The following is a 55623-nucleotide window of genomic DNA, read 5'->3' on the forward strand; positions in this document are numbered from 1 at the left end:
CCTGATGTAGCGCGGCGTAGCCGTGGCATGCGCGCTATGCCACAGATGGCCGCGTTTGCGTGCAATGGCGGGGTTGGCAAGGTGGAAACTGCGGGGCATGAGAGGCGAAGCGGCATTTGCGCGAAAATGCTGGGTTTTTCGCTTTTCACCTGCTTTCGTTTTCCCATGTCCAGTATCCAGGTTCGTCCCGCCACCCTTCGCGATGCCAAAGCCATTGCCCAGGTTCATACCTCCGCCGCGTTGGAAGCTTACCGAGGGCTGCTGCCTGACGATCAGTTGAAGTCCATGTCGTCCGTCGAGAAGCGCCAAGCCTACTGGCGCGAGGCGATCGAGTATTGCGAGCCCCAGGTCCAAGTGGCCGTGGACGGCGACAAGATCGTCGGTTTCGTCGGCTTCGACCGCTCGCGTGATGAAAAGACGCGCAACACCACCGGTGAAATCTGGGCCATCTACGCGGCCCCCTCGCATTGGAACAAGGGGGTCGGAGTGGCCCTGTGGGACGCCGCGCGCGACGGCCTGCACGAAGAGGGTTGCACCACCGTGACGGCCTGGGTGCCGCTGCGCAATGAGCGTGCCCTGCGCTTTCATGAACTTGCCGGCTTCAAGCGCGAGATGACGACCGCCAAGACCGCCGTGGTCGGTGGCGTGAAGATCGAGGAAGTGCGCCTCAAGCGCCCGATCAACTGAGCCCCGCCATGATCCACTGGAGCGAACACGGCGAGGACCGCAGCGCGCCGTGGCGCTCCGAAAGCGGCGCCAGCGCGCCGCGCCGGGTGGTGTTGGCTGACGACACGCTGGCTGCCGATGCGGCCTATCGCCTGGTATGCGAAGGCACGGGCCTGCTGTGGCGCGGCGACTTTCAGAACGCGCGCCATCTGCTGGACGCGCTCAAGCGCCGTATCGAACGTCCGCGCAAGAGCGGCAAAGGCGGTCGGAACAACGCCGTGCCCGCGGCGGAGTTCCCGCACGCCTTTCATTTGCATCGCCAGGCGCAGGCACAGCGCGCCCGCCTGCTGGGGCTGCTGCTGATCGAGCTGCAGCCCGACTGGAGCATCGCCCTGCGCCGCGCCCCCGACTGGCGCGCGGCCTGCGCCGAGGCCTGGGGCCCGGCGCTGCAGGAGTCCACCGTTGTCTCGCTGCGCGAGTTGCTGGGCGCCGTGGGGGCGCACGAATGGCGCCGCAAGGGCGTGGATGTGCCCGCTCTGGGCGCACGCATTTACCCGCATTACGGCGTGTTTTCGCCCGTGCGGGGCGAGTATGTGGACCTGGTCGCCCAGGCCCCGCTGCCGCCGGGTGCGGATGCGCTCGCTTTCGAGATCGGCACCGGCACCGGCGTGCTGGCCGCCGTGCTAGCACGGCGTGGCGTGGCCCGCGTGGTGGCGACCGAGTTGGACCCGCGTGCCCTGGCCTGCGCGCGGGACAACCTGACACGGCTGGGCCTGGAGGACCGCGTGCAGCTGCTGCAGACCGATCTGTTCCCGCCCGCGACCACCTTCGGGCGGGCGCCACTCATCGTCTGCAACCCGCCCTGGCTGCCGGCCAAGGCCAGCGCGCCCATCGAGCGCGCGGTGTATGACGAAGACAGTCGCATGCTGCGTGGTTTTCTGACGGGGCTGCCTGCGCACCTGGCGCCGCACGGCGAGGGATGGCTCATCCTGTCGGACCTGGCGGAGCATTTGCGCCTGCGCACCCGCGATGCACTGCTGGGCTGGATTGGCGCCGCGGGGTTGCGGGTGCTGGGCCGCCACGACATCCGCCCGCGCCACGCCAAGGCCACCGCCGGTGGCGATGCACTGGCCGGCGCGCGCGCGGCCGAGGTCACGTCGCTGTGGCGCCTGGGTTTGGCGAGTCCGACACAACAGTCCTGAATCGCATGCGCTCGGGCGATATGATGCTCCTGTTTTTATAGCTTACAGCGCTTGAACAGTAAGCGCTAGAGGCTTGTTTGACCCATAAACTGCTGATGAGCACGCCCGCACCACTGCTGCTCGCCCCCATGGAAGGGCTGCTCGACTTCGTGCTGCGCGACGTGCTCACACGGGTGGGCGGGGTGGACCGCTGTGTGTCCGAGTTCATCCGCGTCACCGGCAGCCTGCTGCCGGACAAGGTGTTCCTGCGTTACATACCCGAGCTGAACCACGGCGGCCGCACGCTGGCAGGGGTGCCCGTGCGGGCGCAGCTGCTGGGATCGGACCCGGTCAGCATGGCCGAGAACGCGGCCCGGCTGGCAGAGCTGGGTCCGGAAGGCATTGACCTGAATTTCGGTTGCCCCGCCAAGACGGTGAACCGCCATGGGGGTGGCGCGGCCCTGTTGCGCGAGCCCGAGCGCATCGCGGCGGTGGTGGAGGCGGTGCGCCGCGCCGTGCCCGCGCATGTACCGGTGTCCGCCAAGATGCGCCTGGGCTACGACGATGCAGGCCTGGCGCGTGAATGCGCGCAGGCCATGGCACGCGGCGGCGCCTGCGAGCTGGTGGTGCATGCGCGCACGAAGGCCGACGGCTACCGCCCGCCCGCGTACTGGGAGCAGATCCCCGCGATTCGCGAGGCGGTGGGCATTCCGGTGGTGGCCAACGGCGAGATCTGGACCGTGCAGGACGCACTGCGGTGCCGCAGCGTGTCGGGCTGCGACGCTCTTATGCTGGGCCGCGGCATCGTGGCAGACCCGGGCCTGGCACTGTCTATCCGCGCTCACGACCGCGGTGCGCCTGCACTGGGCCTGCCCTGGGAAGACCTGCTGCCGCACATGGCGCGCTTCTGGCATCTGGTGTGCGAAGACCTGGAGCCGCGCCAGCGCGCCGGCCGGCTCAAGCAGTGGCTGAACCTGCTGCGCCGCCGTTACCCGCAGGCGCAGGCCGCGTTCGACGAGGTGCGCGTGATGACCGACCAGCAGGCCATTACCGCCTGGGTGGCGCGTGTCTGCGCTGGGGCATCTGTCACAGCAGGTGGTCGGGCGCCAGCGGCCCCAGCAGCTTGAGCAACAGCCGCAAGGCCAGGCTGCTGTCGGGGTCGGTGTGCGCATCCTCCAAGCCGCTGCCCTGCGGCGCGCGCCAGACCAGGTCACCGTCGGCGCTGCGTTGCAGGTGCCACGCCCCCTCGCGCATGGCGGTGTCGATCTGCTGCGCTGCTTCGGCGGCCAGGGCGCGGCTGCGAATCAGCAGGGCGATCTCGGTGTTGTGCAGCTGGGAGCGCAGATCCAGGTTCATGGAGCCGACCACCACCATGCGGCCGTCCACGACCATGACCTTCGAATGCAGCATGGAGCGCGAAGCCCCCGCCGCGCTGGCACCCGAACTGCCAAAGGCCGAGCGCAGGCCGGCCTGCTCGCTGCGCAGTTCGTACAGCTCCACACCCATGGCCAACAGGTCTTCGCGGTGGCGGGCATAGCCCACGTGGGCAATGGGCGCGTCATTGGACGCTAGCGAATTGGTGAGCAACCGCACACGCACGCCGCGCTGGCGCGCACGAGCAAAGGCGCGCTTCATGTCGTCGCCTGGAACGAAGTAGGGTGAGATGATGAGCAGCTCGCGCCGGGTACGGTCCATGAGGGTGAGCAGCCCGTCCACCACCGTGTCCCCGCTGGACACGGGCGCTGCGGGCGCCGGCGGTGCCTGGGGCGTGTCGCTGGCTTCCGGATGGGCGCCCGGCGTTGTGCCCACGCGTATCGCGGCGGACGGTGGCGGTTCGTCACCCTCCAGCGGAATCTTGGTCGGCTCGTCCACCAGCATGGCGGCGGGCGCCCATATGAAATCGACGGTGCGCAGGTCCATGGGCTGCGTGTCCCACTGGGGCGATGAGGCGAGGGAGCGGTCTGCAGGGGCGGTGGAGCCGGGCGAGCCGGCTTCCGCGCCTGCCTTCTCGCCACTGCTGCGCACCTGCGCACGCAAACGGTCCAGCTCTTCTCGGCTGACGAGCGACTGCACGGGATAGGCGCGCGGGTTGTTCCAGTAGCTGTCAAAACTGCGCGACATGTCGGCCACGATGGGGCCGACGGCCAGCACGTCCAGGTCAACAAAATTCTCGGCCTCTGCCTTGCCGAAGTACGCGTCGCCCAGATTGCGCCCTCCGGTTACGCCCATCATGTTGTCGGCCAGGAACAGCTTGTTGTGCATGCGCTGCTGCACACGCGAAAAATCGCTGACCGCGCCCCACATCCGGCCCAGGAATGATGCGCGGGGCCCCGCCACCGGGTTGAACATGCGCATTTCGATGTTCGGCTCGAACGCCATGCGCATGACCAGTGCGTTGCGCCCCGTGCTGTGGAAGTCGTCGAGCAGGATGCGCACGCGTACGCCGCGCCGCGCTGCGTTCACCACGCTGCGCAGCAGGTGCGCGGAACTGGCATCGGCATGGATGGCGTAGTACTGCAGGTCCAACGTCTTCTGGGCCGACTGCACCAGCGCGAGCCGGCTGCCATAGGCCTCCTGCGGGCCGCTCAAGAGGGAGAATCCTGACGCATGGCGAGCGCCTGCCTTCTGGCGCAGCTGTTGCACCATGGTGGCTAGCTCCGTAGGCTCGCCCGCCGTGTCCAACGCCGTGGACACGGGCCGGTCCACATCCTTGGGCAACCCACCGCAACCGCCGAAGGCCAGGACCAGCAAAGCCATGATTGGCCAGCGCGACCAGGTGCGATGGCGAAGGTGGCGGAGCAGGTCTATGAAGGACATCGAACGCAATAAAGTGAGGTGACGACAGGGGTATAGCGCGAAACTCGGCTGCGCGACTGTCGGACAACGGCATGCAAGCACGCGGGCGTGTGGCGCATCGCCTGGACCGCGCAGGGCGGGATTCAGAAGTCTGCGCGCCCCGCGATGCGGGCCACCACCCGTAGATCGGGCCCCACCTGCTGCACGGTTTGGAATTGCATCGGAATCCCGTCGGCCAGCGTCTGCAACGGCCCCCAGTTGGACAGGCCCTGGGCTCCCTGGCCCAGCATGAGCGGCGCCAGATAGAGCAGCAGCTCATCCACGAGGCCTTCTCGCAGGAAGGAGCCGTTGAGCTTGTGACCGGCCTCCAGGTGCAGTTCATTCACGCCTTCGCGGGCCAGGTCGCGCAACAGGGCGGGCAGATCCACCTTGCCCTGGTCATTGGGCAGTTCGATGATCGTGGCGCCACGTGCCAGCAGCGCTGCGGCGCCACCGGCATCTGGCCGGGCGGTGTAGATCAGTACACGCCGGTCGGCAACGTCGAACAGCCGGGCATTCGCAGGCGTCTGCAGCAGGCTGTCGACAATCACCAGATGCGGCTGGCGTGGGGTGGCGATCTCCCGCACATCCAGGCGCGGATCGTCCGCCAACACGGTGCCGATGCCTGTCAACACGGCGCAGGCGCGGGCACGCCAGGCATGCCCGTCGGCACGGGCCGCCGGGGACGTGATCCATTGACTGGTGCCATTGGCCAATGCGGTCACGCCATCCAGCGAGGCCGCGGCCTTCATGCGCACCCAGGGGATGCCGCGCACCATGCGGCTGAAGAAGCCGATATTCAGTTCGCGTGATTGCGTACCGCCGGGGCCCGCCTCCACCTGCACTCCCGCAGCCTTCAGCCGCGCGAACCCTTGACCCGCCACCAGCGGATTGGGGTCGGCGATGGATGCCACAACGTGTGCAATCCCGGCCTGAATGAGCGCATCGCAACAGGGGCCGGTGCGCCCCTGGTGTGCGCACGGCTCCAGCGTGACGTATGCGGTGGCGCCGCGCACGTCGCATCCCCGCGCGGTTGCGTCACGCAAAGCCATCACCTCGGCATGGGGCGCCCCTGCGCGCTGGGTAAAGCCCTGGCCCAGCATGTTGCCGTTAACGTCGGTGATGACGCATCCCACGCGGGGGTTGGGATTGGAAAGAAAAAGCGCCTGGGCAGCGAGCCCAAGCGCTTGGTTCATGGAGGGGGAAATCTCATTCATGGCGCCGCGATGGTAGCGCCCTGGGCTGAATTTATTTGCCCCAGCAGTCGGGGTTGTAGCCGCTCTCTCCAGACTTCTTACCGGCGGCTCCCCGCACGCCGGTATTGCTGAGGGTATAGGTGCCGCATTTGTCCCCTGTCTGTGCGCCTTTGGGTGTCGCCGTCAATACATAGGCTGCGGTGGTATTGCCTGCTTGAAAGGCAATGTTGTAGCGCTTGGTGTTATCGGCGGTCCACGTGAGGGTGCTTGGCAGGCTGGTGGGGTAGGTCCCGGTGGCAGTGGCTGCCCGTTCCAGCCATTGTTGTACCTGTAATAGCCCTGCGCGCGCATCAGCGCGATGACCACGTCGTACATATTCTGTATAGCTGGGGTAGGCAATAGCCGAAAGGATTCCTACCACAGCCACCACAATCATTAATTCAATGAGCGTAAAACCTTGAGCCAAACGCCTGTTGAAAGGGTGCCTAGAACCATTTGCCATATCGTATCTTTCCATCACTTCAGTTGTCGCCAGCCGGGTCGCAGCGTCAGCTCAGGTAACTTGGCGAGTTTATCTACTTTGCCATCATTACCCTGCCGGATCTGTTTGTCTCTGGTAGCGAACCGCAGTTCCTTGCTCGAGGCTGTCATGCGTGCATAGCCTCCATCATTTGCGGCGGTATAGGCTCCATCTCCATTCACATCCATGATGGGTGGTTTAGCCGGCGAGCCAGTTGCAATATTAATGAGCGTGCGAAAGGGTTGAGCGGCCTGAGGCTGCGGCGCACAAACTTCCTCGCCGCTGGCAGTAGCGCTGCCAGACGCGGGTTTTTCACTGATGATTTCCAGTATGTTACTGCCGTCGTAAAAATCGAAGCCGGAGGTCACCCGCTCGCCAGCTACGGGCAGATCCATGTACCAGCCTTTCTTGGCTGTGCAACTGCCGCTCACACCTTCGCAAGAGTAAATGACTTCTGTATTGGAGAGCTTCCAGAACGACCTACCTGCGCTGACACCTGTGCCTGCAGTGCCGCTGCCGGTGCCATTCGTGACGGATTCTGCTTGCAGGTCGCTGCGCCCCCCTACCGTGCTCGGTGTGGGATCGGACGTTTTCACTTTGACCTTACCCTTGTTTGTGCCCGTGCTTTCAACTTCATAGCGAGTGTTGTCCAGTATGGAATACACCGTTTGTGTGGAAGTGTCTGTGCGATCGGGTTCGGTCAGGTTTTGGCCGGTTCCAAATGCCACCATCAGGCCACCAATGGAGCGGTTCGGCCGCAGTACAGGGGGTGCCGTAATGGGTTGCCGGCTAGAACTTCCAGTTGAATTTGTGTAAGTAGCTCTGAAAAGAGGGTTGCCACTGAACGCGACGTGCCAGTCGTTAGCCGATCCGCTCGAAATGTCAAATTTCCACATGTTGCCACGCAGATCGCCGGCATAAACGAAATCTGGCGTTCCGTCCCCATTTACATCCAGGAATTGGGGCGTGGATAGCCCATTACCCACTGCCTCATCTGCGTGCACGGTAGGGGTGGAATCCTTATCGGCCGCGATGATTTTCTTAAGAGACTTGTCTCCATCCAGGTATTGAACGAGCAATACGGGACGCTCATTGATGCTGTTATAACCATTGCCAGTAATAAGTGCCCACCGACCATTATTGGTTCGGGTGATCTGCAATGCACGTTGCTGATTGCTTTCGGCAACCACAGGACTGCCAAAAATATGACCAATGTCAGGGTCGGCATTCGAGTCTGCAGGTTTGCTGGGTGGCAACGCATCCGTGGATGGGGCGGCTGTCTTGTCCATCACTACCAGGTCTGCAGCATTGGCTTCCGTGAAATTGGTTGCCGGCGCGGCAGTACCTGTATAGGCGGAGTCTGGACCCGATCGGGTCACGTCGAGCACAAAGTAGCCCCGACCGCCAGCACCTAAGGTACCGACAAGATAGGTGCGCCAATCTGCAGTGGTTGAGCCTAAGTCAACATCACCCGTAAAAGGAGAGCCGTCTACGTAATACCTATGAGCGTAATTCGGATCTGCTAATGCAGCCAGGTTCTGCACAACACCATGGGGTACATAAGCGATTTTTTCGGTTCCATCTTTGGCGGAAAAGCCATGCAACATTCCATCGTTGCCGCCCACATATACCATGGGCAAGCGACCCCGCTGGGTGTTTGCAAAGGCTTTATAACTGGAAGTCGCATATCCATTGGCGGGAGCGCCTACATACCAGATTGACGAATTGACAATGTCGCCCTGACGGCTTTTCCGATTACGAAACTCTCCGCCGCTTTGCCGAGCTTCTTTGGTACGGTCGCCACGGATAAAGTTAAGTCGGCTTTCACCCTTGCCGTCCCCGGCAATGGCCGTGGCAATCTGCGTGGTTGTTCCTGTACCTACGGTACCCTTGTTGAGCCACATACGCTGTGATGGCCCAGTTGTGGAGTCAGCCAGGTTGGACCATTTGAAGGAAACTCCCCCGGGGGTGGCGCTGTATTTGTCGTAGGTTAATATCAGACGATTATTGAGATTAGACGCGGAAATGGCATCAAGCTTGTCGGCGGTTGTAATATGCTTGTTGGTACCCGAGTGGGTGCCCCACTCCGCATTGGGAACAGAGGCGCCGGAGGTGGAAATGGAACTGGAGGTTACGTAGCCATACCAACGATTATCATTAGAGTTTGCTTCGTCTGCGGCTGTGTAGCTCGTTTGATACGACTGGGTACCCACGCGACTTACTGAGCCAGACGCAGAGGTAAACCCACTGATGGGTGCTGTCGTATCCACGATGATGTCATCGAAAATATCGGCAAAAACACTGGTGAGATCACCCCCGGAGACCGGATAGAATTTGCCACGGCTATTAATAGCCATATGCCACATTTCTTGCGGACGTAGGTTATCGTAGTTGCCATCTGCGGTAGATGAAGTAACGTCATCCCAGGTGGTCTTGCCTGTTGCTAAATCAGAGAATCCAGCCCCATACATCCCGTCAAAAGTACCTCCGACCCATTGGGGTGAGGTTGTGGTGACTTGAGGTAGATTGCTTGCGCTTTTCCCGTAGCCGATGGTGTACTGCGTTAAGTGCTGCCACTCTGCAGTGTCGTTCCGGGGGTTCCAATATTCCTGATATGTGTTCGTCAAATTCCCGCTGGTGAAAGTCTCACTTCCTGTTTTTCGAATTTTTGGTATGACTTCATTTCTGATGTCGGGTTGAAGATCTGTTGCCCAGAAGTAAAATGAAATATCTGCTAGGGTGGGGTATGCGTAATACGTATGCGTGTATCTTCTGCTGCTGCCAGAGCGAGTGGTGACTATTCTAGTTCCGTAATCATCACGATAAATTTTGGTCTGATCCCGCGTGGTGTCGGCAGGTGGGGTGACAGAATATGCTTTAATGCCATACGGAGAGCCTGCGTATGTAGCACTGGCGGGAGCTGGCGTTGGTAACGCAGTTATGGATTTTCCATCGTAATTGCGGACAGGTACGTCTGCTGGATTGCTCAGTGTAGGGGCAGTGCTGCTCGTCGAGTTGCTTATGGTTCCCAGCAACATGTCATTCTTGAAAGACGTTCCGTCAAGCATGGAGTTATCGAACGTGTAGTTCCAGCCACCATCAGTCAAGAAGATGTGGTAAGAGCGACGGCAGGATAGCGGGGCGGTGTCTGCCGTTCCGGGAACGGCATTCCATGGGTTATTAACCCCGGTCGTTTGTAAATACTTCCCTGCATTCCATACCAATACGGGAGAGGGGGTGCTTCCAGTTGCTGTTAGCGCGTCCACCCATGTTCCGAAATTGCTCCTGTGGGTGCCGGTGAATTTTGCAATAGCATTTTTTCCATCGCAATTGCCATCGCTGGATGGAATATTGTTGCATGCGAATGATTGCCAGGCTAGGCGAAATTGGCCATCATATTTGGAATTATTGACCAGGGTATTTTCAACCCGTCTTTTACCCATTTTATACGGCGGAGATCCTGCGAGCTGGTATAGCAACCTGTGTAGTAACTTCCGTTCGAATTTCCTATAACACTGCCATCCACGTCACAAAAATTCATGCTCCCCGATGTGTCCACCGACAGGATGACGTTCGGAATCGGTGCTTTATATGCTGTGCCTGCTGGGTATGAAACCAGGTTAAGGGGGGCTGCGGATAGTGTCGGAGCCCATATTGCTGCCATCAGGATGACGAGGGCTTTTCGTTGTGGGTATTGGTTAATTCGCATCGCGAGACTCCAGCGTAATTATGGGTAAATATGTGGATAATATTCGCTTGTTACTCTGCAACCTGAAGCGATAGGGTAGATTGCAATACGACTTCGCTGCCGGCTTTATTACCTCGGGCAAAAGCAGTAATTCGATAGACGAATAATTTCTTGCGGGAGGGGGCAAAACGTTCCACATTGGAGCCGGGAGGCATGCCTGCAATTAGGGAAATGTTTGGATCGACGTAGGGCATGATTTCTACCCAATACCAAGCTCCTTTGCCCGCGTTCCTATCGGCAAGGATAGGGTTGGCGGTGGCTTCAGCGCTGGCTCCTGTAAATTGGCCATATCGTGCCCCCACGCCGTCGGCAAGCATGGCGTTCAAAGTGGTGCTGTCGTTCCAAAAATCTTGCGCACCGGCACGTTTCTGGCAAATGCCCTTGTAGCACTTGATCGTTGGCTGCTTTATTTCGATCGTGGATAGCAGGTTTTCGAGGTCTTTGGTTTCAATGTCGAAATAAACTTCAGCGGCGGGCGTATCTGGAACTGGTGGCGTAGCGCTGGGGTCCCCTGGCTGCAAGGCAGGGCGGCAAAGATCGGAGTTGCCCCGTGTCGGAATGCATGCTCCCCCATCAGGGGTAACACCTCGAATATCGAATTCCGCATCTTGCAGCATGGCCTGTGCAGCCTCGAACGCACGGCGGTAATCGGCGTCATTGCCCACGACAATTTCGTTGAACAACGCACTGCGTGCGGCCCAAAGTGCCAACAACATGGACAGCAGAACCAACACGATGACGACATACAAGGCTATACCGCGCTGGCGCTGACGCTGGCCGCGCAGGCTTAAGCGCGATGGAAGGGTAGAAATGGTTTGCATGGCGACAGCTTTCCTAGACCTGCCCTTGGCTTCGAATTTGGTAGACAGTACGGAAAATCATCTTGAGTCGGTTGCCGTAGGCTGTGTCGGCGCCGCTGCAATTCTTGTATGTAGCGTCTGGAGTGGAGACGGGTTCGTTGCCGGTAAGTTCAAGGCATACCTCTATCGCATAGATGTTGGTCCAACTGCTCGGGAGCGGATTTGCAGGTAGATACTTCAGAGTGGTTGTTCCTGGAGCCTGCTCCACGTAGCGAACTTGCATGTCCGTGACATTGCCCATAATGGTTTGCTTGCCGCCACCGCCAGCGCCACTGCATACAAGTTCGTTTTTGGTGGTGTCGCGCTCAAATTGGCTTGTGAGAACAGGGGTGTCCCCCAAGCTGCCGCTGGCACCGAGCGCGGGGTTTTGTCCCAGACAATCGCGCAGCAGCGACGTGTCGGACGCCGCTACGGTAGCTTCGGTGTAGTTCTGGTAGCCCACCGTAAAGCTGAGGGGCGTGGCTGTTCCCGTCAACGTACTGGACGCGCGTACGAATGGAGGCCGCACTCCAGTGGGATCGGGCGCATCGAAGGCGACGGGACTCATGGCGGGATTGGCTCCCGACGCGGGGGAGAGGGCGATGCTGGGATTGAGATTCAACTCCATGCTGCCGGCCTGTCGGATCTGTTGGCCTATCACGCGGAAAGCATAAGCAGCTTGCTGCTGTAGGGACGTCGCCTCTGATACCGTTCCTGTGATACCGCGCGATACCATCAGTGCGCCCAATGCGACGGCCACAACCAGTAGGCCGATGGCTATACCCACCAGTAGTTCGAGCAATGTCACGCCTTGCTGGCTAATAGCAAGACGGATGCGTCTTCTATGCGCGTTAGATAGCACGGTCTTCGAGGGGGCGAAATCGTATTTCATATAGGCACGCTCAATTGGGGCAGTACAAGGTGCCGCCACCTACACCCCATGGTGTGCAGCGCTGGGTGGGCTGGATGTACTGCAGGTGGCAGATGAGCCCTTTGGTTTTGTCCGCGTTATTGGGATCATCTGGGTCAACGCACCGCACTGGGTTGTCATCAGCATCCGTGGCCAGTGTCGGGCTGGTGGTGGTGGCATCAGAGGCGCCTAAGATGCGGTTTCTTATTGCCGTTGTGTCGGCGTCTGAGAAACTCTGGCCGTTTTGGTTGTAGCGGTTTTCGTTCCACGCAATTAAAACGCCCAGTTGACGCGGACCGCCTTTGGGGATGAACGTAATGGCTTTGCCGTTGGGCAATGTTTCGCCCACGCTGGAATGCCATTGTTTGATGTCATAGGTGGCCAGCCGGTCGGGTGCACAGGCCCCGCTTGCGCAGTCGTCGCTGCTCGTGGGCTTTTCTGTGTACTTGCTCAGGTTGCCTAGGGCGTCGGGATTGTTCTGCAGGCGTTCGCCCAGATCCTCAATCAGCCGAATCGCTTGCGCACGCCGCACGCCTCCTTGGGTGTCGGCGAGCGTGCGCATTTGCACTCCCAGAATGCCCAGAATTCCCAGAGCCATGACCACGATCGCGACCAGCGATTCGATCAGGGTGATGCCGCGTTGATGGGCGAATGGGGAGATGGCAGCGTTGTGTGTCATGGTCAGTTGCAGTTGACTTCGCCAGACAGGATGCGGATCCGTCCGCCTGCGTTCAGGCATAAGGTGGTGACGGCGGGGGAACTCACCCCGGTTGCCGCAGGTGAGAGGACAAAGCGCAAGGTGTTATTGCCGTTTGCCATGCCGTAACGGTCGATCTCGATAGAGTTGCCACCGGGATGCCGTGTGACGTTGACATTACCTTCCAACTGCATCTCCCGTAACTTCGGCTCTTGCGGGGTGGAGCTTTTCCAAGTGCCATTGCTGTCCAGGTCTTCAAAGATGATCCAACCGCAACCCCAGTCCTGGGTCGTTCCGGCGTTTTGACAGCCACCAGAGGTGTTGGCCAGCTTTTGTATGGCGACGCGCCCGCCTCGTTTGAGGGCCTCGGAGCGTGCGTAATACAAGGTGGATTGCAATTCCTCCGCTGCTTGGCGTACGCGCCAGCGCTCAATGAGCGGTGTGAAGCTGGGACCAGCCAGCGCGGCCAGTACGCCCAGAATAGCCACGGTGACCAACAACTCGATGGCTGTGAAACCCCGAGCGGAGTGTCTTGGGTGATAGGGCTGAGCAGGCCGTGGGGAGCGAGGGGAGTGCAAGGGTCGCATGCTCAACATGCTATGAATGACACGCTTACTAGGCATCATTTGGATGGATGGGTGGAGCGACGACCCAGACGAACGGTAAGCAGGGACACTAATCGGTGAGCATCTGTATTCACGTTAGGCTCGCCCCATGCCGCTCTGGACTCTGGATCCTTTCCTCCTGGCTTGCGCCCTGCTGCTGGCGCTGGCCATTGACGGCCGCTGGGGCGAGCCCCCTGTTGCCTTTCACCCCGTCGTGTGGATGGGGCGGGCGCTGGGGTGGGCAGGGATGCGCATCGCGCCGCTGCAGGTCACAGGTCGGGATATGCGGTCTTTTTGCGCTGCAACGCTTGTCTGGTGTGCGCTAGCAGCTATCGTTTTAGTAGTATCCGGCGCTTTGCAGTGGGTCGCCATCACGTTGCTTCCCGTCTGGGGTGCAGCGCTCGTAGTGGGATTGCTGCTGAAACCTTTGCTGGCCTGGCGCATGCTGCGCGGGGAAGTGCTGGCGGTGGAAGATGCGCTCGCGCAGTCGCTGGATGCGGGGCGCGAGCGACTGTCCTGGCTGGTCAGCCGTGATGTGCAAGGGCTCGATGCGGCGGCCGTGCGCGAGAGCGCCATTGAATCCCTGGCCGAAAACCTCAGCGACTCCGTGATTGCGCCGCTGTTTTGGTTCGTGCTGCTGGGCCTGCCCGGTGCGGCGCTTTACCGCTTTGCCAATACGGCCGACGCGATGTGGGGATACCCCGGCATGCGCGGCGGGCGCTACTGGCAATGGGCGGGCAAGTGGGCGGCGCGTGCGGACGATGTGCTGTCCTGGCTGCCCGCGCGCATCACGGCGGTGCTGTTGTGGGGTGTGTCGCGTGGCAAAGGCGCCCGCTGGACTGATCTGCGCGCGCAGTCGCGTCTCACGCCGTCGCCCAACGGCGGGTGGCCCATGGGGGCGATGGCGCTGGCGTTGGGGGTGCGCCTGTCCAAACCTGGTGTGTACGTGTTGAACGCCCCCGGGCGTGCGCCCCAGGCCGCGGACACGCAGCGTGCGGTGCATTTGGCATCAAAAACACTGCTAGCGCTTGTGGTGCTTGCGGTAACAGCTCTGTTATTGATAGCTATAGTGCACACCCATGTCTGACCATGCGCCACAGCACGGCGGCCCGGATGCTCTGGGCGTGCCGCTGCATGACTTCTCCACCAACGCCAACGCCTGCGGTCCTTGTCCGCAGGCCATCGCGGCGCTCCGGCAGAGTGACTTCATCCACTACCCCGACCCGGCCTACACCGCGCTGCGCGCGCAGATTGCCACGTTCCACGGCGTGGCGGTGCAGCGCGTGGTGCTCGCCGCCAGCGCCAGCGAGTTCATTCATCGCATCACCGCGCACGCGGCACGCAGCGGCGCGCGCCAGGTCGTTGTGCCCGCGCATGGCTACGGCGACTACACCCGCGCGGCCCAGGTGTGGGGGCTGGACTGCCGCCACACACCTTCTTCTGAGCCGGCGCTGCACTGGGCGTGCGAACCGGCCAGCCCGTTGGGAACGACCGATGCTGCACTGGCGGCGTGGTGCGCCCCGGCCCCTGTCGGCGTGTTGCGCATACTGGACTGCGCCTATGCACCACTGCGCCTGGAGGGAGCCACCACCGTAGCGCCTGATGTCGCCTGGCAGATGTGGACGCCCAACAAGGCGCTGGGCCTGACCGGCGTGCGCGCGGCCTATGCCATTGCGCCGAGTGCCGCGGTCGCCGATGGCAGTGTCGCCGCTGTGCAGGCGCTGGCGGCCTCCTGGCCGGTCGGTGCCGACGGTGTCGCCCTGTTGGCGGCCTGGGTCCGGCCGGATACGCAGGCATGGCTCGCGCAATCGCTGGCGACCCTGCGCGAATGGAAGGCCGCGCAACTGGCGCTGTGCGCGGCCCTGGGCTGGGCCGTTGCGCCGGGCAGTCTCGCCAACTTCTTCACGGCATGTCCGCCGGTGCAGGATGTAGGGACCTTCCTGCAATGGCTGCGCGCGCGTGGCGTCAAGCTGCGCGACTGCACCTCGTTTGGCCTGCCCCGGCATGTGCGCCTGGGCGTGCTGCCACCGCAGTCGCAGCGGGCGCTGGAGGTATCGTGGCGCCTCTACAAGGAATCGCAATGAACAAGACCCGACCCGGGCCGGCGCGCTGCGTCATGGTGCTGGGCACCACCAGCGGCGCGGGCAAGAGCTGGCTGGCCACCGCGCTGTGCCGCTACTACAGCAACCAGGGCCTGAAGGTGGCGCCTTTCAAGGCGCAAAACATGAGCAACAACGCGCGCGTGGTGGCTGCACCGGGCGAGCAGTTCGGCGAGATTGGCAGTGCCCAGTATTTCCAGGCGCTGGCAGCGCGGGCCGTGCCCGACGTGCGCATGAACCCGCTGCTGCTCAAGCCAGAAGCCGACACGAAGAGCCAGGTGGTGCTGCTGGGACAGGTGAGCGATGAGCTTTCGCAGCTGCCATGGCGCGGCCGCAGCCAGCGTGTGTGGCCGCAGATCGCGGCGGCGCTCGACGCACTGCGGGCAGAGAACGACGTGGTGGTCATCGAAGGCGCGGGCTCGCCGGCCGAGATCAATCTGCACGCCAGCGACGTGGTCAACATGCGCGTGGCGCGCCATGCTGAGGCGCGCTGCCTGCTGGTGACGGATATCGACCGCGGCGGCGCCTTTGCCCACCTGTTTGGCACCTGGGCGTTGCTGCCCGAGGAAGAACGCGCGCTCATCGCTGGCTTCGTGCTCAACAAGTTCCGGGGCGACGAGGCACTGCTGGCGCCCGCGCCGCAAATGCTGCAGGACAAGACCGGCGTGCCCGTCGTCGCCACCATTCCGATGCAGTGGAACCATGGCCTGCCCGAGGAGGACGGCGTGTTCGACATGCGCTCCACCGCCGCGGGTGCCGTGCATACGCGCATCGCCGTGGTGGCGTATCCGCGCATCAGCAATCTGGACGAATTCCAGCCGCTCAAGAACGTGCCGGGTGTGCGCCTGTCCTGGGCGCGCAGCCCAGCGGATGTGGAGGGCGCTGACTGGATCGTCCTGCCCGGCAGCAAGGCCACGGCGGCTGACCTGGCCTGGCTGCGCGCACAGGGGTTGGATGCGGCGATTGCCGCGCATGCGGCACGCGGTGGCCGTGTGCTCGGAGTCTGCGGTGGACTGCAGATGCTCGGCGAGGCGTTGATCGACACCGTGGGGGTGGACGGCAATGGCCCCGGCCTGGGCCTGCTGCCGTTGGTGACGAGCTTCGAGGCCACCAAGACCGTGCGGCCCACGCGCCAGTGCTTCGGCGCCGTACAAGGCGCCTGGCGGCATCTCGCCGGCGTGGCTGTGCAAGGCTACGAAATCCACCACGGCCAGACTGCTCAGCACCCGGCCATGGCCGCCAGCGGCGATGTGGCGCGCGAAATCATGCCCGGGTTGGCGTGGCAGAACCCCGGGGGCAATGTGCTGGGCCTGTACCTGCACGGCCTGTTCGAGGACGCAGCCGTGCTGCGGGCACTGTTCGGTGCCGATGCTCCGACGCTGGATGCGGTGTTTGATAGGCTGGCCGCCGGCATCGCACGGCACTTCGAGCCCAGGGCGTTGGATGCCCTCGCTGCGCAGTAAAGGACGATAACTGCGGTTGTTATCATCCCCGTCCTCAGGTGCCCGCTGCCGCAAGGCAAAGGGAGAATCGGGAAGGCGGTTGGAGTCCGCCGCGTGCCCAACGCTGTAAGGAAGATGACCCCCGCTCAATGCCACTGGCCGCCAAGGCCGGGAAGGCGCGGCGGGTCAGATGAATCCAAGCCAGAAGACCGGCCTGAACGTTCATCGCGCTGCAAGGCCAGGCAGCGTGCGACCTATTCACGCACAGGGGACTGCCATGAATACCGCGCAGGCGCAAGCCACGCAAAGCGTTCACGCCTTTACGCAAGAGGCCCGCGACGCCATTTACCGCACCATCTTTTCACGCCGTGATGTGCGCGGGCAGTTTCTGCCCACCCCGGTACCGGACGAGGTGCTCAGCCGCATCCTGACCGCGGCGCACTATGCGCCTTCCGTAGGCTTCATGCAGCCATGGAACTTCCTGTTGGTGCGATCGCAGGACACCAAGCGCCGGGTGCATGATGCCTTCGCCAAGGCCCATGCCGAAGCGACCGGTATGTTCGAGGGCGACAAGCGCGCGGTGTACCAGCATCTCAAGCTCGAGGGCATTCTGGAGTCGCCCATCGGCCTCTGCATCACGTGCGACCGCGAGCGCACCGGTCCGGTGGTGGTAGGGCGTACCCACATGAAAACCATGGACCTGTACAGCAGCGTCTGTGCCGTGCAAAACCTGTGGCTCGCCGCGCGCGCCGAAGGGCTTGGGGTGGGATGGGTGAGCATCTTTCACCAGGCCGACCTGCAGCAGGCGCTGGGTATTCCCAAAGGCATCACCCCCATCGCCTACCTGTGTGTCGGCTACGTCAGCCACTTCCACGCCAAGCCCGAACTGGAAACCGCTGGCTGGCTTCCGCGCCTGCCCGTGGAAGACCTGGTGTACTTCGAGCAATGGGGGCAGCGCGACGACCAGCAGCCGCTCATCGCGCATCTGCGGTGCGACCAGGCTGCGGCGCAGTGCAGTCGCCAGACCGCACCGGCATAAGCCAGCCACAACGCATGGGGCCCGCCCCGCAATACGGCCACCTCTTGATGTGCGCCCCGTGAGTCGGGGCCGCGCTGGACCTTTTTTTGACAATCGAAACACGCCATGATCATCGACCTGCCTTTCGTTGCTGACCTCACCGATCTGCCGCTGACGCAGGCCCTGCAGCACAAGCTGGACAACAAGACCAAGCCACTGGGTGCGTTGGGGCGCCTGGAGCAACTCGCCCTCCGTCTGGGCCAGATCCAAGGTACCGAATCCCCCATGCTGCAGGCGCCGCAGATGCTGGTGTGCGCGGGCGACCATGGCCTGGCGGCCAAGGGCGTATCGGCCTATCCGAGCGACGTGACCTGGCAGATGGTCGAGAACTTTCTGGCAGGCGGCGCAGCCGTGAGCGTGCTGGCGCGCCAGCACGGCCTTCAGCTCACCGTGGCCGACTGCGGCGTGGCGCGCGAAGTACCCGCGCGCGACGTCGTTCCCGGTGCGCCCCGCCTGGTGCACTGCCGCGTGGCGGCGGGGACACAGGACGCGAGCGTCGGCCCTGCGATGACCGAGGCGCAGTGCGCCCAGGCGCTGCGCAACGGCATGGATATCGTGCGCGCCATGCCCGGCAACGCGCTGCTGCTGGGCGAGATGGGCATCGGCAACACGTCCGTGGCGTCGCTGTTGTTGGCGCGTCTGGCAGGCGTGCCGCTGGCCGAGTGCACGGGTGCCGGTACGGGACTGGATGCGGCAGGCATCGCGCGCAAGCAGGCCGTGCTGGAGCAGGCGCTGGCGGCCAACGCCGGTGCTACGCAGCCCTTGGAGGCCCTGGCCGCCCTGGGTGGTTTTGAAGTCGCCACGCTCACCGGCGCCGTGCTGCAGGCCGCCGCCGAGCGTCGTGTGATCGTGGTCGACGGCTTCATCACCTGCGCGGCTGTGCTGGTGGCCGTGCGCCTGGCGCCTGCCGTGCTGCAGCGCTGTGTGATTGCCCATCGCTCCGGCGAACGGGGCCATGGCCACATGCTGCAGGCTTTGCAGGCGCAGCCGCTGCTGGACCTGGGGCTGCGCTTGGGAGAAGGCTCAGGTGCCGCTCTGGCTTGGCCGTTGCTGGAGTCGGCATGCCGCGTGCTGCGCGAGATGGCGAGTTTTCAAGCGGCCGGGGTGGACGGAGCGATGCGCTAAGTGTCTTGCCGACACTTGCCATCTTCAGGATGGGCGCATGAGAAATTCGAAGGGGCTGTGCAACCAGAAGCCGTCCTATCACGCACTGGGTAAATAGTTAAATGCTATCGATCGAATTTGCCAATTGATGAAAAAGTAGTAAGAATCTTCTCTACCAAGTGACCTGTTGAAACCCTGGTAAGGGTGCGTGAAAATCACAGCGCGCGACGCCAGCGGCTACGCGGCAGTGGCCCCCGGGGGCTGCTGATCGATAGGTTGAAGGGGAAGAGAGGCACCTTATGACTTGCATCGATGAACAGCCCGCTCCCGTCCTGATCATTTCCGGCACGCGCCCCGAGATCATCAAGCTGGCACCGGTATATCACGCCCTGCGAGGCGCGCAAAGTGTTCGCCCCGTGTGGCTGCACACCGGCCAGCACAGCGACATGGCCGTGCAGATGCTGGACTGCTTCGATATCCGGCCCGACCATATGCTCGAGCGCCAGGGAAGCACGCTCCTGGATTTCAGCCTCGGGTGCCGCCGCCAACTGGAAGGCGTGATGGGGCAGCAGCCCTGGAGCGCCGTCATCGTGCAGGGCGACACCGAAAGCGCGTTCCAGGGAGCGCTGGCGGGTTTCTCCCATGGCCTGCCGGTGTTGCATGTCGAGGCTGGGCTGCGCACCTACAACCTGCGCCGCCCGTTCCCCGAGGAAGGACTGCGGCAGATGATCAGCCGCATCAGCCGCCTGCACTTCGCGCCCACTTTGCGTGCAGCGCAGGCGCTGGAGCGTGAGGGGATCGCCTCGCGCGACATCCTGGTGACCGGCAATACGGTGGTGGACGCGCAATTGTGGGTGTGCGAGCGCCATCACATCCGCCGTCGTGTGCAAGGTCGCGGCCATATCCTCGTCACCATGCACCGGCGCGAGAACTGGGGGCCTGACATCGACAACGTGTGTGCGGCCATTGCCGACATCGCCCGCGAGTTCCCGTGGATGACCGTGCTGTTCCCGGTGCACCTCAATCCCGTGGTACGCGACCCCGTGCACCGGCACCTGGGCGCGCTGCCCAATGTGCGCCTGACGGCGCCGCTGGACTACCTGGCCATGCAGCAGGCGATCGCCGATGCCTGGCTGCTGCTCACGGACTCGGGTGGTCTGCAGGAAGAGGCGCCGACCTTCAAGGTGCCGCTGCTGGTACTGCGTGAAGAAACCGAGCGGCCGGAGGTCATCGATGCGGGCTGCGCCGCGTTGGTCGGGGCCGACCGCCAGTTGATCGTGCGCTCCGTGCGCCATCTGATGGACGACGGAGAGGCCTACGGCCGCATGCAGGCCGCAGCCAACCCCTTTGGGGATGGCCAGGCGTCCCAGCGCATCGTGGCACGGCTGGAGCAGATGCTGGCGCCCCCCGCGCCCGCGCCCGCACATGCGGCTGCGCCCGCGGTTGCGGCCCTGAGTATCTAGAGGAGCCGCACCATGTCCTGGATAGATGTTTTTACCGCCTATCTCTACCTGCTCAAGATGGTGGCGATCGGGGTGGCTGTCGTCATCTTCATCAGCAGCCTGGATGACCTGTTCATTGATATCGCCTACTGGATCCGCCGCGTCTGGCGCGCCTTCACGGTGTACGCACGCCACGCGCCGCTGAACTACAAGACGCTCTACGACGCCGAGGAGAAGCCGCTGGCCATCATGGTGCCCGCCTGGCAGGAGCACGGCGTGATTGGCCAGATGGCGCAACTGGCCGCCACCACGCTGGACTACGAGAACTACCACATCTTCATCGGCACTTATCCCAACGACCCGCAAACGCATGCCGACGTGGAGCAGGTGCGTGCACGCTTCCCCAACGTGCACACGGTGGTCTGCGCGCGTCCCGGACCGACCAGCAAGGCCGACTGCCTGAACAATGTGGTGGACGCCATCCTGCAGTTCGAGAAGCGTTCTGGCGTGCGCTTTGCCGGCTTCATCCTGCACGATGCCGAGGACGTGCTCTCCAAGTTGGAACTGCGGCTGTTCAACTACCTGGTCAACCGCAAGGACCTCATCCAGCTGCCCGTGTACCCGCTGGAGCGGCCCTGGAACGATTTCACCGGCGGGCACTACCTTGACGAGTTTGCGGAGCTGCACGGCAAGGACATCGTGGTGCGCGAGGCCCTGGTCGGCCAGGTGCCAAGCGCGGGCGTAGGGACGTGCTTCAGCCGTCGCGCCATCATGGCCCTGCTGCAACAGGGCGATGGCATTGCCTTTGACACGCAGAGCCTGACCGAGGACTACGACATCGGCTTTCGCCTCAAGCAGCTGGGCATGCAGGAGGTGTTCGTGCGCTTTCCCGTCGAGGAGGACGATCACATTGGTCGCGCGCCCTCGCCGGAGCGCGTGCCCCTGCGCAGCGAACGCGAGGCCAGCGTCATCTCCGTGCGCGAATTCTTCCCTGACACCGTGGCCGCCGCCGTCCGGCAGAAGTCCCGCTGGATCACGGGCATCGTCATCCAGGGTTTTCGTACGCTGCGCTGGACGCACAGTGCCGTGCTGAACTACTTCCTCTGGCGCGACCGCAAGGGAATCATCACCAATTTCGCCAGCTTCACGGCCACGCTGCTGGCCATGCAGCTGATCGGCATCTGGCTCTACCAGCGACTGGTGCCGGATGCCTACCGGTTCCTCTCGGTCTTCGAAGGCGACTGGTGGTTCCATGCACTGCTCTTGGCCAACCTGGTGCTCATGTTCAACCGCATCGTGCAGCGCGTGTTCTTCGTCACCAGCTACTACGGCGTGGTGCAGGGATTGCTGTCGGTGCCTCGGCTGCTGTGGGGCAACTTCATCAACTTCCTTGCCGCCTGGCGGGCGCTGGCCCAGGCATGGCGCGCCAAGGACCTGCGGCGCATGGCCTGGGTCAAGACGGACCACGAGTTTCCCCTCCTGGGCGAAGGGCCGCGTCAGCATCGCGCACTGGGGCAGATCCTGGTCCACCAAGGCGCCCTGACCGAAGCGCAACTGCTTGATGCGCTGGAGCATCCCATGCGCGGGCTGCGTCTGGGCGCAGCGCTTGTGCACCGTGACGTCATCACGCCCCAGCAGCTGGCTGCGGCGGTTGCCGAGCAGGCCGGCGTGCCATGGGAAACCCTGGGAGGGCAGGCCGTGGACAGCGACCTGGCGGCACTGGTGCCAGCGGCCGTGGCGCTGCGCTATAGCGTCGTGCCGCTGCGCGAGCAGGGGCGGGTCCTGGTGGTGGCCAGCGAGGCGGCGATCGACCCGGTGTCGCTGGCCGCCATCGAGCGCAAGCTGAGACGTACCGTGCGCTACGTCATCGTGCCCAAGGGCGAGGTCACCGTGGAACTGCGGCGCCTGTATGCACACCACGGCACAGAACCCGCACGCGACCTGCTGGCGCAGGCCGTGCAGCAGCAGCGCGTTACCGCCGAAGAGGCGCGGGGCATCTGGGCCCGCTATCTCTCGCGCCAGTTGCTGCTGGGCGACGTGCTTCTGGCCGTGGGCAAGATTGACCAGGCGGTGCTGGGCGCCCTGCTGCTGCAAAAGGAGAAGTCCGATGCCAGCCTGGGCGCCTTCCTCGTGGAGCATGGCGTTCTGACGGAGGCGGCCGTGCAGGAGGCGCTGCAGCTGCAGCAGCAGCTGCAGGTCACCATGGAGCAACTGCTGTGCCGCGCCAATGCGCAGCCCACCGTCCGGGCCATTGCTTGAGAAGGCCGTCATCATGAATTTCGCCCCCCGCATTCTTGCCCTCGCCGTCATGCTGGCCTCCACGGGCGCCCCGGCGCAGACCCTGGACCTGGGCCCCGACATCAGTCCGCTGAAGCGGTTCCAGGTCTATCCCCACATCGACAAGGCCTTCGAGGCGATGGCCCGCGGCGACGGCACGCGCGCGATTGCCGAGCTGGAACATGCCCACCGGCTCGCCCCAGAGAACACCGCGATTGCGCTGCACCTGGCCCAGGCGTACCAGCGCTTTGGCCAGCCCGCGCGTGCCGCGGCGTTGCTGCGGGCCCAGCGGTCACGGCACCCGGGCGATGCGCGCATCGCCCAGGCACTGCGCGAATTGCAGCCCCCACCCGCAACCGTGCAGGAAAGCGCCACGGTCGTCGCGCAGCCCGAGGCAGCACCCGCCGCGCCAGTGCTCGCCGCTGCGCCTTCCGCAACTGCGCCCGAACCTGCGTCGGAACACGGCACGCCTGCGGCGGCTCCGGCCATTGCGGCGCCGCCCGATCAGCTTGCCAAGCCTGCGCCTGCGGTGCGTGCGCAGCGGCGCATGGCGCAGGTGCCACGGCCTCGGCGGGCCGACGGCGCCCCGGGCTATGCCGCTGCCAGCCGTGCCTACGAAGCGGTGGAGCGTGCAGAGTTGCCCGCCGCCCTGGCGTGGGCGCGCGAGGCCGCGCAGGCCGCCCCTGCCAATGCTGACTACCAGCGCCTGCTGACCTACCTGCTGATCGAGAACGGGTTGTACGAGGAGGCACAGACCAAGGCACGGGAGGCGGAACTGACTTTCGCCCCGCAAGGCGATACGCAATGGCAGGCCTTGGGCGACACCGCGCGGCAGCGCCACGCCTATGCGCAGTTCGAAGCCGCATCGCAAGCGCAGCGGCAGGGCCGCGCCAGCGATGCCCTTGCCCATGCGCAGGCGGCAGCGGAACAAGCCCCGGGTGTGCCGGCGTATCGCCTGCAGTGGGTAGGCCTGCTGTTGGCCGCGGGCCGCCATGCGCAGGCGCAGCAGGTGGCCGAGCAGGGCCTGGCCCAGGGCGATGGCGCGGCACTGCAGGTCCTGCGCGGCGCGGCGTTGCAGGCGCAGGGGCAGACGGACGATGCGGCGCGGGTTTTCGACGGTGTGATTGGCAGGCCGGATCTTGCGCCGCACGAGCAGCAGAACTACCGGGTGATCGCCGCCGATGCGGCGCTCGCGGCGCGCCAGCCCGAACGCGCTAAAGCCCTGCTGCAGCCGCTGGCGCAAGGCGGCGCCGTGGATGTGTCGGGGCGAGAGGCTGAGATACGGGCCGCCACGCGCCGGCCGATCTCGGCCGCATCCCTGCAGACGTTCTCCCTGCGCTTGCCGGTTGTCAATTGCTTTGGCAGCGCCCAGGCGCCCGGCTGCGAAGTGTGGCCCGGGCAGGACGCGCCGGACCCTGCGCGTGCCGTGGCGCAGGAGGCGTTCCGCGCCTATACCGAGCGCGACTATGGACTGGCCGCGGCCAAGGCCGAGGAAGCCGCGCGGCTGCAGCCTGCGCATTTGCCGTACCGCCTGTTGCGGCTGCAGGCCTTGGTGGCCGCGGGCCAGGTGGAGCAGGCTCTGCGCGAGGCCGACGACACCCTGCAGTCGCGCGCCGACGGGGCGGAGGTGCTGGCCCTGCGCAGCCGGGTGTACCACGACCTGGGACGGCGCGAGCAGGCCTCTGCCGATGCGCGCGCGGCCTTGCAGGCAGGAGGCCTGTCCCTGTCGAGTGAAATCAACCTGCTGCTGCAGGAAGGCCGACGCGACGAGGCCGTGCAGCAGTTCGCACACGCGATGGCGGGGCCGGATTTTGCGGGCAGCGCAGACCCCGATCTGGCCTACCTCGCTGCCCGGGTGGGCAACGACCGCACCGCGCTGGCCGTGTTCGACCGCGCGCACGCCAACGACGCGCTGCCGGCCGCCGCGTTGCCCGACGGCGCCTACACCGCGAGCCGCCTGGCCGAGAACGACCGCGCCATCTACTACCTGCAGCAGACCATCGATGCGGTGGAAGCCGGACGGCTGGAGCAGACGCCCCGCCAGCAGTTCGCCACCCGGCGCGAGCTGGCGGACCGCACCCGCACCTGGGGCATCAATGCGTTGCTGGGTTACCGGGGCATGTCTCCCGGCTCCATCTCGCCCGTGCCCGGGCTGTACCGGGATGCCGCCCAACTGGTGGGGGAGGCCTATTGGCGCCCGCAGGGCTATCGCGACGGCAGCTTCTGGGAAATCTATGGCGGCGTAGTGCAGACGGTCTACAGCCGCCACGGCGGCACGAGCGGCAGCGACACCACACAAGGCGCGCTGGGCGTGCGCGCCAAGCCTTTGCGCGACCACAACCTCGTGTTGTCCGCCGAGCGGCGCATCCGCATCGGCTCGTTGTCCTTCAGCGACTGGCTGCTGCGCGCCGGTTATTCCTACGGCGTGGGCACCGACCTGCGCGTGGACGTTCCGGACTGGTTCACGTTCAACGTCTATGCCGAGGCGGGGCGGTTCCTGCAGCGCAAGCAGGACTACGTGACCTTCGAGGCGCAGGCCGGGCGCAGCTTCCGCATGGGGGATGCGGACTCGCGCCTGGTGCTGTTCCCGCACGCAGTGGTGGGTGTGGACTACAACTCCGCACGCACGGCCGCGGGCTACAACGGCGCTGCGGGCGCGGGCGTGGGCATTGCGCTGCGCCGCTGGTTCCGCGAGGACCGCTACAACGCGCCGCGTTCGTACCTGGACCTGTCGCTGCAGTACCGCGCGCGCCTTGCGGGCGACGAGCGGGGCAAGGGCGTGTTCCTGCGCGCTGCGCTGGTCTTCTGACGTCAGCGACCGATAGTTTTTATTTTGCTTCAATAAATATAGCTAGGAGCGCTTGATTCAAAACGGTTTCAAGGTGTTTTATGCATGAAACCTTTGATGGAAGAGCGCGAGCTGCTATTCGTTTTGTTCAACCTTGGCTGCCGCGGGAGGAGACCATGAACCGACTGTTGCGATACACCCTTGTGGTACTGGGCGCCCTCGCGCTGCACGCGTGTGGTGGCGGGAGTGATCCGTTCTACAGCGCGCCGAGCGTGCCGCTCTCGCCGTTTGGCACCAACGACCCCGTCCGGCGCGACCCCATTGCCGCGATGCCGGCGCCCGTGCGCGCGCAGCCGGCCGGGCCGCGCGTGCTGGTGCTCTACGACCAGCCGCCTGGCAGCCCCTTCGCCAAGATGGGGGTGGGCTACGCGATCATGCTGCAGAACCTGCTGGGACATTTCGATGCGGCGGTGGACATGCGCCCCGTGGAGCAATACGCGGCGCAAAGCCTGGCGGGCTACCAGGCTACGTTCTACATCGGCTGGGCCGAAAGCGACAGCATTCCCGCAGCGTTCTTGCAGGACGTGGCCGCGGCCAGCCAGCGCGTGATCTGGCTGGGTCGCAACCTGCAGCAACTGGCGGATGAGCAGGGCGCGGCATTCGTGAGCCAGCGCGGCTTTCAGCCCGTGGGGCCGCGCACGAAGGACAACGCACCGGCCGGCGTGGAGCCGAGCTTTTTCAGCGATGTCTACTACCGCAAGCACCCGGGCCTGTTGTTCCAGAAGGCAGTCAAGACGATCAACGGGGAGCCTGCCGCCGCGTGGGACATGTTCATGACCCAGGTGACCGACGGCGCCAAGGCGCTCGTGCATGCGGACATCATCAACCCGGCATCGAACGAGCAGGGACCCTATGTGCTGCAGTCGGGCAATTTCTGGTTCGTGGCCGATACGCCCTTCGATTACGCGGGTCCGCGCGACCGGTACGTGATCTTCTCGGACTTGCTGCACGACATGCTGGGCATCGACCATGCCGAGAACCACCAGGCGATGATGCGTTTCGAGGATGCGGATGCGAAGGTGAACCCGGTCGCCTTCAAGCGGGTGGTGGACCTGGCGTTTGAGCGCAAGGTGCCTTTCTCGGTGGGGGTGGTACCGCACTACAAGGACCCGCTGGGCGCCCAAAGCGCGGGCGTGCCCACCGACATTCCCATGGCGAACGCCCTCAACCTGCGGCTGGCGCTGGACTACGCGCTGGCACGTGGCGGCGAGATCCTGCAGCACGGCACCACGCACCAGACCGAGGGCATGATCAACAACGCATCGGGTGCCACGGGCATCGACTACGAGTTCTGGGACACCGTCAACGACCGCCCGCTGCCCGGTGATTCCGTGGACTGGGCGAAGAACCGCATCAACAACGGCCTACGCCAGATGCTGGACCTGGGCTATATGCCCGTGGCGTGGGAGACGCCGCACTACGTGGGCTCGCCGTCCACCCTGCAGGCCGTCGCGCAGATCTACGAGATGGGCTACCAGCGGCACACGTACTACACGTCCGACCAGCCCGACCTCAAGGCCGGGGACTACATGGTGGACCAGTTCTTCCCCTTCGTCATCGAGCGCGACCGCTACGGCCTGCGCGTGCTGCCGGAGAACCTGGGCAACCTGCAGTATTTCGAGTTCGGGGCGGATGAGGAGCTGACATCCAAGGAGGTGCTGGAAAACGCGCGCTACCAGAAGGTCGTGCGTGACGGCTTTGCCTCGTTCTTCTTCCACCCCTTCCTGGCGGTTGAGTCCCAGGCGCAGAAGTATGACGGGCGCGGTTATACGCACCTGAAGGAAATCGTGGATGGCCTGACGGCCATGGGCTACACGTGGACCTCACCCAGCCGCCAACGCAAGCCCTGACCCTGACACGGCGCGCGGCCATGGCGGCCATGCTGCCGTGCGCGGTGTCTTGGCCGCCGTCGTCCGGCGCGCCATTGCGCCACCTCGGCGGCATGGTGTGGCAGCCCAGCCTGCGCACGCTGCGCCCCCAGGGCAACTGGGCGCAACTGGGCGTTCGCCGCCTGTTGGTGCAATGGACGGCGGTGGATTCACTGGCTTTTGTGCCGGGCACCGGCCTGCCTCCGATCGCGGCTGAGCTACCCGACTGGGAGCGCATCGCCGCCGAGCCCTGGGCCCAGGAGGTGATCGTGGGCCTGGCGGCCATGCATGGCGAGGCGCAGGCACGTGCCTCGGTGGCGCTGCTGGTGGAGCAGGCGCACGCCCTGGTGCCCATCGTGCAGCGGCTCCCGCTGAAGCTGGGTGGCTGGTATTTCCCCCTGGAGGTGGATCCCACCTGGCTGCCGGGGCCAGAGTGGTCCCAGGGCCTGGCGCAGTTGCCACACCCGCTGTGGATCAGCGCCTATGACAGCGCCAACCTCGGCCCGCACGCGCTGGCGGACTGGATCGAGCGCTGGCTGCCGGCCGATGTAGGGGTGTTCTTCCAGGACGGCGTGGGTGTGCATGCGCGCAGTCCGGAGGTTGCGCTGAAGTACTTGCAGGTGCTGACCTACCGCCTGGGTCAGGCGCGCGTGCAGATGATTGCCGAGGCTTTTCGCCCCGCGCCAGAAGGCGGGTTCCGCAGCGCCACGGCGGCGGAGTTCCTGCCGCAGATCGATGCCTACAAGGGGTGGGAGGTGCTGGCCTTCGACGGCCCGCACTACCTGGGAGAGCCGCTGGTGGCTGAGCTGGTGGCGCAGGGCGTGCGCTGATGCCGGCGGCTGCCGCGGCAGCACCCCGCAAGGTTGATCAACACGCGTTGAACGGCGCCGGCGTCTTCGGCTCGTAGTCGCACCAGGGTGCGACCACGCATTCCCAGCAGCGCGGTTTGCGTGCCTGGCACACGTAGCGGCCCAGCAGAATCAACCAGTGGTGGGCGTCCACCAGATACCGCGGTGGCACGCGCTGCAGCAGCTGCATCTCCACGGCCAACGGGTTCTTGCCGGGCGCCAGGCCGGTGCGGTTGCCCACGCGGAAGATGTGCGTGTCCACCGCCATGGTGGGCTGGCCGAACGCCACGTTCAGCACCACGTTGGCGGTCTTGCGGCCCACGCCGGGCAGGGCTTCCAGCGCCTCGCGCGTGCGCGGCACCTGGCCGCCGTGCTGCTCCACCAGGATGCGGCAGGTCTGCATCAGGTTCTTCGCCTTGGTGCGGTACAGGCCGATGGTCTTGATGTAACCCTCCAGGCCTTCCAGGCCCAGCTCCAGAACGGCCTGCGGTGTATTGGCGACCGGAAACAGCCGGCGCGTGGCCTTGTTCACACCCACGTCGGTGGCCTGCGCCGACAGCAGCACGGCGGCCAGCAGCTCGAACACGTTGGTGTATTCCAGCTCGGTGTTGGGCTGCGGGTTGGCGGCCTGCAGCGCAGCGAAGAAGGGCTCGATGTCCTGGGGCTTCATGGGCGGCGATTGTCGCCGGCTGTGGGGCGCGCCGCAGGAAAGCTGCGCGGCAATTGGCGACAATGGGGGCTACCGTCTTTCACCCATCCACCCGATTGCCGTCCATGCCGCTTGCCTTTGCCGACCGCCTGAATAACGTTGAAACCTCCGCCATCCGCGAACTGTTCAAGCTGCTGGGCAAGCCCGGCATCATCAGTTTTGCGGGCGGCTTCCCGGACAGCGCCATGTTCGACGTGGCCGGCATCCGCGCCGCCAGCGAGCGCGTGCTGGCCGAGGAGCCCGGCGCCGCGCTGCAGTACGGCGCCACCGAGGGCTACCAGCCGCTGCGCGAGCAACTGGCCACCTTCATGCAAGGCAAGGGCGTGGCGGGGCTGGCGCCCGAGCAGCTCATCGTCACCACGGGCAGCCAGCAGGCGCTGGACCTGCTCGGCAAGACCATGATCGACCCCGGTGACAAGGTGATCGTCGAGGGCCCCACCTTTCTTGCGACCATCCAGTGCTTTCGCCTCTATGGCGCCGAGGTGATCAGCGCGCCCGTGGACGGCGAGGGCGTGCAGCCCGATGCGCTGGAGCGGCTGATCGTCGAGCACCGCCCCAAGCTCGTCTACCTGATTCCTACCTTTGGCAACCCCAGCGGCGCCACCTTGAGCCTGGAGCGCCGCAAGCGCGTGCTGGAGCTGGCCGCGCGGCATCAGGTACTGGTGGTGGAGGACGACCCCTATGGCGACCTGTACTTCGGCGAGGCGCCGCCGGCCAGCCTGCTGGCGCTCTCGGCCCAGGTGCCGGGCAGTCGCGAGTGGCTAGCGCACTGCGGCAGCCTGAGCAAGGTGCTGTCCCCCGGCCTGCGCGTGGGCTGGCTGATCGCGCCGCCCGAGCTGTTGGCGCGCGCCGTGATGTGCAAGCAGTTCAGCGATGCGCATACCAGCACCTTTGCCCAGGCCACGGCCGCGCAGTACCTCAAGAGCGGCGCCATGCCCGCGACGCTGGCCCATGTGCGCACCGTGTATGCCGAGCGCGCGCAGGCCATGGGCGATGCGCTGCGTGCGGAACTGGGCGACGCGGTGGAGTTCGTGCAGCCGCGCGGCGGCCTGTTCCTGTGGGTGCGCCTGACAGGGGCGCGCGGGCAGGAGCGTGATGCCGGCGCATTGGCCAAGCGCGCGATCGACAAGGGCGTGGCCTTCGTGCCCGGCACGCCGTTTTTCAGCCAGAACCCCGATGCGGCCACGCTGCGCCTGTCGTTCGCCACGGCCGATGTGGCCAAGATCCGCGAAGGCGTGGCGCGCCTCGGGCAGGCGCTCAAGGGTTGATGGCGATGGTGGACGCACGCACGCAGGAGCGGGTGGAGGCGCTGGAGGTCAAGGCCGCCTTTACCGAAGACCTGCTGGACCAGCTCAACCTGACCATCTACCGCCAGCAGCAACAGATCGACGAGTTGGCGCGCACCGTGGCGCAGTTGCGCCAGCAGGTGCCCGAGGGGGGCGGCGCCACCGTGCGCAGCCTGCGCGACGAACTGCCGCCGCATTACTGAGGTTTACGTCAAATTGGCCGCTAGCGCCCGTCCATCAAGCGCTAGCAGCTCTTATTTCAATAGCGAAGGCTGCCCCATGCAATACCGTTTTCTTGGCAAGAGCCAGCTCCAGGTGTCCACGCTGTGCCTGGGCACGATGATGTTCGGCGACCAGACGGATAAGGCCGAGGCCGCTTCCATCGTGGCCCACGCGCGTGCGCATGGCGTGAACTACATGGACACGGCCGACGTGTACACCAAGGGCGCGTCGGAGCGCATGCTGGGCACGCTGCTGCAGGGCCAGCGCCACGACTGGGTGCTGGCCACCAAGCTGGGCAACAAGATGTCCGAGCGGCCCAACGAGGGCCGCTACTCGCGCGCCTGGATGCTGCGCGAGGTGGAAGCCAGCCTGACGCGGCTGCAGACGGACCATGTGGACATCCTCTACCTGCACCGCGACTACGAGGGCATGGACCTGGAGGAGCCGCTGTTCGCCATCGATGCGCTGCTGCGCGCGGGCAAGATCCGCTACTGGGGCGTGTCCAATTTCCGCGGCTGGCGTATTGCCGAGCTGGTGCACGGTGCGCGCCGCATCGGCATGCCCGGCCCCGTGGTGTGCCAGCCGTACTACAACCTGCTCAACCGCATGCCCGAGGTGGAGATCCTGCCGGCCTGCCAGCATTACGGGCTGGGCGTGACGCCCTACAGCCCTGTGGCGCGCGGTGTGTTGACCGGCAAGTACCTGCCAGGCCAGGCACCCCAGCAAGGCACACGTGCCGGGCGCGGCGACCGCCGCATGGGCGAGACCGAGTTCCGCGAGGAGTCGCTCCAGATCGCCCAGCAGCTCAAGCTGCATGCCGAGGCCCGGGGCATCACGCTTGCGCAGTTCGCCACGGCCTGGGTGCTTGCGCACCGCGGCGTCAGCTCCGTCATCGCCGGGCCGCGCACGCTGGCGCAGTGGCAGGACTACCTGCCGGCGCTCGACTATGGAGTCACGCCCGAGGACGAGGCGCTCATCGACAGCCTGGTGGCCCCAGGCCATCCGTCGACGCCGGGCTTCACCGACCCGGCCTATCCGCTGCAGGCGCGCCGCGCCTGACGCCCGAGGACCGGAGCCATGTATCCCTACGTCTTTGCATTGCACCTGCTGGCCGCCACCGTCTGGACCGGCGGCCATCTGGTGCTGGCATTCACCGTGTTGCCGCGCGCGCTGCGCCAGCGGTCGCCCCAGGCGCTGCTGGACTTCGAGCAGGGCTACGAACACGTGGGCATGCCCGCGCTGCTCATTCAGGTTGCCACCGGGCTGTGGATGGCCTTGCAACTCGTGCCCGACTGGGGGCAGTGGTTCAGCCCTGATGCGCCACTGGAACGCGCCGTGTCGCTCAAGCTCGCGCTGCTGGCCGCCACGCTGTTGGTGGCCGCCCATGCGCGGTTGCGCGTCATTCCCACGCTGAGCGCACGCACGCTGCCGCTGATGGCGTGGCACGTGGCGGCCGTCACGCTGCTGTCGGTGGGCTTCGTGCTCACGGGCATCGCGTTCCGCTACGGCGGACTGGGAATGTGATGGAAGGGGCGGGCCCTGCGGTGCCGGGCTGCGATGCGCGGCGCCTGCAGTTGCTGCTGACGCGCGAGATGCCGTTTGGCAAACACCGTGGCACGGTGATCGCCGATCTGCCCGCCAACTACCTGCATTGGTTCGCCCGCGAGGGGTTTCCGCGCGGCGAGATCGGCCAGCTTCTCGCGCTGATGTACGAGCTGGACCATAACGGCTTGCGCGATCTGCTGGCCCCGCTGCGCGCTGCGCCAGGGCGGTGAGCGGCGGTCGCGGGCCGCTTTCACGCTGTTCACGCGAGGGCGCGGAGCGCCGCCATGCGGGCCCCGTCCGCGCCTAGCGGCTCACGCCCGTTGGCGCGCGCCGCTGAAGGGCATCAGCCGCCGCTGCACGAACATGCCGAGCCGCTGCCGCAGCCTTGCGAGGCGCCGGCCTCGAACTGCGGGAACAGCACGTTGTTCTCCAGGTGGATGTGGTTCACCAGGTCGTCGCTGAGCTGCGCGAGGCCCGCATACAGCGCGCGCCAGGTGTTGCAGGCGCCCATGGGCGGGGTGATGTCGTTGGTCAGGCGCGCGATCTGCTCCAGTGCCTCGCCGTGGTCCACGTGCTCGCTGCGCATCATGCCGATGGGCTGGGTCACGAAGGCGTTGCCGCCGCTGCGCAGCATGGGGAACAGGATGGCTTCCTCCTTGTGCATGTGGGTCAGCAGCTCCTGCTGCATCTCTTCCAGCGCGTCGGCCAGGCCGTGCGGGGTGTTGGGGTTGTCGCGGTGCACGGCTTCCACGCGGCGCGCCATGCGCACCAGTTCGGGCAACTGGGCGCGGTGCACCTCGTGGTAGCGCGCGACGATGTGGTCGATCAGTTCCGTGGGTGTGCCCGCGTCGGGCAGTTCGTTGGGGCGTTGCAGGGCGGAAAGCTCATCCACCACGGCCTGCAGGTCCAGGCCTTTGTCCGCGGCCGCCTGCTCCAGCGGCACTTGGCCGCCGCAGCAGAAGTCCAGCTTCAGGCGGCGGAACACGGCGGTCGCGCCAGGCAGTTCAACGGCAATCTGGCCGATGGCCTGACGGGGGTCGAGGGAGGGAGAGGTGGCGGTATTCATGGGACTTCCTTAAAGGTTCACTTGTGATGAATATTTTATTCATTAAAATCCACATAGAGTGAATCTTTGTGTGAACCCTTGGTGCAACCATGCGACTGACCCAGTGGACCGACTACACGCTGCGCGTGCTTATGTACTGCGCCGCCTGCCAGGAGCGCGAGCAGCCCGTGACCATCAGCGAGGTGGCCGAGGCACACGGCATCTCGCGCAGCCATCTCACGAAGATCGTGCAGCAACTCGCGGCCCAGGGGCTGCTGGACACCACGCGCGGGCGTGGCGGCGGCATGCGCCTGATGAAGCCGGCCAGTGAGATCAACCTGGGCCAGATCGTGCGCATGACGGAGACCGACTTCGACATGGTCGAGTGCTTCAATGCCGAGCTGAACCAATGCCGCATGAGCAGCCACTGCCGTCTGCAAGCCGTGCTGTCCGACGCCACGCGGGCCTACCTTGCAGTGCTGGACAGCTTCACGGTGGCCGATCTGGTCACCCCGTCCATCGCTGCGCAGCGGCAGGGCGGGGCGGCGCTGGTGCAGTCCATGCGCTGGGTGCCAGGGCTGCCCATCACCCGCCCCGAAACATTGGCGTAAAAACGGGCTCCAGCGCTTTACCTGCAAGCGCGAAGCGCTCTACTTTTTGATGATTCAGACCGCCAGCGGAGGCTCCAGCCACTGGCCCGCCGCTGCCATCACGCACTGGGTGAGGCGCTCCAGCGCCACCTGCGCCGTGCGCGGGTGGGCCCAGTACAGCGGCACGTCCATGGCGGTGTTCGGCAGCAACTGCACCAGACGGCCCTCGGCCAGTTGCTGGCCGATCAGCGTCAGCGGGTGCATGCCCCACCCCATGCCCACCTCGCAGGCGCGCACGTAGCCAAAGTTGGACGGCAGGAAGTGCCTGGGCGCATGCGTGCGCGACGTGAGGCCGTGCGCCTGCATCCATTGGTCTTGCAGACGGTCCTTGCGGTCGAAGGTCATGATCGGCGCGCGCGCCAGCGTGGCGGCCGTCACACCGTCGGCAAAGTGCCGCGCAATGAACCCGGGGCTGGCGGCGGCCACATAGCGCATGGTGCCCAGCGGCCAGGTGTTGCAGCCGGCGATGGCCGTGCCCGTGGCGGTGACGGCGGCGATCACCTCGCCCTGGCGCAGCCGCTCGCCCGTGTGCTCCTGGTCGTCGATGCGCAGGTCCAGCAGTTCGTTGCCGCCCGCGGTGAAGGCGGCCATGGCGTCCATGAACCAGGTGGACAGCGAATCCGCGTTGACGGCCAGCTTGAGCGTTGGTGCCGGCGCGGGCATGTCGGGCAGCAGGTCGGGGTTGGTACGGCGCAACTGGTTTTCCAGCAGCGCCACCTGTTCCAGGTGCAGGCACAGCCGGCGTCCGGCGTCGGTGCCGGTGCAGGGGCTGCCGCGCTGCACCAGCACCTGTCCCACGCGCTCCTCCAACTGCTTGATGCGCTGCGACACGGCCGATGGCGTTACGTGCAGGCGGCGCGCCGCCCGCTCGAAGCTGCCTTCGCGCACCACGGCGGCCAAGGCTTCCAGTCCAGCGTAGTCCAGCATTCAGTTTTACTTAATATCGGTTAGAAGTTTGAAGTGTACTTAAATGAATGCGCGGCCTACCATCGGGCGCATGTTCACTCAACACGCCGCTTCCTCCTGGCTCACGGGCTTCACCGTGTGCCTGTCGCTCATCGTCTCCATCGGGGCGCAGAACCTGTACGTGCTGCGCCAGGCCGTGCAGGGTCAACACGTGCGCGCCTGCGTGGCGTGGTGCGTGGCCAGCGACGCGCTGCTGGTGGCGCTGGGCGTGGCCGGTATGGCGCAGGTGCTGGGCCGTTCGCCCACGCTGGCGCATGCGCTGCAACTGGGCGGTGCGCTATTCCTGCTGGCCTACGGCTTGTTTGCCTGGCATCGTGCTTTCTTCGCACCGGACGCGGGGCTGAACGCCTCGGGGGGCGAACGCGTGGCGCGCGGGGTGCTGGGCGTGCTCAGCGGCCTGGCCGTCATCACGCTGCTCAACCCGCATGTGTCCCTGGACACGGTGGTGCTGATCGGCTCCATCGGTGCGCGCCAGGATGGTTGGCTCAAGTGGGTGTTCGTGCTGGGGGCGGCGTCGGCCAGCCTGACCTGGTTCGTGGTGCTGGCTTTCGCCGGGCGGCGCCTGCAGGGCGTGTTTGCCAACCCTCGCGCCTGGCGCGTGCTGGACACGCTGACGGGCGCGATGATGTTCGTGCTGGCCTGGTGGGTGTGGCAGGGAGCCTGACGTCGTGCCCCCACCCATGAAAAAAGCGCTGCCGCGGCAGCGCTTTTCTTCGTACAGCGTTGCCGCTGCGCGGTGCGCGGTCAGAACGCTGGGACCACGGCGCCCTTGTACTTGTCCTGGATGAACTTCTTCACCTCGGGCGTGTGCAGCGCCTTGATCAGCTTGGCGATGTTGGGGTCGTTGGCGCGGTCGGCACGGGCCGCCACGATGTTGGTGTAGGGCGAGTCGGCGCCTTCGATGAACAGCGCATCCTTGGTGGGGTTGAGCTTGGCTTCGATCGCGTAGTTGGTGTTGATCAGGGCCAGGTCCACATCGGCCAGCGCACGCGGCAGCAGCGGGGCTTCGAGCTCCTTGAACTTGAGCTTCTTGGGGTTCTTCACCACGTCCAGCGGCGTGGGCGTGAGGCTCTTGGGGTCCTTGAGCTCGATCAGGCCCTGCTTGGCCAGCAGAATCAGCGCGCGGCCGCCGTTGGACGGATCGTTGGGGATGGCCACGGTGGCACCGTCCTTCAAGTCCTTCACGTTCTTGATCTTGTTGGAGTAGGCGCCAAAGGGCTCCACGTGGATTTTGCCGTTGGGCACGGCCACCAGGCTGCTCTTGCGGTCCTTGTTGTAGCTGTCCAGGTAGGGCTGGTGCTGGAAGAAGTTGGCGTCCAGCTGCTTGTCCTCGACGGCGGCGTTGGGCTGCACGTAATCGCTGAATTCCTTGACCTGCAGGTCCAGCCCCTGGGCCTTGAGCTGGGGCTTCACGAAGTTCAGGATCTCCGCGTGCGGCACGGCCGTGGCGGCTACCTTGAGCACGTCGGCGGCTTGTGCACCCAGCGCGGCAGCGGCCAGGGCAATGGCAGACAGGGTTTTCTTCAGCATGGAGAACGGTTTCCTTTTAGCGGTGACTTGAGAGCACCGCCCTGTGCAAGAGGGCGATGACCAGGGTGTGAAGTGTAAGCGCGACGACTCAACCGCAAGTCGTTTTTATTTTCATATTCATATATGAAGTAGGTTCTTTATCTTTTGTTATTTTGATAAAAAACCGCACTAGCGCCCATTTGACAAGCGCTAGAAGCTATGAATATGGGAGCGCGAATGGGGCTGCGGTATGGGTGCTCAGCGCAGCACTTCCAGCAGCCGGTCCAGTCCACCCTGGTTGATGGCCACGCGGGCCTGTGCGCGCACGGCGGGCTTGGCGTGGTAGGCCACGGACAGCCCGGCCGCGCCCATCATGGGCAGGTCGTTGGCCCCGTCGCCCACGGCGATGGCCTGGCGCGCGTCGATGCCCATGAGCGAGGCGACCTCCAGCAGCGTGCGCCGCTTTTCCGCGCCGTCGCAGATGTCGCCCCAGGGTTGGTCCACCATGCGGCCGGTGAGCAGGCCGTTCTCGATCTCCAGCACGTTGGAGCGTGCGAAGTCGATCCCCAGGTGCGCCTTCACGCGGTCGGAGAAGAAAGTGAACCCACCCGAAACGAGCAGCGTGGCCAGCCCCGCGGCCTTGGCGGCGGCGATGAGTTCGGCCGCGCCGGGGTTGAAGCGCAGGCGCTCGGTGAACACGCGCTCCAGGTGGTCCGTGCCCACGCCCTTGAGCAGCGCCACGCGCTGGCGCAGGCTTTCCTTGTAGTCGGCGATCAGGCCCTGCATGGCGGCCTCGGTGATGGCGGCCACCTCGGCCTTGCGGCCGGCGGCGTCGGCGATCTCGTCCACGCATTCGATGCTGATGAGCGTGGAATCCATGTCGAAGGCGATGAGCTTGTAGTCGGCCAGCCGCAGCGGCGGCGTGATGCCCTGCACGACGAGACCGGGGGCAAATTCAAAAGGAGTCTGGGACATGGAAGCGGAGTAGAGCGGATGCGAAAAAGAGGGATTGTCGTTCAGGGCTTGGGCAGGTACAGCTGGTCGGACCAGGTGGCCAGCCACCCGGGCTTGAAGGCCACGAACACCGCGCACAGCATGCCCGTGACCATGCCATCGCCCCAGGCCATGAGCCAGCGCGCCACCAGCGACAACTGCTCGCCCACGCCCGGCAGCACATGGCCCGCCCATTGCGACAGCGAGCCTGCCACGAACACGCACAGCGCCGTGCCCAGGAAGCCCCGGCCCAGCACATAGACGAAGATGCGCACGCCGGTGAGCGCGCGTGCGCCCGCCAGGCGCCGCAGCAGCACGCCCACGAGCAGCGCGAGCGTGGCGGGGACGATGCCTTGCCACACGGCCAGGCCCAGCGCGTCGCCCCAGCCCAGGCTGGGCGAGACCAGCGCGGCGATCGTGCCGACGGCCAGCAGGGCCGGAACCGCCAGCGGCCAGCCCAGCATGAGCAGCACCAGGCAGGCGCCTGACCACTGCAGCTGCAGCGGCATGCGGTGCAGCGTAGGCAGAGCCCAGGCCCAGGGCAGCAGCACGAGCGTGGCGAGCAGCGGCGTCCACAGCGTGGCAGGTGCGCCATGGGCCTCGTGCGCCAACGGTTTGCGGCTGCCCAGCAGCCGCCAGGGCCGCGCGGCCAGCGCGAAGGCCAGTGCCAGCAGGGCGAGGGAGGCTTCCAGTGCCATGGATCTGCCTAGGCGGGGACGGCGGCCTGCGCCTCGGCCAGCGGCTGGCCCAGGCTGCGCAGCACGTCGCGCACCATCTGGGCGCGCGCGGCGGGGTCGGGCAGCTCGCGCTCGATGCGCAGCTTCTCATTGCCCGCCAGCTTGATGTGCTTGTTTTTCTGGATCAGGTGGATGATGGCCATCGGGTCCACCGGGGGCTGCGGCTTGAAGGTGATGGTGATCACGCCGGGGGCGGCATCCACCTTCACGACGCCGTAGGGCGCGGACAGCACGCGCAGACGGTGCACGTCGATCAGCGTCTGCGCCTGCGGCGGCAGCTTGCCGAAGCGGTCCACGATCTCTTCGAGCAGGCCATCGATCTGGTCGCCGGTCTTGGCCGTGGCCAGCTTCTTGTAGAACGACAGGCGCAGATGCACATCGCCGCAATAGTCGTCGGGCAGCAGGGCCGGGGCGTGCAGGTTGATGTCGGTGGCGGCCTGCATGGGGGCGAGCAGATCGGGTTCCTTGCCGGCCTTGAGTTGCTTCACCGCCTCGGCCAGCATCTCGTTGTAGAGCTGGAAACCGATCTCCATCATGTTGCCGCTCTGGCTCTCGCCCAGCACCTCGCCCGCGCCGCGGATCTCCAGGTCGTGCATGGCGAGGTAAAAGCCCGAACCCAGCTCCTCCATCTGCTGGATGGCGTCCAGGCGCTGCTGCGCCTGCTTGGTCAGGCCGTCGATGTCGGGCACCATCAGGTAGGCGTAGGCCTGGTGGTGGCTGCGGCCCACGCGCCCGCGCAACTGGTGCAGCTGCGCCAGGCCGAACTTGTCGGCGCGGCTGATGATGATGGTGTTGGCCGTGGGCACGTCGATGCCGGTCTCGATGATGGTCGAGCACAGCAGGATGTTGTAGCGCTGGGCCACGAAGTCGCGCATCACGCGCTCCAGCTCGCGCTCGGGCATCTGGCCGTGGGCCACGGCGATGCGCGCCTCGGGCAATATCTCTTCGAGCTTCTGGCGCCGGTTCTCGATGGTCTCGACCTCGTTGTGCAGGAAGTAGCACTGGCCGCCGCGCTTGAGCTCGCGCAGCACGGCCTCGCGGATCACGCCCGTGCCTTCGTTGCGCACGAAGGTCTTGATGGCCAGGCGCCGCTGCGGCGCGGTGGCGATCACGGACAGGTCGCGCAGCCCCTCCAGCGCCATGCCCATGGTGCGCGGGATCGGCGTGGCGGTGAGCGTGAGCACATCCACCTCGGCGCGGAACTGCTTCATCGCCTCCTTGTGGCGCACGCCGAAGCGGTGTTCTTCGTCGATGATGAGCAGGCCCAGGTTCTTGAACTGGGTCGATTCGCTGAGCAGCTTGTGCGTGCCCACGACGATGTCCACCGTGCCGTCGGCAATGCCCTTCACGGCGGCGGTGATCTCCTTGCCCGAGCGAAAGCGCGAGACCTCGGCCACCTTCACGGGCCACTTGCTGAAGCGGTCGCTCAGCGTGCGGTAGTGCTGCTCGGCCAGCAGCGTGGTGGGCGCCAGGAACGCCACCTGCTTGCCCCCGGCCACGGCCACGAAGCAGGCGCGCAGTGCGACCTCGGTCTTGCCAAAGCCGACGTCGCCGCAGACCAGCCGGTCCATGGGGCGCGGGCTGATCATGTCCTGCACCACGGCGTGGATCGCGGCCTTCTGGTCCGCGGTCTCCTCGAAGCCGAAGTCGTTGGCGAACTGCTCGTAGTCGTTGGGCGAGTAGCGGAAGGCATGCCCCTCCCGCGCGGCGCGGCGGGCGTAGATGTTGAGCAGTTCGGCCGCGGCGTCGCGCACCTGCTCGGCGGCCTTGCGCTTGGCCTTTTCCCACTGGCCGCTGCCCAGCTTGTGCAGCGGGGCCTCGTCGGCAGACACGCCCGTGTAGCGGCCGATGAGTTGTAGCTGACTCACAGGCACGTAGAGCACGGCCTTGTCGGCGTATTCCAGGTGCAGGAACTCCTGCAGCGCGGGGCTGCCGTCGGGGTTCTTGTTGCCCACATCCATGTGGATGAGGCCGCGGTAGCGCCCGATGCCGTGCTGGTTGTGCACCACCGGGTCGCCCACCTTCAGCTCGGACAAGTCCTTGATCAGCGCTTCGACGTCGCTGGCCTGCTCCTGCTTCTTGCGCCGGCGCGTGGTGGAGCCGGCGGCGAACAGTTCGGTCTCGGTGACCAGGTCCAGCCCTTCTTCCATCCACGCGAAGCCCGAGGCCAGCGCCGCCGTGGCGATGCCGACGCGCTCTTCGGGCGTCCCCTGAAATTCGGCCAGCGAATCGAAAGCCGGCGGGTTCAACCCCGAGGCCCGCAGGAAGTCCAGCAGGCTCTCGCGCCGGCCGTCGCTTTCGGCCAGCAGCAGCACGCGCTGCGCCGTGGCACGGATGTGCGCCTGCAGCCGCGCCAGCGGGTCCTCGGCGCCGCGCACCACGGACAGGTCGGGCAGCTTCTGGAACTGCGCGTTGTCCGCCACGTCTTCCACACCGGGGCGCAGCGACAGCTGGGCATGCTGCTTGGCCTGGGCGTAGAACTGCTCGGCGCCCAGGAACAGCGCCTCCGGCGGCAGGGTGGGGTGGTCCGGGTCGCCCTGGATCAGGCGGTAGCGGTCGCGCGTGTCCTGCCAGAAGCGCTGGAAGGCCGTCTCCAGGTCGCCGTGCAGCACCACGGTGGCTTCGTTGCCCAGGTAATCGAACACGGTGGCGGTCTCGTCGAAGAACAGCGGCAGGTAGTACTCGATGCCGGCCGTGGCCACGCCGTTGCCCATGTCCTTGTAGATGCGGCTGCGCGTGGGATCGCCCTCCAGCAGCTCGCGCCAGCGCTGGCGGAACTTGGCGCGCGCCGCGTCGTCCATGGGGAACTCGCGCCCGGGCAGCAGGCGCACCTCGGGCACCGGGTAGAGGCTGCGCTGGCTGTCGGGGTCGAACGTGCGGATGGAGTCGATCTCGTCGTCGAACAGGTCCACCCGGTACGGCACGGCCGAGCCCATCGGGAACAGGTCGATCAACCCGCCGCGCACCGCGTATTCGCCATGGCCCACCACCTGGGACACATGCTGGTAGCCCGCGAGCGTGAGCTGGGCGCGCAGCTTGGCCTCGTCGAGCTTCTGCTTGACCTTGAAATGGAAGGTGTAGCCCGCGAGGAACGAGGGCGGCGCCAGCCGGTACAGCGCCGTGGTGGCCGGCACCAGCACCACGTCGGCGCCCGTGTCCCTGTCGCGCTGCTGGATGCGCCAGAGCGTGGCCAGCCGCTCGCTGATCAGGTCCTGGTGCGGCGAGAAGCTGTCGTAGGGCAGCGTTTCCCAGTCGGGAAACAGCGCGCAGCGCAACTCGGGCGCGAAGAAGGCCATCTCGTCGATGAGGCGCTGGGCGTCGGTTGCATCGGCGGTGACGATGGCGGTGGTGCGGCCCGCGGCCTTTTCACGCTCGCCCAGGCGGGCCAGCAGCAAGGCGTCGGCGCTGCCCACGGGGCGGGGCAGGGTGAATCGTTTTCCGGGGGAGAGTTTGGGCAGCTGCATGCAGGTGGCGTCGCCCCATGGTGTGGGATAGGGCGCAGGACACGGAGCAGTGTGCGCCAGGAGGCTCAAGACGACGACAGGGGATTTTAGAATGCCCGCCCATGACCGACCTGCTGCCGCCCACCACCCCTGCTCGCCCTGTGGCCGGGCGCTTCTGGGGGCTGGTGCCCTGCGCCGGCACCGGCACGCGCGCCGTGCGCAGGGGCGGGCAGGACGGCCCCCCCGTGCTGCCCAAGCAGTACCACACGGTGGCCGGCCACCCGATGGTGTTGCACACGCTGGCGGCCTTTGCGGGCGTGGCGCGCCTGGCGGGCACGCTGGTGGCCGTGGCCGCGGGCGACACCTTCTTCGACGATCACCCCCACCCGGCCTTCTTTGCCGTGCCCTGCGGCGGGCCCACGCGCGCCGACACGGTGCTGGGCGGCCTGAAGGCCCTGCAATCGCGCGGCGCGCAGGACGAGGACTGGGCGCTGGTGCACGATGCGGCGCGCTGCCTGGTGACGGCGCAGCAGATCGATGCGCTCATCGACGCCTGCCAGCACGACAGCGTGGGCGGGCTGCTGGCGCACAAGCTGGCGGACACGCTCAAGGTGGCGAGCGACGGCCCCGGCGGCGTGCGCGTGGCCGCCACCGTGGACCGCAGCGACAAATGGCTGGCGCAGACGCCGCAGATGTTCCGCATCGGTGCGCTGCGCCATGCGCTGGAGCGGGTGGGCGCCACCGCCACCGACGAGGCCAGTGCCATGGAGGCCATGGGCCTGCGCCCGCGCCTGGTGCCTGGCGGCGCGCAGAACTTCAAGGTGACCTACCCCGAGGACTTCGCGCTGGCCGAGGCCGTGCTGGCCCAGCGCATGCACGGCGCCACGCTGGAGCGCTTTGGCGGCGAACGCGGCGCCGCGGCGAGTGATCCGGTCAAGACTTTCTTTTCTTCCAAGGCATGAGGGCGGCGAACGCAATGGGCATGAATTTCAGAATCGGCGAAGGGTGGGACGTGCATGCGCTGGTGCCCGGGCGGCGCCTGGTCATCGGCGGGGTGGAGATCCCGCACACCATGGGCTTGCTGGGCCATTCCGATGCCGACGTGCTGCTGCATGCCATCACCGATGCGCTGCTGGGCGCGGCGGCGCTGGGCGACATCGGCAGCCACTTCCCCGACACCGACGCGCGCTTCAAGGGCGCGGATTCGGTGGCGCTGCTGGAGGAGGCGGCGCGCCGCGTGGGCGACACGGGCTACGCCATCGGCAACATTGACAGCACAGTCGTTGCGCAGGCACCGCGCCTGGCGGCGCACATCCCCGCCATGCGCGAGCGCATCGCCGGCGCGCTGGGCCTGGTGCTGGACCAAGTGAACGTGAAGGCCAAGACCGCCGAGCGCCTGGGCCCCGTGGGGCAGGGCCTGTCCATCGAGGCGCGCGCCGCCGTGTTGCTATTCAAAAAATAGCTGCTTGCAATGGAAGAGTGCCTGTTTCCGGTAGAAAACGCTGTAAATCGGCCACGCAGCAAGCGCTGGCTGCTATCGATTTTGCTGGGATGACGGCACACCGCTGCGCGGTGGCAGGTGGCGCTTGATCTGCGGGCGCTGCAGGCGCTGCTGGGGGTCCTGGCCCTGCCGTAGATTCATCGCGCGCTGCAACTGGATGTGGGCGACCAGCCCGCCCGAGCCCGAGTTGGCCAGCGCGAAGATGCCCCCCATGCGCTGCACGGTCTTGTCCACGATCGACAGGCCCAGGCCCGCGCCAGCGGCGGCCGTGCGCGCGGAGTCGCCGCGAAAGAACGGCTTGGTGAGGTTGGCCAGTTGCTCGGGTGGCGCGCCGGGCCCGTGGTCGCGCAGTTTCACCAGCACCCACTTCTCGCGCGCCTTGGCGGCGATGTCCACGGTGGTGATGCCGGTTTCACGGTTCTTGCCGTAGCGGCGGGCGTTCTCCAGCAGGTTGGAGATCACGCGCGCCAGCTCCACCTCGTCGGCCATCACGATCAGGTCCTCGGGCACATTCATCGAGATCTGCAGCTCGCGGTGGTCCTGCACCGCGTACACGCAGGACGACACCACGCCATGCAGGTTGACAGGGCTCAGGGCCACCGTGGTGTCGGGCCGCGCATAGTCCAGGAACTTGTCGATGGTGGCGTCCAGTTGCACGATGTCGGCCACCATGTGCTCGCGCGCCACGTCGTCGGTGACGCTCATCTCGGTTTCCAGGCGCAGCCGAGCCAGCGGCGTGCGCAGGTCGTGCGAGATGCCGGCCAGCATCACTGCGCGGTCCTGCTCCAGCTTGGCGAGCTTTTGCGCCATGCGGTTGAAGCCGATGTTGACCTCGCGGATCTCGCTGGTCACGGCCTCTTCGTCCAGGCGGCTGTTGGCAAAGTCACCGTCGCGCACGCGGTTGGCCGCGTCGCTGAGCTGCTTGAGTGGGCGGTTGATCAGCCGCGCGATGACGGCGGCACCCGCCAGCGACAGCGCGCCCGCGGTGATCAACCAGATCATCCAGGTCTTGCCGCCAGCGGCACTCAGGCGCGAACGGTCCATCAGCATCCAGTTGGGGTCGCCATTGATGGTGAAGCCCACCCACAGCCCCGTCTCGCCATTCACGCTGGCGGCCACGATGGTGCCGGGCCCCAGGCGCTGGGTGAGTTCTTCGGTCAGGCGCGAGCCGAGCGGGGAGGGCGAGAGCAGCTCGAACTTGTCACCCGGCTCGCGCGGCAGGATGCGCACGCCCTCCTGGTCGGCCATGGTCTTGAGCAGCGACACGCGCGCGATGGCATCGGAGTGGATGAGCGCCGCGCGGCTCAGGTTGACCAGCGATGCAATCTGCTGCGCCGTCTGCAGGGCGCGGGGCTCGAACTCCAGCGCGCGCAGCGTCTGCAGCCACGCCATGATGCTGCCGATCAGCAGCACGGCCAGCAGGAAGAAGGTGCGCCAGAAGAGGTTCAGCCCCACGCGTGCACGCTGGGCCCGCCGGCTGGCGGACGTTTCCAGCGGCGCGGGGCTGGTGGCATCGGAAGGCGCGTCGTGGGTGGCGCTCATGTCAAGGTGGCGTGCAAGCGGTCATGCAGGGCACGGCGTGCCGGTGGAGTGGGGCCGCCGTTCCTTTCGCAGGGATGCCCTGGTCAGTTCGTGCCGTCTGGCACGAACACGTAGCCCACACCCCACACGGTCTGGATGTAGCGCGGCGCGGCGGCGTCCACCTCGACCAGCTTGCGCAGGCGCGAGATCTGCACGTCCAGGCTGCGGTCGAACGGCTCGAACTCGCGCCCGCGTGCCAGCAGCGCGAGCTTTTCGCGCGACAGCGGCTGGCGCGGGTGGCGCACCAGGGCTTTCAGCATGGCGAATTCGCCCGTGGTCAGCGGCAGTTCCTCGCCGTTCTTTTGCAGCGCGCGCGTGCCCAGGTCGAAGGTGAAGGGGCCGAAGGTCACCACTTCGTTGTCGCCCGACGGTGCGCCCGGGGCCTCCTGCGGCGGGCGGCGGCGCAGCACGGCGTGGATGCGGGCCAGCAGTTCGCGCGGGTTGAAGGGCTTGCCCAGGTAGTCGTCGGCGCCCACTTCCAGGCCCACGATGCGGTCCACGTCCTCGCCCTTGGCGGTCAGCATGATGATGGGCGTGCGGTCATTGGCCGCGCGCAGGCGCCGGCAGATCGACAGGCCGTCTTCCCCCGGCATCATCAGGTCCAGCACGATCAGGTCCACGGTCTCGCGCAGCAGGATGCGGTTGAGGGCCTTGCCGTCTTCCGCGACCATAACTTCAAAGCCTTCCTGGGTGAGGTAGCGGCGCAGCAGGTCGCGGATGCGCGCATCGTCATCCACCACGAGAACTTTGTCGGTACGGTTGGTTGTTGAAGCCATGCTTTCTTTCCCAGTCCAATTTGTAACAGAGCCGATTCTGACCAGCTTGCGAACGGAAAGTCCGGTTTTACCCCGGGGTCTGACCAACTGTTACAGGTTTTGCGACACCTCGCAACGACATTACCGGGCATTCATGCCAGCGCTGCGCTGACGCGGTTAGCGTCGGTCCTGGGGCATGCTGCACATGCCTGTACAACGTCAACCCAAGAAAAGGAACACCATGCAAAGAACTATAAAAACAATAGCTGCTTGCGCAGTGATGGCGGGCGCTGTGGCCGCTTACGCTCAGAATCCTTCGGCGCCGCCGCAGAACGTGCTGCAGCTCTCCGCATCGGGCACGGTGCAGGTGCAGCAGGACTTGCTGGTGCTGACGCTGGCCGCCACCAAGGAAGCCGCTGACGCCGCAGGCGTGCAAACGCAACTCAAACAGGCGCTGGACGCCGCGCTGGCCGAAGCCCGCCGCGCCGCCCAGCCGCAGCAGATGGACGTGCGCACGGGGGCCTTCGGCATGTACCCGCGCTACGGCAAGGACGGCAAGATCACCGGCTGGCAGGGCCGCGCCGAGCTGGTGCTGGAAGGGCGCGACTTCCCGCGCATCACGGCCACGGCGGGCAAGATCCAGAGCATGTCCATCAGCCAGATCGCATTCGACCTGTCGCGCGAGGCGCGGGCCAAGGTGGAGACCGAGGCCCAGGCACAGGCCATCGAGGCCTTCAAGGCACGCGCCTCCGAACTGGCGCGGGGCTTCGGTTTTGGCGGCTACACGCTGCGCGAGGTGGCGGTGAACAGCAACGAGATGTCGCCCGGCCCGCGCCCGCGCATGATGGCCATGGAGGCCAAGGCGGCATCCTATGCGTCCGACGCTCCCGTGCCTGTGGAGGCCGGCAAGGCCCAGGTGGTGGTGACGGTGGCTGGCTCGGTACAGCTCAAGTGACCCCAGTGGCCGCTATCAGCCATTTTGGCCTGCAGCGCCCGCCAGTCGGGCGTTGCAAGCTACTTTATTAATAGCGGGCTTACTGCGCCACCCAGCCGCCGTCCATATTCCATGCCACGCCGCGCACGTTGTTGGCGGCGGCCGAGCAGAAGAACACGGCCAGTTCACCCAGCTCTTCGGGTGTGGTGAACTGCATGGAGGGCTCCTTCTCGCCCAGCAGCACTTTCTTGGCCTCTTCGTTGGAGATGCCCAGCGCGGCGGCCTTGGCGTCCACCTGCTTTTGCACCAGCGGTGTGAGCACCCAGCCGGGGCAGATCGCGTTGCAGGTCACGCCCGTCGGGGCGGTCTCCAGCGCCGTCACCTTGGTCAGGCCCACGATTCCGTGCTTGGCCGCCACGTAGGCCGACTTCTGCGCCGAGCCCACCAGGCCGTGCACCGACGCCACATTGATGATGCGGCCCCAGTCATTGGCCAGCATGCCGGGCAGCGCCAGGCGCGTGGTGTGGAAGGCGCTGGTCAAGTTGATGGCGATGATGGCGTCCCACTTCTCCACGGGGAAGTCCTGCACGCTGGCCACGTGCTGGATGCCGGCGTTGTTGACCAGGATGTCCACGCGGCCGAACTGGGATGCGGCGTACTTGAGCATGTCCTCGATCTCCGCGGGGCGGCTCATGTCCGCGCCGTGGTAGGCCACGCGGGCGCCTGCGGCCTCGCCGGCGGCCAGCACCTCGGCGCGCGGACCGTCCACGTCGCCAAAGCCGTTGAGCACGATGTTCGCCCCCTGGCGCGCGAGCGCCTTGGCGATGCCCAGGCCGATGCCGCTGGTGGAGCCGGTGACGAGGGCGGTTTTGCCGTTCAGCATGAGAGTCTCTCCGAATGAATTAGGATGCAGCGCAGGCATTATCGAGCGCTGCATGACGGTACCGTTTCCATGATTCAACCTACGCTGAAATACGTACCGTGCCCCGGCCCCGCGGCCGCCGGCCACCCGGAACAAGGCCGTCGCATGGCCTACTGGGAGTGGAACGAGACGGGCGACGCGGCCCATCCCCATGTGATCGTCTGCGTCCACGGGCTGGCACGCCAGGGGCGGGACTTCGACACCCTGGCACGCGCGCTGGCCCGCCATGCGCGCGTGGTCTGCCCCGATGTCGTGGGGCGCGGACGCAGCGATTGGCTGGCCGATCCGATGCAATACCAATTGCCGCTGTACGCGGCCGACATGCTGGCCTTGCTGGCGCAACTGCACGCGCAAGGCCCCATCGCCACCCTGGATTGGGTGGGCACGAGCATGGGCGGGCTCATCGGCATGGGCCTGTGCGGCCAGACGGGGGTGTTGCCGGTACCCGTGCGGCGCCTGGTGCTCAACGATGTGGGGCCGCGGGTGGAGTGGCAAGCGCTCGCGCGCATCGGCCAGTACCTGGGCCAGCCCGCGCATTTCGCGACGCTGCAGCAGGCGGCCGACGCGCTGTGGGCGGTGTCGCGCAGCTTCGGGCCGCACACACCTGCGCAGTGGCTGGAGCTGTCTCGCGCCATGGTGCGCGAGACGCCCCAAGGGGGCTTGGCCCTGCACTACGACCCGGCGATCGCCGTGCCCTTTCGCGCTCTTACGCCGGAGGCCGCGCTGGCGGGTGAGCAGCAGCTATGGCAGCTGTACGACCAGATCCCGGCCCAGGTGCTGCTGCTGCGCGGTGCGGAGTCGGACCTGCTGTCCAGCGCTACGGCGCGCGAGATGACCGCGCGCGGCCCGCGTGCGCGGCTGGTGGAGTTCGCCGGCGTGGGCCACGCGCCGACGCTGGTGCAGCCGGACCAGGTGGCCGTGGTCGCGCAGTTCCTGCTGGAGCGGCAGGAGGAGTTGACAGCATGAAGAGCAGTTCCATCGGCCATCTGCCCATGGGGCAGGGCGCGGCCGCCGGGCCCCGACCCGAGGCGGTGCCGCAGCTCATCGCAGCCACCGCGCAGGCGGGGCCGGAGCATGCCGACGCCCTGGTGCGCGCCCGCGCCTTTGCCGAGCCGCTCTTGATCGGCGAAACGTTGGAAACCGGAGAGAACACCCTCGTCCATGCCGATGCGGTGTCCGCCATCCTCAAGCACCTGGGCGGCTCGGAAACCATGCAGGCGGCGGCCTATCTGGTGTATGCCTGCTCGCACCTGAACAAGCCCGAGGAAGTGATCACCAAGGCCTTCGGCAGCAATTTCGCCGCGCTGGCGCTGGAGACCACCAAGCTCATGCGCGTGCAACTGCAGGCGCGCGAGGCGCAGGTGACGGGCCAGCAGGTGGACGATGCGGCCACGCAGACCGAGAACGTGCGCAAGATGCTGCTGGCCTTCTCGCGCGATCTGCGCGTGGTGATGCTGCGCCTGGCGTCCCGCCTGCAGACGCTGCGCTTTTATGCCGCAGCCAAGCGCCCGGTATCGCCGGCCATCGCGCGCGAGGCGCTACAGGTGTTCGCGCCGCTGGCCAACCGCCTGGGCATCTGGCAGATGAAGTGGGAGCTGGAAGATCTGGCCTTCCGCTTCCTGGAGCCCGAGACCTATAAGGAAGTGGCCCGCCTGCTCGACGAGAAGCGCGTGGAGCGCGAGCTGTACATGGAGCAGGTGCGCAGCCGGCTGGAGTCCGAGTTGCGCGCGCGCAGCATCAGCGCCAGCGTGCAGGGCCGGCCCAAGCACATCTACAGCATCGTCAAGAAGATGCGCGGCAAGTCGCTGAACTTCGACCAGGTGTTCGACATCCGTGCGCTGCGTGTGGTGGTGCCGAGCGTCAAGGACTGCTATGCCGCTTTGAGCTGGGTGCACAGCCAGTTCAAGCCCATCGAGGCGGAGTTCGACGACTACATCGCCCGCCCCAAGCCCAACGGCTACCAGTCGCTGCACACCGTGGTGCGCGACGAGGCGGGCAAGGCCATCGAGATCCAGATCCGCACCCAGGCCATGCACGACCATGCCGAGCATGGCGTGGCCGCGCACTGGGCCTACAAGGAAGCGGGCACCAAGGGCTACGCCGGCGTGTCGGCCAGCAGCGAGTACGACGCCAAGATCGCCGTACTGCGCCAGCTGCTGGCGTGGGAGCGCGACCTGGTGGGCTCCGCCAGCCGCAGCGGGTTGTTCGAAGACCGCATCTATGTGCTGACCCCGGACGCGGCCGTGGTGGAACTGCCCCAAGGCGCCACGCCCGTGGACTTCGCCTATGCCGTGCACACCAGCGTCGGCCACCGCTGCCGGGGTGCGCGTGTCGACGGCAACATGGTTCCGCTGAACACGCCGCTGCAAAACGGCCAGACGGTGGAGATCACCACCGTGAAGGAAGGGCGCCCCTCGCGCGACTGGCTCAACCCGGAACTGGGCTACCTCACCAGCAACCGCGCGAAGGCCAAGGTGCGCGCGTGGTTCAACGCACAGGCCACCCATGCCACGGTGGCGCGCGGCCGCGAGCTGGTGGAAAAGCTGCTGCAGCGCGAGGGCAAGACGGCCCTCAAGCTTGACGACCTGGCGGTGCAGCTGGGCTTCAAGTCGGCCGAGGCCTTGTTCGAAGTGGTGGGCAAGGACGAATTCTCGCTGCGCAGCATCGAGACCTTGTTGCGCCCACCCGAGCCGGCGGTCGACGAGCCTGACGTGCTGCTCAAGAAGGCGCGCACACCCGACGGCGCGCCCAAGGGCGGCGTGCTGGTGGTGGGTGTGGATTCCCTCATGACGCAGTTGGCCAAGTGCTGCAAGCCCGCGCCGCCCGATGAGATCCGCGGTTTCGTCACGCGCGGCAAGGGCGTGAGCGTGCACCGCGCCGACTGCAGCAACTTCCGCGAGATGGCGGCGCGCAATGCGGAGCGCGTGATCGACGTGGAGTGGGGAAAGTCGCAGCGCGCCGCCGGAGAAGCCGCCGTCTACCCCGTGGACGTGGCGGTGGAAGCCTCGGACCGCCAGGGCCTGCTGCGCGACATCTCGGAAGTGTTCGCGCGCGAGAAGACCAACGTCATCGGCGTGCAGACACAGTCCGTCAAGGGAACGGCATGGATGACCTTCACCGTGGAGGTGTCCGATGCGGGGCGGCTCAACAAGGTGCTGGGTATCGTGGCCGCGGTGCAGGGGGTGCGGTCGGCGCGCCGGCGATGACGGCCGTCAGGGCCGAGGCGGCATTTTTTGCTGCTATACTCCCGTTTCTCGAACAAACACAGGCGCGTAGCTCAGCTGGTTAGAGCACCACCTTGACATGGTGGGGGTCGTTGGTTCGAGTCCAATCGCGCCTACCATTTCTCTCTGCTGAAGCCACCCAGACTTCAGCATGCAAAGAGAGAAATTCTGTACAAAACGCCGCTCGACAGAGCGGCTTTTTTGTTTCCGGATCCCCCGCATTCAGCCTGGAGTACGCGGTCGTGCAAGCCATCAGGGTATTCCTGCGCGCTGCGCGGGTGCGGCCTGCCTAGAATCTGCTGCACTGCAATACAAGCCATGACGGGCCATGTACCCGAGGAGCCGCCTGTGCCAGACAAGACCCCAGCACCTGACCCAAAAACCGCCCAGCGCGTGATCAAGAAGTACCCCAACCGCCGGCTGTACGACACGTCCACCTCCACCTATGTCACGCTGGCCGAGGTCAAGCAGCTGGTGATGCAGGGCGAATCCGTCGTGGTGCGCGACGCCAAGACCAGCGAAGACCTCACGCGCAGCATCCTGCTGCAGATCATCCTGGAGGAGGAAGCGGGCGGCGCGCCGATGTTCAGCGAGGCGGCGTTGGCCAACATCATCCGCTTCTACGGCCACGCCATGCAGGGCTTCATGGGCGCGTACCTGGAAAAGAACGTGCAGATGTTCACCGAGATCCAGGCCAAGCTGGCCGAGCAGTCGCAAGGCCTCACGCCCGAGATGTGGACGCAATTCATGAATCTGCAGTCGCCCATGATGAAGGGGCTGATGGGCAACTACGTGGAGCAGTCGCAGAACATGTTCCTGCAGATGCAGGACCAGATGCAGAAGCAGACCGAGCAGATGCTGGGCGCGTTTGGCCTCAAAAAGCGCTGAGCCCGGCAGAACTGGGAAAATGCGGGGATGAGCCAAGCACTCTCCCCCGCCAAGACCCCCAAGATCGGGTTCGTCAGCCTCGGCTGCCCCAAGAACCTCACCGACTCCGAACTCCTCCTCACGCAACTCAGCGCCGAGGGCTACGAAACCTCCAAGACCTTCGAGGGCGCAGACCTCGTCATCGTCAACACCTGCGGCTTCATCGATGAAGCCGTGAAGGAAAGCCTGGACACCATTGGCGAGGCCTTGGCCGAGAACGGCAAGGTGATCGTTACCGGCTGCCTGGGCGCGCGCGCCGGCGAGACGGGCGGCAACCTCGTGAAAGAGGTACACCCCAGCGTGCTGGCCGTGACCGGGCCGCATGCGGCGCAGGAAGTGATGGAGGTCGTGCATACCCACTGCCCCAAGCCGCACGACCCCTTCCTTGACCTGGTGCCGGGCAGCTTCGGCGAGGCGGGCATCAAGCTCACGCCGCGCCACTATGCCTACCTGAAGATCAGCGAGGGCTGCAACCACCGCTGCACCTTCTGCATCATCCCCTCGATGCGCGGCGACCTGGTGTCCCGCCCGGTGGGCGATGTGCTCAAGGAAGCCAAGGCGCTGTTCGAGGGTGGGGTGAAGGAACTGCTGGTCATCAGCCAGGACACATCGGCCTATGGCGTGGACGTGAAGTACCGCACGGGCTTCTGGGACGGCAAGCCCGTCAAGACGCGCACGCTGGAGTTGGTGCAGACGCTGGGCGAGATGGCCGCCACCTACGGCGCGTGGGTGCGCCTGCACTATGTCTACCCCTACCCGAGCGTGGACGACATCATTCCGCTGATGGCGCAGGGCTTGGTGCTGCCGTACCTGGATGTGCCCTTCCAGCACAGCCACCCCGACGTGCTCAAGCGCATGAAGCGCCCCGCCAGCGGCGAGAAGAATCTGGAGCGCATCCTGCGCTGGCGCGAGGCCTGCCCGGAGATCGTGATCCGCAGCACCTTCATCGCGGGCTTCCCCGGCGAGACGGAAGAAGAGTTCCAGCACCTGCTGGACTTCGTGCGCGAGGCGCAGATCGACCGTGCGGGCTGCTTTGCCTACAGCGACGTGGAGGGCGCCGCCGCCAACGAGCTGCCGGGCATGCTGCCCATGGAACTGCGCGAGGAGCGCCGTGCGCGCTTCATGGCGGTGGCGGAGGAAGTCTCCACCGCCAAGCTGCAGCGCCGCGTGGGCCAGACCATGCAGGTGCTGGTAGACCAGGCCGTGGGCCTGGGCAAGAAGGGCGGCGTGGGCCGCAGCTACGCCGATGCGCCCGAGATCGACGGCGTGGTGCACCTGCTGCCGCCCGAGAAATTCAGCAAGACCTACAAGGTGGGCGACTTCGTGAAGGCGCGCATCGTGGGAACGCAGGGGCATGACCTGGTGGGCGTGCCGGTGTAATCAACGGCGGCCATACAGCGCCCACAAAAAAGGGAACGTGCGAACCACGTTCCCTTTTTTTCCGGGCGCCCCGCCAGCGGGGCGCGGAGTTCCGTCAGACGCCGACGGCCAGCAGCTCCACGTCGAACTTCAGCGTGGCGTTGGGCGGGATCACGCCGCCCGCGCCGCGTGCGCCGTAGCCCAGGGCTGCCGGGATGATCAGTGTGCGCTGGCCGCCGATCTGCATGCCTTGCACGCCCTCGTCCCAGCCCTTGATGACCATGCCCGCGCCCAGGGGAAACTCGAACGGGTCGTTGCGGTCGCGGCTGGAATCGAACTTGGCGCCTTGCTGGCCGTCGTTGTAGAGCCAGCCGGTGTAGTGCACGCGCACCGACTGGCCGCGCGTGGCCTGCGCGCCGGTGCCGACGACGGTGTCTTCATACTGCAGGCCGGAGGCGGTGGTGGTGAATGCCATGGTGAACGGTTCCTTGATTTGATTCAAAAAAGATAGCTGTTAGCGCTTATCCAATAAGCGCTAGGGGCCAAAAAGACCAAAACCCGCACACGGCGGGCTGGTGGGGGCCTCAGGGCTTGCGGGGCGCTTTACTTCTTCACGCGCGCGGCGGACCAGCGGGTGGCAAAAGCCTGCACATCGGACAGGCGCTTGAGCAGATCCTGGCCCACGGGGGTGACGGTGTAGCCGTCGCTGCCGTGGTCCAGCAGCCCGCACTCGCGCAGTTCTTTGATGCGGGTGTTGAGCGTGTTGGGCGTGATGCCGCCTACGCTGTCTTGCAGCAGGCGGAACGTCTGCGGATGGCCGTCGCGCAGGGCCCACAGCACGCGCAGCGCATAACGGCATTCGAGTTTCTCGAACAGCTGGTTGACGGCGGCGTTTTCCTTGGAGCTCATGAACGCTTCTCCTTGCGCATAGGGTGGTGGGGCGCCGCGCCGCGCAGGGGCGGAGCGGCGGTGGTTGCAAAAAACGATAGCAATATAGCCTGGAAATGTACCTGCTACAAGTTTAGTAGCTCGTTGCGTCCGGCTGACATGTGCAAACCCTGAAAAATGGGGTAGCCATGCGGCTCACTCCGGCGCCCTGCGCACGAGGTGCTCCACCAGCAGCCGGGCGGCGGGTGACAGGCCCTCCTCGCTGCGAAAGCAGATGGCAAAGCGCCGCCGTGCCCAGCCGTCGGCCAGCGGAATCACCCGCACGCCGGTGGCGGCGGCAAACGGCTCGGCCACTTCGCGTGGGATCACGCTGATGGCCAGGTTGGCGCGCACCACGCGCAGCGCAGCGTCGAAGTTGGACACCTGCACGCGGTGTGCCAGCATCTTGCCCTCCACGGCCGCGGCGCGCGCCAGCAGCACCTGTACGGCGCTCAGCGCCGGCATGCTGACGAACTCATGCCCCAGCACGTCGGCAAAGCGCACGCGCGCTGACTGGGCCACGGGGTGATCGGGGTGGGCGACGATGGCCAGATGGTCGTGGCGGTAGCTGCGGGTCTGCAGCCCCTGCAGGTCCGCCGCGTCCCAGCAGATGCCCACGGTGGCGCTGCCCTCGCGGATGCCGCGCACGACCTCGGGGCTCACGCGCTCCTCCATGCTCACCTGGATGTCGCGGTGCGCGGGGTCCTGCAGGAACGCTGCTACGTCGTCGGCCAGCGACTCGGCCATGACCGAGGCGGTGACCAGCATGCGCACCTGTCCGCGGATGCCGGTGTTGAACGCGGCCATGTCGCGCTCGATGCGCCCCACGCTGGCCAGCATCTCGCGCGCATGCTCCAGCAGCGCCTCACCCGCCGGGGTGGGCGCCACGCCATGCCGGCGGCGCACCAGCAGGCGCGCGCCCACGGTGTCTTCCAGTTGCGCCAGCCGTTTGCTGACGGCCGAGCCCACGATGGCCTCCTGCTGCGCGGCACGCGCAATGTTGCGGTGCTCGCACACGGCGACGAACAGCTTGAGCGAGAGCAGGTCGGGCAGACGCATGAGAATTTCCGTTTGGGAACGCTTGGGGTTCCTAAATTGAGGTTTCGTAGTGTGCTGGAATTTTTAAAATCCACAACGGCACTGACGCACATCAACCCTCCAGGCAATTCCATGGCTTCGCTACCCACCCTCTGCGACCCACGCCCCGGCCACGCCACCGTGCGCGAGGTGGGCCTGCGCGATGGCCTGCAGAGCATCGCCACCACGCTGCCGACAGCACACAAGATCGCCTGGCTGGACGCCGCCTACGCCGCAGGCCAGCGCGAAATCGAGGTGGGCTCCTTCGTGCCCGCGCGCCTGCTGCCGCAACTGGCCGACACCGCCGAGGTGCTCGCGCATGCGCTCACGCTGCCGGGGTTGGTGGCCTCGGTGCTGGTGCCCAACCTCAAGGGGGCCGAGCGCGCCATCGATGCGGGTGCGCACTGGATGGTCGTGCCGCTGTCGGCCAGCCATGCGCACAGCCTGGCCAACCTGCGCAAGACGCCCGACGAGGTGGTGGCGGAGGTGGCCCGCATCCGCGCCACCCGCGATGCGGCGGGCAGCGCGACGCGCATCGAGGGCGGCGTGGGCACGGCCTTCGGCTGCACGCTCCAGGGCGACGTGGCGGAGGACGAGGTGCTGCGCCTGCTGCAGGCGCTGCTGGATGCGGGCGCCGACCGCGTGAGCCTGGCCGACACCGTGGGCTATGCCGATCCGGCCGGCGTGCAGCGCCTCTTCGAGAAGGCGCGCACGCTGGTGGGCGACCGCCTGGCCGCCGCGCATTTCCATGACACGCGCGGCATGGGGCTGGCCAACTGCTACGCCGCCTGGCAGGCGGGCATCACCCGCTTCGACGCCTGCCTGGCCGGCATTGGCGGCTGCCCGCATGCGCCCGGCGCCAGCGGCAACGTGACCACCGAAGACCTGGCCTTCATGCTGGAGCGCATGGGGCTGTCCACGGGACTCGACGTGGCCGCGCTGCTCGCGCTGCGCCAGCGCGTGCAGGGCTGGCTCGTGGGCGAGACGCTGCATGGCACGCTGTGGCAGGCCGGTCTGCCGCGCCACACGGACGCTTCTGTTTCCACCCTGGCGCAGCCTGCCTGAGCGGGCGCGCCTGTTTTAGCTTCTTCTTTGGGACACCATGAAT

51 protein-coding genes, 1 tRNA gene and 1 riboswitch (2 of these 53 running past the window's edge) are annotated in these 55623 nt (G+C 66.0%); of the genes, 31 read left to right on the top strand and 21 right to left on the bottom strand.

All coding sequences use genetic code 11. From position 1 onward, the window contains the following. The 4 genes from BA022_RS01050 to BA022_RS01065 form a co-directional block, all read left to right on the top strand. On the top strand, positions 1–10 hold the end of the coding sequence (locus tag BA022_RS01050; RefSeq protein WP_041838875.1) for a coniferyl aldehyde dehydrogenase. The gene continues 1427 nt to the left of window position 1, outside the view; only the last 10 of its 1437 coding nucleotides appear in the window; its start codon lies off the left edge, out of view; the stop codon is at positions 8–10. Between the two features lie 155 nt (positions 11–165). Beyond that, a complete protein-coding gene (locus BA022_RS01055; RefSeq protein ID WP_015913914.1) occupies positions 166–687 on the top strand; it encodes a GNAT family N-acetyltransferase in 522 nt (173 codons plus the stop codon). 8 nt (positions 688–695) lie between these two features. Next, positions 696–1868: a methyltransferase gene (locus BA022_RS01060; protein ID WP_088886292.1), complete on the top strand. Its 1173-nt coding sequence runs from the start codon at positions 696–698 to the stop codon at positions 1866–1868. A gap of 95 nt (positions 1869–1963) precedes the next feature. Continuing rightward, positions 1964–2974 carry a tRNA dihydrouridine synthase gene (locus tag BA022_RS01065; protein ID WP_187306054.1) on the top strand — a complete coding sequence of 337 codons (1011 nt, stop codon included), beginning with the start codon at positions 1964–1966 and terminating at the stop codon, positions 2972–2974. Here the strand turns inward: BA022_RS01065 and BA022_RS01070 are convergent. From BA022_RS01070 to BA022_RS01100, 8 genes are all read right to left on the bottom strand, one after another. Beyond that, positions 2934–4604 (bottom strand): phospholipase D-like domain-containing protein, encoded by a 1671-nt coding sequence (locus BA022_RS01070; RefSeq protein WP_228403680.1) that lies wholly within the window; start codon positions 4602–4604, stop codon positions 2934–2936. The genes BA022_RS01065 and BA022_RS01070 overlap by 41 nt on opposite strands. A 182-nt stretch (positions 4605–4786) precedes the next feature. Beyond that, a complete protein-coding gene (gene ribD / locus BA022_RS01075; protein WP_418236104.1) occupies positions 4787–5878 on the bottom strand; it encodes a bifunctional diaminohydroxyphosphoribosylaminopyrimidine deaminase/5-amino-6-(5-phosphoribosylamino)uracil reductase RibD in 1092 nt (363 codons plus the stop codon). Positions 5879–5930: 52 nt separating this feature from the next. After that, the gene (locus BA022_RS01080; RefSeq protein ID WP_269466923.1) at positions 5931–6395 is read right to left on the bottom strand and encodes a type IV pilin protein; all 465 of its coding nucleotides are present in this window, start codon (positions 6393–6395) and stop codon (positions 5931–5933) included. Then, positions 6395–9841 carry a pilus assembly protein gene (locus BA022_RS01085; RefSeq protein ID WP_088888476.1) on the bottom strand — a complete coding sequence of 1149 codons (3447 nt, stop codon included), beginning with the start codon at positions 9839–9841 and terminating at the stop codon, positions 6395–6397. The genes BA022_RS01080 and BA022_RS01085 overlap by 1 nt, the downstream gene beginning before the upstream one ends. A 316-nt stretch (positions 9842–10157) precedes the next feature. Beyond that, positions 10158–10967, bottom strand: a complete 810-nt coding sequence (locus BA022_RS01090; RefSeq protein WP_088886296.1) for a pilus assembly PilX family protein — start codon at positions 10965–10967, stop codon at positions 10158–10160. A 13-nt stretch (positions 10968–10980) separates the two neighbouring features. After that, positions 10981–11877, bottom strand: coding sequence for a PilW family protein (locus BA022_RS19015; RefSeq protein ID WP_148665117.1), 897 nt, complete (start codon positions 11875–11877; stop codon positions 10981–10983). 10 nt (positions 11878–11887) lie between these two features. After that, complete coding sequence (gene pilV, locus BA022_RS01095; protein WP_088886297.1) at positions 11888–12574, bottom strand: type IV pilus modification protein PilV; 687 nt, start codon at positions 12572–12574, stop codon at positions 11888–11890. A gap of 2 nt (positions 12575–12576) precedes the next feature. Further along, positions 12577–13092, bottom strand: a complete 516-nt coding sequence (locus BA022_RS01100; protein WP_236884906.1) for a GspH/FimT family pseudopilin — start codon at positions 13090–13092, stop codon at positions 12577–12579. Positions 13093–13306: 214 nt separating this feature from the next. On the opposite strand from BA022_RS01100, the gene cbiB reads away from it, so the two are divergent. The 10 genes from cbiB to BA022_RS01150 all read left to right on the top strand — a co-directional run bounded on the left by cbiB (position 13307) and on the right by BA022_RS01150 (position 28185). Then, positions 13307–14284 carry an adenosylcobinamide-phosphate synthase CbiB gene (gene cbiB / locus BA022_RS01105; RefSeq protein WP_088886298.1) on the top strand — a complete coding sequence of 326 codons (978 nt, stop codon included), beginning with the start codon at positions 13307–13309 and terminating at the stop codon, positions 14282–14284. Further along, a complete protein-coding gene (locus tag BA022_RS01110; protein WP_088886299.1) occupies positions 14277–15281 on the top strand; it encodes an aminotransferase class I/II-fold pyridoxal phosphate-dependent enzyme in 1005 nt (334 codons plus the stop codon). The genes cbiB and BA022_RS01110 overlap by 8 nt, the downstream gene beginning before the upstream one ends. Further along, on the top strand, positions 15278–16759 hold the full coding sequence (locus BA022_RS01115) for a cobyric acid synthase (RefSeq protein WP_088886300.1): 1482 nt from the start codon (positions 15278–15280) through the stop codon (positions 16757–16759). Before BA022_RS01110 ends, BA022_RS01115 begins: the two co-directional genes overlap by 4 nt. Before the next feature lie 19 nt (positions 16760–16778). Beyond that, positions 16779–16970, top strand: a riboswitch (cobalamin riboswitch). Positions 16971–17015: 45 nt separating this feature from the next. Then, on the top strand, positions 17016–17777 hold the full coding sequence (bluB, locus tag BA022_RS01120) for a 5,6-dimethylbenzimidazole synthase (RefSeq protein ID WP_088886301.1): 762 nt from the start codon (positions 17016–17018) through the stop codon (positions 17775–17777). Positions 17778–17882: 105 nt separating this feature from the next. Further along, positions 17883–18941, top strand: coding sequence for a nicotinate-nucleotide--dimethylbenzimidazole phosphoribosyltransferase (gene cobT / locus BA022_RS01125; RefSeq protein WP_088886302.1), 1059 nt, complete (start codon positions 17883–17885; stop codon positions 18939–18941). Between the two features lie 278 nt (positions 18942–19219). Further along, positions 19220–20383 carry a non-hydrolyzing UDP-N-acetylglucosamine 2-epimerase gene (gene wecB / locus BA022_RS01130; RefSeq protein WP_088886303.1) on the top strand — a complete coding sequence of 388 codons (1164 nt, stop codon included), beginning with the start codon at positions 19220–19222 and terminating at the stop codon, positions 20381–20383. Between the two features lie 12 nt (positions 20384–20395). Then, positions 20396–22621, top strand: coding sequence for a cyclic di-3',5'-guanylate-activated glycosyltransferase NfrB (gene nfrB, locus BA022_RS01135; RefSeq protein WP_088886304.1), 2226 nt, complete (start codon positions 20396–20398; stop codon positions 22619–22621). Between the two features lie 13 nt (positions 22622–22634). Further along, positions 22635–25448, top strand: coding sequence for an NfrA family protein (locus tag BA022_RS01140; RefSeq protein ID WP_088886305.1), 2814 nt, complete (start codon positions 22635–22637; stop codon positions 25446–25448). Between the two features lie 155 nt (positions 25449–25603). Then, on the top strand, positions 25604–27337 hold the full coding sequence (locus tag BA022_RS01145) for a DUF2334 domain-containing protein (protein WP_088886306.1): 1734 nt from the start codon (positions 25604–25606) through the stop codon (positions 27335–27337). Beyond that, positions 27304–28185: an alpha-amylase family protein gene (locus BA022_RS01150; RefSeq protein WP_418236105.1), complete on the top strand. Its 882-nt coding sequence runs from the start codon at positions 27304–27306 to the stop codon at positions 28183–28185. Before BA022_RS01145 ends, BA022_RS01150 begins: the two co-directional genes overlap by 34 nt. Positions 28186–28222: 37 nt before the next feature. Here BA022_RS01150 and nth read toward each other — a convergent pair whose 3' ends face one another. Next, positions 28223–28873 (bottom strand): endonuclease III, encoded by a 651-nt coding sequence (gene nth, locus BA022_RS01155; protein WP_088886307.1) that lies wholly within the window; start codon positions 28871–28873, stop codon positions 28223–28225. A gap of 104 nt (positions 28874–28977) precedes the next feature. Between nth and BA022_RS01160 the strand changes: the two genes are divergently transcribed. The 5 genes from BA022_RS01160 (at position 28978) to BA022_RS01180 (ending at position 32195) form a co-directional block, all read left to right on the top strand. Beyond that, the gene (locus tag BA022_RS01160; RefSeq protein WP_041836073.1) at positions 28978–30180 is read left to right on the top strand and encodes an aminotransferase-like domain-containing protein; all 1203 of its coding nucleotides are present in this window, start codon (positions 28978–28980) and stop codon (positions 30178–30180) included. A gap of 5 nt (positions 30181–30185) precedes the next feature. After that, positions 30186–30401, top strand: coding sequence for a SlyX family protein (locus BA022_RS01165; protein WP_011806292.1), 216 nt, complete (start codon positions 30186–30188; stop codon positions 30399–30401). Between the two features lie 76 nt (positions 30402–30477). Further along, complete coding sequence (locus BA022_RS01170; RefSeq protein WP_015913887.1) at positions 30478–31479, top strand: aldo/keto reductase; 1002 nt, start codon at positions 30478–30480, stop codon at positions 31477–31479. Positions 31480–31497: 18 nt separating this feature from the next. Then, positions 31498–31944, top strand: coding sequence for a CopD family protein (locus BA022_RS01175; protein ID WP_011806290.1), 447 nt, complete (start codon positions 31498–31500; stop codon positions 31942–31944). After that, the gene (locus BA022_RS01180; protein WP_015913885.1) at positions 31944–32195 is read left to right on the top strand and encodes a DUF3820 family protein; all 252 of its coding nucleotides are present in this window, start codon (positions 31944–31946) and stop codon (positions 32193–32195) included. The genes BA022_RS01175 and BA022_RS01180 overlap by 1 nt, the downstream gene beginning before the upstream one ends. 113 nt (positions 32196–32308) lie before the next feature. On the opposite strand, the gene ytfE is transcribed toward BA022_RS01180, so the two are convergent. Further along, positions 32309–33031, bottom strand: a complete 723-nt coding sequence (gene ytfE / locus BA022_RS01185; protein WP_015913884.1) for an iron-sulfur cluster repair protein YtfE — start codon at positions 33029–33031, stop codon at positions 32309–32311. Between the two features lie 89 nt (positions 33032–33120). Here ytfE and BA022_RS01190 point away from each other — a divergent pair, with 89 nt between their 5' ends. After that, positions 33121–33621, top strand: coding sequence for an RrF2 family transcriptional regulator (locus BA022_RS01190; protein WP_011806287.1), 501 nt, complete (start codon positions 33121–33123; stop codon positions 33619–33621). A gap of 54 nt (positions 33622–33675) precedes the next feature. On the opposite strand, the gene BA022_RS01195 is transcribed toward BA022_RS01190, so the two are convergent. Continuing rightward, positions 33676–34587 carry an HTH-type transcriptional regulator ArgP gene (locus BA022_RS01195; protein WP_015913882.1) on the bottom strand — a complete coding sequence of 304 codons (912 nt, stop codon included), beginning with the start codon at positions 34585–34587 and terminating at the stop codon, positions 33676–33678. Positions 34588–34657: 70 nt separating this feature from the next. Between BA022_RS01195 and BA022_RS01200 the strand changes: the two genes are divergently transcribed. Next, positions 34658–35290: a LysE/ArgO family amino acid transporter gene (locus BA022_RS01200; RefSeq protein WP_088888479.1), complete on the top strand. Its 633-nt coding sequence runs from the start codon at positions 34658–34660 to the stop codon at positions 35288–35290. A gap of 80 nt (positions 35291–35370) precedes the next feature. Here the strand turns inward: BA022_RS01200 and BA022_RS01205 are convergent, their stop codons facing one another. The 4 genes from BA022_RS01205 to mfd form a co-directional block, all read right to left on the bottom strand. After that, a complete protein-coding gene (locus BA022_RS01205) occupies positions 35371–36156 on the bottom strand; it encodes a MetQ/NlpA family ABC transporter substrate-binding protein (RefSeq protein ID WP_047349480.1) in 786 nt (261 codons plus the stop codon). A 237-nt stretch (positions 36157–36393) separates the two neighbouring features. Next, entirely contained in the window at positions 36394–37110 is a 717-nt protein-coding gene (serB, locus tag BA022_RS01210) for a phosphoserine phosphatase SerB (RefSeq protein ID WP_088886308.1), read from the bottom strand. A gap of 41 nt (positions 37111–37151) precedes the next feature. Then, positions 37152–37826 carry a hypothetical protein gene (locus BA022_RS01215; RefSeq protein ID WP_088886309.1) on the bottom strand — a complete coding sequence of 225 codons (675 nt, stop codon included), beginning with the start codon at positions 37824–37826 and terminating at the stop codon, positions 37152–37154. A gap of 8 nt (positions 37827–37834) precedes the next feature. After that, positions 37835–41329 carry a transcription-repair coupling factor gene (mfd, locus tag BA022_RS01220; RefSeq protein ID WP_088886310.1) on the bottom strand — a complete coding sequence of 1165 codons (3495 nt, stop codon included), beginning with the start codon at positions 41327–41329 and terminating at the stop codon, positions 37835–37837. A 101-nt stretch (positions 41330–41430) separates the two neighbouring features. Here mfd and ispD point away from each other — a divergent pair, with 101 nt between their 5' ends. Beyond that, positions 41431–42270, top strand: a complete 840-nt coding sequence (ispD, locus tag BA022_RS01225) for a 2-C-methyl-D-erythritol 4-phosphate cytidylyltransferase (protein WP_088886311.1) — start codon at positions 41431–41433, stop codon at positions 42268–42270. A 20-nt stretch (positions 42271–42290) separates the two neighbouring features. Next, a complete protein-coding gene (gene ispF, locus BA022_RS01230) occupies positions 42291–42770 on the top strand; it encodes a 2-C-methyl-D-erythritol 2,4-cyclodiphosphate synthase (protein WP_041836380.1) in 480 nt (159 codons plus the stop codon). 72 nt (positions 42771–42842) lie between these two features. Here the strand turns inward: ispF and BA022_RS01235 are convergent, their stop codons facing one another. After that, entirely contained in the window at positions 42843–44351 is a 1509-nt protein-coding gene (locus tag BA022_RS01235) for an ATP-binding protein (protein WP_088886312.1), read from the bottom strand. An 83-nt stretch (positions 44352–44434) separates the two neighbouring features. Further along, positions 44435–45166 (bottom strand): osmolarity response regulator transcription factor OmpR, encoded by a 732-nt coding sequence (ompR, locus tag BA022_RS01240; protein WP_011806277.1) that lies wholly within the window; start codon positions 45164–45166, stop codon positions 44435–44437. Positions 45167–45386: 220 nt separating this feature from the next. Here ompR and BA022_RS01245 point away from each other — a divergent pair, with 220 nt between their 5' ends. Further along, the gene (locus BA022_RS01245; protein ID WP_088886313.1) at positions 45387–46100 is read left to right on the top strand and encodes an SIMPL domain-containing protein; all 714 of its coding nucleotides are present in this window, start codon (positions 45387–45389) and stop codon (positions 46098–46100) included. Between the two features lie 79 nt (positions 46101–46179). On the opposite strand, the gene BA022_RS01250 is transcribed toward BA022_RS01245, so the two are convergent. Then, a complete protein-coding gene (locus tag BA022_RS01250; RefSeq protein ID WP_011806275.1) occupies positions 46180–46962 on the bottom strand; it encodes a 3-hydroxybutyrate dehydrogenase in 783 nt (260 codons plus the stop codon). Between the two features lie 69 nt (positions 46963–47031). Between BA022_RS01250 and BA022_RS01255 the strand changes: the two genes are divergently transcribed. The 5 genes from BA022_RS01255 to rimO all read left to right on the top strand — a co-directional run bounded on the left by BA022_RS01255 (position 47032) and on the right by rimO (position 52532). Further along, positions 47032–47967, top strand: a complete 936-nt coding sequence (locus BA022_RS01255) for an alpha/beta fold hydrolase (RefSeq protein ID WP_088886314.1) — start codon at positions 47032–47034, stop codon at positions 47965–47967. 26 nt (positions 47968–47993) lie between these two features. Beyond that, entirely contained in the window at positions 47994–50207 is a 2214-nt protein-coding gene (locus tag BA022_RS01260) for a RelA/SpoT family protein (RefSeq protein ID WP_228403809.1), read from the top strand. Positions 50208–50267: 60 nt separating this feature from the next. After that, positions 50268–50344: transfer RNA gene (locus BA022_RS01265), tRNA-Val, on the top strand. A 199-nt stretch (positions 50345–50543) separates the two neighbouring features. Continuing rightward, entirely contained in the window at positions 50544–51113 is a 570-nt protein-coding gene (gene phaR, locus BA022_RS01270) for a polyhydroxyalkanoate synthesis repressor PhaR (RefSeq protein WP_047349487.1), read from the top strand. A 27-nt stretch (positions 51114–51140) separates the two neighbouring features. Continuing rightward, a complete protein-coding gene (rimO, locus tag BA022_RS01275; protein ID WP_015913872.1) occupies positions 51141–52532 on the top strand; it encodes a 30S ribosomal protein S12 methylthiotransferase RimO in 1392 nt (463 codons plus the stop codon). 94 nt (positions 52533–52626) lie between these two features. On the opposite strand, the gene BA022_RS01280 is transcribed toward rimO, so the two are convergent. The 3 genes from BA022_RS01280 to BA022_RS01290 form a co-directional block, all read right to left on the bottom strand. Further along, positions 52627–52986 carry an FKBP-type peptidyl-prolyl cis-trans isomerase gene (locus tag BA022_RS01280; RefSeq protein WP_011806270.1) on the bottom strand — a complete coding sequence of 120 codons (360 nt, stop codon included), beginning with the start codon at positions 52984–52986 and terminating at the stop codon, positions 52627–52629. Between the two features lie 128 nt (positions 52987–53114). Continuing rightward, positions 53115–53420, bottom strand: coding sequence for a winged helix-turn-helix transcriptional regulator (locus BA022_RS01285; RefSeq protein ID WP_011806269.1), 306 nt, complete (start codon positions 53418–53420; stop codon positions 53115–53117). 174 nt (positions 53421–53594) lie between these two features. After that, a complete protein-coding gene (locus BA022_RS01290) occupies positions 53595–54497 on the bottom strand; it encodes a LysR family transcriptional regulator (protein WP_047349488.1) in 903 nt (300 codons plus the stop codon). Positions 54498–54608: 111 nt separating this feature from the next. On the opposite strand from BA022_RS01290, the gene BA022_RS01295 reads away from it, so the two are divergent. Together BA022_RS01295 and BA022_RS01300 are read left to right on the top strand one after the other, a co-directional pair. Then, positions 54609–55580: a hydroxymethylglutaryl-CoA lyase gene (locus BA022_RS01295; RefSeq protein WP_088886316.1), complete on the top strand. Its 972-nt coding sequence runs from the start codon at positions 54609–54611 to the stop codon at positions 55578–55580. A gap of 37 nt (positions 55581–55617) precedes the next feature. After that, positions 55618–55623, top strand: the 5' portion of a protein-coding gene (locus tag BA022_RS01300; RefSeq protein ID WP_088886317.1) for a CaiB/BaiF CoA transferase family protein. 1203 nt of this gene lie beyond the right edge of the window; 6 of the gene's 1209 nt are visible here — the first part of the coding sequence; it begins with the start codon at positions 55618–55620; its stop codon lies off the right edge, out of view.

Origin of the sequence: Diaphorobacter nitroreducens, assembly GCF_002214645.1 — a bacterium.
In the GTDB taxonomy this organism is placed as follows: domain Bacteria; phylum Pseudomonadota; class Gammaproteobacteria; order Burkholderiales; family Burkholderiaceae_C; genus Diaphorobacter; species Diaphorobacter nitroreducens.

What these genes read in the sequence shown, in the direction of transcription:
- BA022_RS01055 (WP_015913914.1), top strand. Translation starts at nt 166, where the DNA reads ATGTCCAGTATCCAGGTTCGTCCCGCCACCCTTCGCGATGCCAAAGCC.
- BA022_RS01060 (WP_088886292.1), top strand. Translation starts at nt 696, where the DNA reads ATGATCCACTGGAGCGAACACGGCGAGGACCGCAGCGCGCCGTGGCGC.
- BA022_RS01065 (WP_187306054.1), top strand. Translation starts at nt 1,964, where the DNA reads ATGAGCACGCCCGCACCACTGCTGCTCGCCCCCATGGAAGGGCTGCTC.
- BA022_RS01070 (WP_228403680.1), bottom strand. Translation starts at nt 4,604, where the DNA reads ATGGCTTTGCTGGTCCTGGCCTTCGGCGGTTGCGGTGGGTTGCCCAAG.
- ribD (WP_418236104.1), bottom strand. Translation starts at nt 5,878, where the DNA reads ATGAACCAAGCGCTTGGGCTCGCTGCCCAGGCGCTTTTTCTTTCCAAT.
- BA022_RS01080 (WP_269466923.1), bottom strand. Translation starts at nt 6,395, where the DNA reads ATGGAAAGATACGATATGGCAAATGGTTCTAGGCACCCTTTCAACAGG.
- BA022_RS01085 (WP_088888476.1), bottom strand. Translation starts at nt 9,841, where the DNA reads ATGGGTAAAAGACGGGTTGAAAATACCCTGGTCAATAATTCCAAATAT.
- BA022_RS01090 (WP_088886296.1), bottom strand. Translation starts at nt 10,967, where the DNA reads ATGCAAACCATTTCTACCCTTCCATCGCGCTTAAGCCTGCGCGGCCAG.
- BA022_RS19015 (WP_148665117.1), bottom strand. Translation starts at nt 11,877, where the DNA reads ATGAAATACGATTTCGCCCCCTCGAAGACCGTGCTATCTAACGCGCAT.
- pilV (WP_088886297.1), bottom strand. Translation starts at nt 12,574, where the DNA reads ATGACACACAACGCTGCCATCTCCCCATTCGCCCATCAACGCGGCATC.
- cbiB (WP_088886298.1), top strand. Translation starts at nt 13,307, where the DNA reads ATGCCGCTCTGGACTCTGGATCCTTTCCTCCTGGCTTGCGCCCTGCTG.
- BA022_RS01110 (WP_088886299.1), top strand. Translation starts at nt 14,277, where the DNA reads ATGTCTGACCATGCGCCACAGCACGGCGGCCCGGATGCTCTGGGCGTG.
- BA022_RS01115 (WP_088886300.1), top strand. Translation starts at nt 15,278, where the DNA reads ATGAACAAGACCCGACCCGGGCCGGCGCGCTGCGTCATGGTGCTGGGC.
- bluB (WP_088886301.1), top strand. Translation starts at nt 17,016, where the DNA reads ATGAATACCGCGCAGGCGCAAGCCACGCAAAGCGTTCACGCCTTTACG.
- cobT (WP_088886302.1), top strand. Translation starts at nt 17,883, where the DNA reads ATGATCATCGACCTGCCTTTCGTTGCTGACCTCACCGATCTGCCGCTG.
- wecB (WP_088886303.1), top strand. Translation starts at nt 19,220, where the DNA reads ATGACTTGCATCGATGAACAGCCCGCTCCCGTCCTGATCATTTCCGGC.
- nfrB (WP_088886304.1), top strand. Translation starts at nt 20,396, where the DNA reads ATGTCCTGGATAGATGTTTTTACCGCCTATCTCTACCTGCTCAAGATG.
- BA022_RS01140 (WP_088886305.1), top strand. Translation starts at nt 22,635, where the DNA reads ATGAATTTCGCCCCCCGCATTCTTGCCCTCGCCGTCATGCTGGCCTCC.
- BA022_RS01145 (WP_088886306.1), top strand. Translation starts at nt 25,604, where the DNA reads ATGAACCGACTGTTGCGATACACCCTTGTGGTACTGGGCGCCCTCGCG.
- nth (WP_088886307.1), bottom strand. Translation starts at nt 28,873, where the DNA reads ATGAAGCCCCAGGACATCGAGCCCTTCTTCGCTGCGCTGCAGGCCGCC.
- BA022_RS01160 (WP_041836073.1), top strand. Translation starts at nt 28,978, where the DNA reads ATGCCGCTTGCCTTTGCCGACCGCCTGAATAACGTTGAAACCTCCGCC.
- BA022_RS01165 (WP_011806292.1), top strand. Translation starts at nt 30,186, where the DNA reads ATGGTGGACGCACGCACGCAGGAGCGGGTGGAGGCGCTGGAGGTCAAG.
- BA022_RS01170 (WP_015913887.1), top strand. Translation starts at nt 30,478, where the DNA reads ATGCAATACCGTTTTCTTGGCAAGAGCCAGCTCCAGGTGTCCACGCTG.
- BA022_RS01175 (WP_011806290.1), top strand. Translation starts at nt 31,498, where the DNA reads ATGTATCCCTACGTCTTTGCATTGCACCTGCTGGCCGCCACCGTCTGG.
- BA022_RS01180 (WP_015913885.1), top strand. Translation starts at nt 31,944, where the DNA reads ATGGAAGGGGCGGGCCCTGCGGTGCCGGGCTGCGATGCGCGGCGCCTG.
- ytfE (WP_015913884.1), bottom strand. Translation starts at nt 33,031, where the DNA reads ATGAATACCGCCACCTCTCCCTCCCTCGACCCCCGTCAGGCCATCGGC.
- BA022_RS01190 (WP_011806287.1), top strand. Translation starts at nt 33,121, where the DNA reads ATGCGACTGACCCAGTGGACCGACTACACGCTGCGCGTGCTTATGTAC.
- BA022_RS01195 (WP_015913882.1), bottom strand. Translation starts at nt 34,587, where the DNA reads ATGCTGGACTACGCTGGACTGGAAGCCTTGGCCGCCGTGGTGCGCGAA.
- BA022_RS01200 (WP_088888479.1), top strand. Translation starts at nt 34,658, where the DNA reads ATGTTCACTCAACACGCCGCTTCCTCCTGGCTCACGGGCTTCACCGTG.
- BA022_RS01205 (WP_047349480.1), bottom strand. Translation starts at nt 36,156, where the DNA reads ATGCTGAAGAAAACCCTGTCTGCCATTGCCCTGGCCGCTGCCGCGCTG.
- serB (WP_088886308.1), bottom strand. Translation starts at nt 37,110, where the DNA reads ATGTCCCAGACTCCTTTTGAATTTGCCCCCGGTCTCGTCGTGCAGGGC.
- BA022_RS01215 (WP_088886309.1), bottom strand. Translation starts at nt 37,826, where the DNA reads ATGGCACTGGAAGCCTCCCTCGCCCTGCTGGCACTGGCCTTCGCGCTG.
- mfd (WP_088886310.1), bottom strand. Translation starts at nt 41,329, where the DNA reads ATGCAGCTGCCCAAACTCTCCCCCGGAAAACGATTCACCCTGCCCCGC.
- ispD (WP_088886311.1), top strand. Translation starts at nt 41,431, where the DNA reads ATGACCGACCTGCTGCCGCCCACCACCCCTGCTCGCCCTGTGGCCGGG.
- ispF (WP_041836380.1), top strand. Translation starts at nt 42,291, where the DNA reads ATGAATTTCAGAATCGGCGAAGGGTGGGACGTGCATGCGCTGGTGCCC.
- BA022_RS01235 (WP_088886312.1), bottom strand. Translation starts at nt 44,351, where the DNA reads ATGAGCGCCACCCACGACGCGCCTTCCGATGCCACCAGCCCCGCGCCG.
- ompR (WP_011806277.1), bottom strand. Translation starts at nt 45,166, where the DNA reads ATGGCTTCAACAACCAACCGTACCGACAAAGTTCTCGTGGTGGATGAC.
- BA022_RS01245 (WP_088886313.1), top strand. Translation starts at nt 45,387, where the DNA reads ATGCAAAGAACTATAAAAACAATAGCTGCTTGCGCAGTGATGGCGGGC.
- BA022_RS01250 (WP_011806275.1), bottom strand. Translation starts at nt 46,962, where the DNA reads ATGCTGAACGGCAAAACCGCCCTCGTCACCGGCTCCACCAGCGGCATC.
- BA022_RS01255 (WP_088886314.1), top strand. Translation starts at nt 47,032, where the DNA reads ATGATTCAACCTACGCTGAAATACGTACCGTGCCCCGGCCCCGCGGCC.
- BA022_RS01260 (WP_228403809.1), top strand. Translation starts at nt 47,994, where the DNA reads ATGGGGCAGGGCGCGGCCGCCGGGCCCCGACCCGAGGCGGTGCCGCAG.
- phaR (WP_047349487.1), top strand. Translation starts at nt 50,544, where the DNA reads ATGACGGGCCATGTACCCGAGGAGCCGCCTGTGCCAGACAAGACCCCA.
- rimO (WP_015913872.1), top strand. Translation starts at nt 51,141, where the DNA reads ATGAGCCAAGCACTCTCCCCCGCCAAGACCCCCAAGATCGGGTTCGTC.
- BA022_RS01280 (WP_011806270.1), bottom strand. Translation starts at nt 52,986, where the DNA reads ATGGCATTCACCACCACCGCCTCCGGCCTGCAGTATGAAGACACCGTC.
- BA022_RS01285 (WP_011806269.1), bottom strand. Translation starts at nt 53,420, where the DNA reads ATGAGCTCCAAGGAAAACGCCGCCGTCAACCAGCTGTTCGAGAAACTC.
- BA022_RS01290 (WP_047349488.1), bottom strand. Translation starts at nt 54,497, where the DNA reads ATGCGTCTGCCCGACCTGCTCTCGCTCAAGCTGTTCGTCGCCGTGTGC.
- BA022_RS01295 (WP_088886316.1), top strand. Translation starts at nt 54,609, where the DNA reads ATGGCTTCGCTACCCACCCTCTGCGACCCACGCCCCGGCCACGCCACC.